At 72.4% G+C, this 57,671-nt stretch carries 47 protein-coding genes and 2 pseudogenes; 30 read left to right on the top strand and 19 right to left on the bottom strand.

The window, feature by feature from the left end:
- Positions 1-173 precede the first annotated feature (173 nt).
- The 10 genes from ABZ924_RS08630 to xdhC all read left to right on the top strand — a co-directional run bounded on the left by ABZ924_RS08630 (position 174) and on the right by xdhC (position 14,629).
- A complete protein-coding gene (locus ABZ924_RS08630) occupies positions 174-971 on the top strand; it encodes an N-formylglutamate amidohydrolase (RefSeq protein WP_361905966.1) in 798 nt (265 codons plus the stop codon).
- Positions 972-1,030: 59 nt separating this feature from the next.
- Positions 1,031-2,005 (top strand): helix-turn-helix domain-containing protein, encoded by a 975-nt coding sequence (locus ABZ924_RS08635; protein ID WP_361905968.1) that lies wholly within the window; start codon positions 1,031-1,033, stop codon positions 2,003-2,005.
- 168 nt (positions 2,006-2,173) lie between these two features.
- Positions 2,174-3,598, top strand: a complete 1,425-nt coding sequence (locus ABZ924_RS08640; protein WP_361905970.1) for an amidase — start codon at positions 2,174-2,176, stop codon at positions 3,596-3,598.
- 173 nt (positions 3,599-3,771) lie between these two features.
- Positions 3,772-5,322 (top strand): alpha/beta fold hydrolase, encoded by a 1,551-nt coding sequence (locus tag ABZ924_RS08645; RefSeq protein WP_361905972.1) that lies wholly within the window; start codon positions 3,772-3,774, stop codon positions 5,320-5,322.
- Positions 5,323-5,400: 78 nt separating this feature from the next.
- A complete protein-coding gene (locus ABZ924_RS08650; RefSeq protein ID WP_361905974.1) occupies positions 5,401-6,963 on the top strand; it encodes an alpha/beta fold hydrolase in 1,563 nt (520 codons plus the stop codon).
- A 341-nt stretch (positions 6,964-7,304) separates the two neighbouring features.
- Positions 7,305-8,354 (top strand): gluconolaconase, encoded by a 1,050-nt coding sequence (locus ABZ924_RS08655; protein ID WP_361905976.1) that lies wholly within the window; start codon positions 7,305-7,307, stop codon positions 8,352-8,354.
- A gap of 21 nt (positions 8,355-8,375) precedes the next feature.
- Positions 8,376-9,530 carry a hypothetical protein gene (locus tag ABZ924_RS08660; protein ID WP_361905978.1) on the top strand — a complete coding sequence of 385 codons (1,155 nt, stop codon included), beginning with the start codon at positions 8,376-8,378 and terminating at the stop codon, positions 9,528-9,530.
- A 428-nt stretch (positions 9,531-9,958) separates the two neighbouring features.
- A complete protein-coding gene (locus tag ABZ924_RS08665; protein ID WP_361905980.1) occupies positions 9,959-11,428 on the top strand; it encodes an FAD binding domain-containing protein in 1,470 nt (489 codons plus the stop codon).
- On the top strand, positions 11,425-13,818 hold the full coding sequence (gene xdhB, locus ABZ924_RS08670) for a xanthine dehydrogenase molybdopterin binding subunit (RefSeq protein WP_361905982.1): 2,394 nt from the start codon (positions 11,425-11,427) through the stop codon (positions 13,816-13,818). Before ABZ924_RS08665 ends, xdhB begins: the two co-directional genes overlap by 4 nt.
- A gap of 1 nt (position 13,819) precedes the next feature.
- Positions 13,820-14,629, top strand: a complete 810-nt coding sequence (gene xdhC / locus ABZ924_RS08675; protein WP_361906186.1) for a xanthine dehydrogenase accessory protein XdhC — start codon at positions 13,820-13,822, stop codon at positions 14,627-14,629.
- Here the strand turns inward: xdhC and ABZ924_RS08680 are convergent.
- From ABZ924_RS08680 to ABZ924_RS08700, 5 genes are all read right to left on the bottom strand, one after another.
- Entirely contained in the window at positions 14,604-14,822 is a 219-nt protein-coding gene (locus ABZ924_RS08680) for a hypothetical protein (RefSeq protein WP_361905984.1), read from the bottom strand. The genes xdhC and ABZ924_RS08680 overlap by 26 nt on opposite strands.
- Positions 14,823-15,302: 480 nt before the next feature.
- The gene (locus tag ABZ924_RS08685) at positions 15,303-15,707 is read right to left on the bottom strand and encodes a hypothetical protein (protein WP_361906188.1); all 405 of its coding nucleotides are present in this window, start codon (positions 15,705-15,707) and stop codon (positions 15,303-15,305) included.
- Between the two features lie 70 nt (positions 15,708-15,777).
- A complete protein-coding gene (locus ABZ924_RS08690; protein WP_361905986.1) occupies positions 15,778-16,176 on the bottom strand; it encodes a roadblock/LC7 domain-containing protein in 399 nt (132 codons plus the stop codon).
- Positions 16,177-16,196: 20 nt separating this feature from the next.
- The gene (locus ABZ924_RS08695; protein ID WP_361905988.1) at positions 16,197-16,937 is read right to left on the bottom strand and encodes a hypothetical protein; all 741 of its coding nucleotides are present in this window, start codon (positions 16,935-16,937) and stop codon (positions 16,197-16,199) included.
- Between the two features lie 369 nt (positions 16,938-17,306).
- On the bottom strand, positions 17,307-18,734 hold the full coding sequence (locus ABZ924_RS08700) for a glycosyltransferase family 87 protein (protein WP_361905990.1): 1,428 nt from the start codon (positions 18,732-18,734) through the stop codon (positions 17,307-17,309).
- 113 nt (positions 18,735-18,847) lie between these two features.
- On the opposite strand from ABZ924_RS08700, the gene ABZ924_RS08705 reads away from it, so the two are divergent.
- Both ABZ924_RS08705 and ABZ924_RS08710 read left to right on the top strand, forming a co-directional pair.
- The gene (locus ABZ924_RS08705; protein ID WP_361905992.1) at positions 18,848-19,990 is read left to right on the top strand and encodes a molybdopterin-dependent oxidoreductase; all 1,143 of its coding nucleotides are present in this window, start codon (positions 18,848-18,850) and stop codon (positions 19,988-19,990) included.
- Positions 19,990-20,394 carry a hypothetical protein gene (locus ABZ924_RS08710; protein WP_361905994.1) on the top strand — a complete coding sequence of 135 codons (405 nt, stop codon included), beginning with the start codon at positions 19,990-19,992 and terminating at the stop codon, positions 20,392-20,394. Before ABZ924_RS08705 ends, ABZ924_RS08710 begins: the two co-directional genes overlap by 1 nt.
- Before the next feature lie 81 nt (positions 20,395-20,475).
- Here the strand turns inward: ABZ924_RS08710 and ABZ924_RS08715 are convergent, their stop codons facing one another.
- The 3 genes from ABZ924_RS08715 to ABZ924_RS08725 are packed head-to-tail and all read right to left on the bottom strand — an operon-like array spanning position 20,476 to position 22,465.
- Positions 20,476-21,135: a methyltransferase domain-containing protein gene (locus ABZ924_RS08715; protein ID WP_361905995.1), complete on the bottom strand. Its 660-nt coding sequence runs from the start codon at positions 21,133-21,135 to the stop codon at positions 20,476-20,478.
- Positions 21,132-21,752, bottom strand: coding sequence for a DUF2064 domain-containing protein (locus tag ABZ924_RS08720; protein WP_361905997.1), 621 nt, complete (start codon positions 21,750-21,752; stop codon positions 21,132-21,134). The genes ABZ924_RS08715 and ABZ924_RS08720 overlap by 4 nt, the downstream gene beginning before the upstream one ends.
- On the bottom strand, positions 21,749-22,465 hold the full coding sequence (locus ABZ924_RS08725; protein WP_361905999.1) for a glycosyltransferase family 2 protein: 717 nt from the start codon (positions 22,463-22,465) through the stop codon (positions 21,749-21,751). The genes ABZ924_RS08720 and ABZ924_RS08725 overlap by 4 nt, the downstream gene beginning before the upstream one ends.
- A gap of 124 nt (positions 22,466-22,589) precedes the next feature.
- Here ABZ924_RS08725 and ABZ924_RS08730 point away from each other — a divergent pair, with 124 nt between their 5' ends.
- Positions 22,590-23,390 (top strand): response regulator transcription factor, encoded by an 801-nt coding sequence (locus tag ABZ924_RS08730; protein WP_361906001.1) that lies wholly within the window; start codon positions 22,590-22,592, stop codon positions 23,388-23,390.
- Entirely contained in the window at positions 23,383-24,492 is a 1,110-nt protein-coding gene (locus ABZ924_RS08735) for a HAMP domain-containing sensor histidine kinase (RefSeq protein WP_361906003.1), read from the top strand. The genes ABZ924_RS08730 and ABZ924_RS08735 overlap by 8 nt, the downstream gene beginning before the upstream one ends.
- Positions 24,493-24,689: 197 nt before the next feature.
- Here ABZ924_RS08735 and ABZ924_RS08740 read toward each other — a convergent pair whose 3' ends face one another.
- Positions 24,690-25,754: an NAD-dependent epimerase/dehydratase family protein gene (locus tag ABZ924_RS08740; RefSeq protein WP_361906005.1), complete on the bottom strand. Its 1,065-nt coding sequence runs from the start codon at positions 25,752-25,754 to the stop codon at positions 24,690-24,692.
- 289 nt (positions 25,755-26,043) lie between these two features.
- Between ABZ924_RS08740 and ABZ924_RS08745 the strand changes: the two genes are divergently transcribed.
- Both ABZ924_RS08745 and ABZ924_RS08750 read left to right on the top strand, forming a co-directional pair.
- Positions 26,044-27,303, top strand: a complete 1,260-nt coding sequence (locus tag ABZ924_RS08745) for a molybdopterin-dependent oxidoreductase (RefSeq protein WP_361906190.1) — start codon at positions 26,044-26,046, stop codon at positions 27,301-27,303.
- Positions 27,300-27,851, top strand: coding sequence for a hypothetical protein (locus ABZ924_RS08750; RefSeq protein WP_361906007.1), 552 nt, complete (start codon positions 27,300-27,302; stop codon positions 27,849-27,851). The genes ABZ924_RS08745 and ABZ924_RS08750 overlap by 4 nt, the downstream gene beginning before the upstream one ends.
- 24 nt (positions 27,852-27,875) lie before the next feature.
- Here ABZ924_RS08750 and ABZ924_RS08755 read toward each other — a convergent pair whose 3' ends face one another.
- The 5 genes from ABZ924_RS08755 to ABZ924_RS08775 all read right to left on the bottom strand — a co-directional run bounded on the left by ABZ924_RS08755 (position 27,876) and on the right by ABZ924_RS08775 (position 34,068).
- Positions 27,876-30,464: a heavy metal translocating P-type ATPase gene (locus ABZ924_RS08755; protein WP_361906009.1), complete on the bottom strand. Its 2,589-nt coding sequence runs from the start codon at positions 30,462-30,464 to the stop codon at positions 27,876-27,878.
- Positions 30,465-31,243: 779 nt separating this feature from the next.
- Positions 31,244-31,654 (bottom strand): four-helix bundle copper-binding protein, encoded by a 411-nt coding sequence (locus ABZ924_RS08760; RefSeq protein ID WP_361906011.1) that lies wholly within the window; start codon positions 31,652-31,654, stop codon positions 31,244-31,246.
- Between the two features lie 258 nt (positions 31,655-31,912).
- Positions 31,913-32,836: a hypothetical protein gene (locus ABZ924_RS08765; RefSeq protein ID WP_361906013.1), complete on the bottom strand. Its 924-nt coding sequence runs from the start codon at positions 32,834-32,836 to the stop codon at positions 31,913-31,915.
- Positions 32,837-32,936: 100 nt separating this feature from the next.
- The gene (locus tag ABZ924_RS08770) at positions 32,937-33,248 is read right to left on the bottom strand and encodes a hypothetical protein (protein ID WP_361906015.1); all 312 of its coding nucleotides are present in this window, start codon (positions 33,246-33,248) and stop codon (positions 32,937-32,939) included.
- A 232-nt stretch (positions 33,249-33,480) separates the two neighbouring features.
- Complete coding sequence (locus ABZ924_RS08775; RefSeq protein ID WP_361906017.1) at positions 33,481-34,068, bottom strand: TetR family transcriptional regulator; 588 nt, start codon at positions 34,066-34,068, stop codon at positions 33,481-33,483.
- Between the two features lie 106 nt (positions 34,069-34,174).
- Here ABZ924_RS08775 and ABZ924_RS08780 point away from each other — a divergent pair, with 106 nt between their 5' ends.
- From ABZ924_RS08780 to ABZ924_RS08830, 11 genes and pseudogenes are all read left to right on the top strand, one after another.
- Positions 34,175-35,035, top strand: a complete 861-nt coding sequence (locus tag ABZ924_RS08780; RefSeq protein ID WP_361906019.1) for a methyltransferase domain-containing protein — start codon at positions 34,175-34,177, stop codon at positions 35,033-35,035.
- 72 nt (positions 35,036-35,107) lie between these two features.
- Positions 35,108-35,377: pseudogene (locus tag ABZ924_RS08785) on the top strand (oxidoreductase); the annotation flags it as partial.
- Between the two features lie 469 nt (positions 35,378-35,846).
- Positions 35,847-36,806: a Rieske 2Fe-2S domain-containing protein gene (locus tag ABZ924_RS08790; protein ID WP_361906021.1), complete on the top strand. Its 960-nt coding sequence runs from the start codon at positions 35,847-35,849 to the stop codon at positions 36,804-36,806.
- 58 nt (positions 36,807-36,864) lie between these two features.
- The gene (locus ABZ924_RS08795) at positions 36,865-38,208 is read left to right on the top strand and encodes an acyltransferase domain-containing protein (protein ID WP_361906023.1); all 1,344 of its coding nucleotides are present in this window, start codon (positions 36,865-36,867) and stop codon (positions 38,206-38,208) included.
- Positions 38,209-38,285: 77 nt separating this feature from the next.
- Entirely contained in the window at positions 38,286-43,202 is a 4,917-nt protein-coding gene (locus ABZ924_RS08800; protein WP_361906025.1) for an SDR family NAD(P)-dependent oxidoreductase, read from the top strand.
- Positions 43,199-43,900 carry a 4'-phosphopantetheinyl transferase superfamily protein gene (locus ABZ924_RS08805; protein ID WP_361906027.1) on the top strand — a complete coding sequence of 234 codons (702 nt, stop codon included), beginning with the start codon at positions 43,199-43,201 and terminating at the stop codon, positions 43,898-43,900. Before ABZ924_RS08800 ends, ABZ924_RS08805 begins: the two co-directional genes overlap by 4 nt.
- The gene (locus tag ABZ924_RS08810) at positions 43,897-44,454 is read left to right on the top strand and encodes an acyl-CoA thioesterase (RefSeq protein ID WP_361906029.1); all 558 of its coding nucleotides are present in this window, start codon (positions 43,897-43,899) and stop codon (positions 44,452-44,454) included. Before ABZ924_RS08805 ends, ABZ924_RS08810 begins: the two co-directional genes overlap by 4 nt.
- Positions 44,451-45,830 carry an FAD-dependent monooxygenase gene (locus ABZ924_RS08815; protein WP_361906031.1) on the top strand — a complete coding sequence of 460 codons (1,380 nt, stop codon included), beginning with the start codon at positions 44,451-44,453 and terminating at the stop codon, positions 45,828-45,830. Before ABZ924_RS08810 ends, ABZ924_RS08815 begins: the two co-directional genes overlap by 4 nt.
- A 75-nt stretch (positions 45,831-45,905) precedes the next feature.
- Positions 45,906-46,688, top strand: a complete 783-nt coding sequence (locus ABZ924_RS08820) for a hypothetical protein (protein WP_361906033.1) — start codon at positions 45,906-45,908, stop codon at positions 46,686-46,688.
- 97 nt (positions 46,689-46,785) lie between these two features.
- Complete coding sequence (locus ABZ924_RS08825) at positions 46,786-47,175, top strand: nuclear transport factor 2 family protein (RefSeq protein ID WP_361906035.1); 390 nt, start codon at positions 46,786-46,788, stop codon at positions 47,173-47,175.
- Positions 47,176-47,348: 173 nt separating this feature from the next.
- Positions 47,349-47,590 (top strand): annotated as a pseudogene (locus ABZ924_RS08830) (tRNA (adenosine(37)-N6)-threonylcarbamoyltransferase complex transferase subunit TsaD); the annotation flags it as partial.
- 69 nt (positions 47,591-47,659) lie between these two features.
- Here the strand turns inward: ABZ924_RS08830 and ABZ924_RS08835 are convergent.
- On the bottom strand, positions 47,660-48,778 hold the full coding sequence (locus ABZ924_RS08835; RefSeq protein WP_361906037.1) for an acyl-CoA desaturase: 1,119 nt from the start codon (positions 48,776-48,778) through the stop codon (positions 47,660-47,662).
- Positions 48,779-48,785: 7 nt separating this feature from the next.
- A complete protein-coding gene (locus tag ABZ924_RS08840; RefSeq protein ID WP_361906039.1) occupies positions 48,786-49,841 on the bottom strand; it encodes a ferredoxin reductase in 1,056 nt (351 codons plus the stop codon).
- Between the two features lie 85 nt (positions 49,842-49,926).
- On the opposite strand from ABZ924_RS08840, the gene ABZ924_RS08845 reads away from it, so the two are divergent.
- Positions 49,927-51,066, top strand: coding sequence for a helix-turn-helix domain-containing protein (locus ABZ924_RS08845; RefSeq protein WP_361906041.1), 1,140 nt, complete (start codon positions 49,927-49,929; stop codon positions 51,064-51,066).
- A 233-nt stretch (positions 51,067-51,299) separates the two neighbouring features.
- Here ABZ924_RS08845 and ABZ924_RS08850 read toward each other — a convergent pair whose 3' ends face one another.
- The 3 genes from ABZ924_RS08850 to ABZ924_RS08860 all read right to left on the bottom strand — a co-directional run bounded on the left by ABZ924_RS08850 (position 51,300) and on the right by ABZ924_RS08860 (position 55,178).
- Positions 51,300-53,342, bottom strand: coding sequence for a fructose-specific PTS transporter subunit EIIC (locus tag ABZ924_RS08850; RefSeq protein ID WP_361906043.1), 2,043 nt, complete (start codon positions 53,340-53,342; stop codon positions 51,300-51,302).
- A 121-nt stretch (positions 53,343-53,463) separates the two neighbouring features.
- Positions 53,464-54,420 (bottom strand): 1-phosphofructokinase, encoded by a 957-nt coding sequence (pfkB, locus tag ABZ924_RS08855; RefSeq protein WP_361906045.1) that lies wholly within the window; start codon positions 54,418-54,420, stop codon positions 53,464-53,466.
- Positions 54,417-55,178, bottom strand: a complete 762-nt coding sequence (locus ABZ924_RS08860) for a DeoR/GlpR family DNA-binding transcription regulator (RefSeq protein ID WP_361906047.1) — start codon at positions 55,176-55,178, stop codon at positions 54,417-54,419. Before ABZ924_RS08860 ends, pfkB begins: the two co-directional genes overlap by 4 nt.
- Before the next feature lie 323 nt (positions 55,179-55,501).
- Between ABZ924_RS08860 and ABZ924_RS08865 the strand changes: the two genes are divergently transcribed.
- Entirely contained in the window at positions 55,502-55,774 is a 273-nt protein-coding gene (locus ABZ924_RS08865; RefSeq protein WP_361906049.1) for an HPr family phosphocarrier protein, read from the top strand.
- Positions 55,771-57,432 (top strand): phosphoenolpyruvate--protein phosphotransferase, encoded by a 1,662-nt coding sequence (ptsP, locus tag ABZ924_RS08870; RefSeq protein WP_361906051.1) that lies wholly within the window; start codon positions 55,771-55,773, stop codon positions 57,430-57,432. The genes ABZ924_RS08865 and ptsP overlap by 4 nt, the downstream gene beginning before the upstream one ends.
- Positions 57,433-57,671 lie beyond the last annotated feature (239 nt).

Consider the following 57,671-nt stretch of genomic DNA (forward strand, 5'->3'; position numbering starts at 1 on the left):
CCGGCGGGGCTGAAATCAGCCCCGTCGGCGTTTGAGGCGCGGGGGGTACCCCCAGCGGTAGCTGGGGGAGAAGGGGCGGGGAGGGGAACGGCTCCGCGCAGCGGGAGCGGAAGGCCCGGCCGGGGCCGCCCCGGCTACGGTTCAGCACGACCCGTCTCACGGAGGAAGTGCACATGAACCGCTCGCCCGAATCCTTCCGGCTCCTCCCCGGCGCCGCCGCATCGCCGGTGATCCTGCACGTGCCGCACTCCTCGCGCGCCATACCGGCCTCCGTCCGCAGCGGCATCGTGCTCGACGACCCTGCCCTCGAACGGGAGTTGGACCACATCACCGACTCCCACACCGCGGACATCGCCGCAGCGGCCGCAGCCGCCTCGGCCGTCACTCCGTGGCAGTTCGTCAACCAGCTGTCGCGGCTGGTCATCGACCCCGAACGCTTCCCCGACGAGCGCGAGGAGATGCTCGCCGCCGGCATGGGGGCGGTGTACACGCGCACCACCCACCGCGAGGCCCTGCGCCCGGACGGCTTCGACGGACGGCCGCTGCTCGACCGCTACTTCCACCCGTACGCGGAGGCGATGACACGGGCCGTGGAGGACCGGCTGGCGGCCGTCGGACGAGCCGTGGTCATCGACGTGCACTCCTACCCGACGCAGGCCCTCCCGTACGAACTGCACGGCGACGGTCCCCGGCCGCCGCTCTGCCTGGGCACGGACCCCTTTCACACACCGCCCGGCCTGCGCGCCGCGGCCGAGAAGGCCTTCGCCGGCTTCGGCGGGACCGGGCTCGACAGCCCCTTCGCCGGCACGTACGTGCCCTTGCGGCACTACGGGCGCGACCGGCGGGTCGGTGCGCTGATGGTCGAGATCCGCCGAGACGTGTACATGGCCGAGCCGGGCGGGGCCGCCGGCCCCGGGCTCGACGCCTTGGCGGCGGCCCTGGCGCAACTCGTCGACAGCCTCGACGTGTAGCGGTTCAGGCCCTCCGCCGGGAATCGTGGCCTCCGCGCCCTGCGTGCCACACTGCGCGGATGCCGCCCTTCGTGACCGTCGCCGCCTATGCCCCGTCCGGTGTGGGGATGCTCGGGGCGGGGATCGCCGCCGAGGTGTTCGACGCGCGGGGGCCCGGCCTGCCCGCGTTCGACTTCGCCCTCTGCACCGACCGGCCCGGCCGGGTGCGCACCGACACCGGTCTGCCGCTGGTGGTCGAACACGGCCTGGACCGGCTGGCCGCCGCGGACCTGGTGATCACGCTGCCCTGGGCCGACTTCCGCACGCCGCCCGGCCCGGCCGTGCTCGATGCCCTGGCGGCGGCACGCGGGCGCGGGGCACTGATCGCGGGGCACTGCGTGGGCGCCTTCGCGCTCGCCGCGGCAGGGCTGCTCGACGGGCGGCGGGCCACCACCCACTGGCGCTTCGCGGCACTGCTGGCCGAGCGGTACCCGGCCGTCACCGTCGAGCCGGAGGCCCTGTACATCGACGAGGGGGAGATCATCACCGGCGCCGGGGCCGCAGCCGGCTTCGACCTCTGCCTGCACCTGCTGCGCCGCGAGTACGGGGCGACGACGGCCAACACGATCGCCCGCGATCTGGTGCTGCCCTCGCACCGCGACGGCGGGCAGGCGCAGTACCTGGCCACGCCCGTTCCGCAGGACTGCCAGGACGAACGGCTCGCCGAGGTGCTCGACTGGGCCCGCGCCCATCTGCACGAGCCGCTTCCCGTGGCCGAGTTGGCCCGGCGGGCCCTGATGAGCAGGCGCTCCTTCGCCCGCCGGTTCGCCGCCGCGACCGGCACCACCCCGCACGCCTGGCTGCTGGGACTGCGGGTGAGCCGGGCGGAGGAGCTGCTGGAGACCACGGACCTGCCGGTCGACGAGGTGGCCCGGCTCGTCGGCTTCGGGAGCGCGGCCGTGCTGCGTGCGCAGTTCGTCCGCCGGCGCGGGGTGCCGCCGCGCTCGTACCGGCGCTCCTTCTCGCGTATGCCCCGGGGGAGGCCGTCGGCCTGAGGCCGCGCGGGCCGGTGCAGCGGCACCGGAGCCGGGGCAAGCACCGTCTTCCCCCTCACCCTCACCTGGCTCTGACGGGCAGCAGGTGCCGCCGACCCCTCGCGAGTTACCCGCCGGTAAGGAATGATGGCGGGGCGACCAACCACACGGCCGGGGGCTGAGGCAGCGGTGACGACTTTCGACGAACGGGCCAGGGTGCACGCCTTCCGGGACGACGCCCTGGGGGAGCACGACGCCGTCGGCCTCGCCGCGGCGATCCGGCGGGGCGAGGTCTCCGCAGCCGAGGCCGCCCGCGACGCGGCGGAGCGGGTGCGGGCGGTCGAGGCGCAGCTCAACGCGGTCCAGGCGCACGTCGACGCCCCGGCGCACGCGCACACCGCCGGCACGGCGGGCGCCGCCTTCGCCGGGGTGCCCACCTTCGTCAAGGACAACACGGACTACGCGGGACTGCCCACCGGTCACGGCAGCGCGGCCTTCCGCCCGCGGCCGGCCCGGCGGCACGCACCGTTCGCCCGGCAGTTCCTGAGCAGCGGCGTCACGGTGCTGGGCAAGACCCGCCTGCCCGAGTTCGGGTTCAGCCCCAGCACCGAGTACGAGGGCGCCGAGCCGGTGCGCAACCCGTGGCACACGGGCCACTCGGCCGGCGGTTCCTCGGGCGGCAGCGCGGCGCTCGTCGCCGCCGGGGCGGTGCCGATCGCGCACGCCAACGACGGCGGGGGCTCGATCCGGATACCGGCCGCCTGCTGCGGGCTCGTCGGCCTCAAGCCGACCCGCGGCCGGGTCGTGGCGAACGCCCAGAGCCGCCAACTGCCGCTGGACATCGTCTCCGACGGCATCGTGAGCCGCTCCGTGCGCGACGCGGCCGCCTTTCTCGCCGCCGCCGAGACGTACTGGCAGAACCCGAAGCTGCCGCCGCTCGGACGGGTCGAAGGCCCCTCGAACCGGCGCCTGCGCATCGGGTTCCTGCTGGACTCCCCGAACGGTGTCCACTCCGACGACACCACCCGGGAAGCGGTCACGCAGACCGTGGCGACGCTCCAACGCCTCGGCCACACCGTGGAGCCGGTGGAGCTGGCCGTCGACCCGCGTTTCACCGAGGACTTCCTCACGTACTGGGGCATGCTCTCCTTCCTCCTCGGCGTCACGGGCCGCACCCTCGGCGCCGACTTCGACCGCCGCCGCATGGACGGCCTGAGCCGGGGGCTGCGCGAGGCGTACCTGGACGGCTGGCGCCGGACCCCCGGCGTACTGCGCCGGCTGAAGCGCACGACGGAGGCGTACGCGGCGTCGTTCCGCGGACTCGACCTCGTCCTCACGCCGGTGCTCGCCCACACCACGCCGCGGCTCGGCCACCTCAGCCCGGCCGTCCCGTACCCGGCGCTCATCGAGCGGATCCTCGCCTACGTGGCGTTCACCCCGGTCAACAACGTCGTCGGCACGCCCTCGATCTCGCTGCCCGCCCCGAACGCGACGCAGGACGGCCTGCCCGTCGGCGTCATGTTCTCCGGCCGCCCCGGCGGCGAACGGAAACTGCTGGAGCTCGCCTTCGAGCTGGAGGCCGACCAGCCGTTCCGGCGCATCCAGGACCGGTGACACCGCCACTGCCGCACCGGCCCCGAGGCCGGGCCGACAGCGCCCCACGGCCCCGCCCCCGATGTGCAGGGGTCCCGGCCGCGCGGTAGCGTCGATGGCGTGCGCTGCCGTCCGCACCGCTGGGCGCTGCCCAGCCGGTCAGCTCGGGGATGTCGGCCGAGGAACGGGATCGTATGGCGAAGCACACCGTCGCCGCGGCGGCTGCCGCGGCCACTGCCTGTCTGGCGGTGTTCGCCCCGGCACCGGGCAGCGCCGCCGCCCCGGCACCGGCGCAGTCCGGCGGGACCGGCGCGCCGGCCGGGGCGCGGTTCGTGCCCGGCCCCTGCCCGAAGACGCCCGAGCCGATCGCCGCCCTGAGCAAGGCGCGGTGCGGCGTCCTGGTGGCCCCCGAAAACCGCGCCCGCCCCGGCGGCCGGACCATCAAGCTGGCCGTGGCGGTCATCCCCGCCGTCAAGGCGAAGCCGGGCGCGGATCCCGTGGTGTTCATGTCGGGCGGCCCCGGCGGTGAGACCTTCGACGACATCCCGTTCCTGGTCGACTCCGGCCTGAACCGGGATCGCGACCTGGTGATCATGGCCCAGCGCGGCAACCTCTACGACGAGCCCAACCTGGCCTGCCCGGAGCTGGACCGGGTCGCCGCACAGTCCGTGGGGCTCCCCTCCTACACCCCGTCGACGCAGCGGCTCACGCTCGACGCGGTGAAGCGGTGCCGGGACCGCCTGACGGCCGACGGGACCGACCTGAGTGCCTACAACAGCACCGAGAACGCCGCCGACTTCGCCGACCTGCGCACGGCGCTCGGCATCAAGCAGTGGAACGTCTACGGCCACTCCTACGGCAGTGACCTGGCCCTGACCTACCTGCGCCTCCACCCCCAGGGGATCCGGGCGGTGGCGCTCGACTCCGCCGCCCCTCCGCAGTTCGTCTCCCTGCCGTTCGGCTGGGCCAGCGCCGGAGAGGGCCTGGACCACCTCTACCGGGCATGTGCGGCGGAGCCCCGCTGCAAGAGCCGCTACCCGGACCTCGAGCGCACCCTGAACGAGCAGGTGCGCAAGCTGGAGGCCCATCCCCTGACGCTGAACGTACGGCCGCCGCAGGGCGGAGACCCGGTGAAGGTCGTCCTCGACGGCGGCGCCCTGGTGAACCTGCTGGTCGCCAAGGCGATCCCGCTCGCCGACGTCCCGGCCGCGATCGACGAACTCGCCCGTGGACGTCCGGAGCGCTTCGCCCGGGCCCGCGCCGCCGGTTCGGTCCAGGTCGTCGGCCAGAACGCCCACGGTCTGACGAACTCGGTGGTGTGCAGCGAGTGGGTCCCGGGCCACTCGGCGTCCGAGGTGCTGAACGCGGGCCGCCGGGCCTTCCCCGACTGGCCGGACCCGGTCCTGGCCCAGACGCCCCAACTGGCCTTCCAGGAGCAGGTGTGCCGAGTATGGAACGTTCCGGACCGTACCGCCGTGCAGCGGGTGGCCCCCGCCGGCTCCGTGCCGACGCTCTTCCTCAACGGGACGTTCGACATGAAGACCGGGGCGAGCTGGGCGCAGAAGACGGCCCGTGCGCTGCCCCACTCGACCACCGTGCAGATCCCCGGCATCGGTCACTGGACGGTCCCGCAGTCGCCCTGCGCCCAGAAGGTGCTGGCGTCCTTCCTCACCCGTCCGACCGCGCCCGACACCGGATGCGTGGCGGACCTCACGTGGGAACCGTTCACGATCACCCCGAAGTGACCGAGTGACCCAGTGACCGAGCAACCGGGAGGGCAGATGTCTCCCCACCACGTGTTCCGCCGCCGCACCGTGCGACGGATGCGCGCCACGCCGGCCGTGGCGGCGACCGGAATCCTCGTCACCGGCCTGCTCGCGATGCCCGCGAGCGCACAGGACACCCCCACCCCCACCCCCGGCACCGGAGCGCTCGGAACGGTCGCCCGCACCGCAGGCGACGCCCGCTACGAGCCGGGCCCGTGCCCAAAGACGGCAGAGCCGATCGCGGAGCTCAAGGGAGCCCGCTGCGGAACGCTCACCGTGCCCGAGAACCGGGCCGGGCCGAACGGCCGCACCGTCAAACTCGGCGTCGCGGTCGTGCCGGCGGTGGCCGCCCACCCGAAGCCGGACCCGATCGTGTGGCTCGCCGGCGGACCCGGTGACGACGCGGTCGGCGAGGCGAAGATGGCGGTCGACGGAGGCATGAACCGCGACCGGGACCTGATCCTCATGTCCCAGCGGGGCACGTACTCGGCCGATCCGGCGCTCACCTGCGCCAACATCGACGAGTTCAACGCGCGCGCCACCGGGCTGGTCTACGACGCCCCGTCCACCGGGCGCGAGCACGTCCGGGCCACGAAGGCCTGCCGCGACAAACTGGCGGCGAGCGGGGCCGACCTCAGCGCCTACAACGACCTCGAGAGCTCCGCCGACCTCGCGGACCTGCGCAAGGCGCTGGGCCTCGAGCAGTGGAACGTCTACGGCATCTCCTACGGCACCCAGCTGGCGCTGGTCTCCATGCGCCTGCACCCGGAGGGCATCCGGTCCGTCGGTATCGACGGCATCCTGCCGCCGTCCACGGCGGGCTCGGCCCTGACCTGGAGCGCCGCCAAGCAGGGCTTCGACGGCCTCTTCAAGGCCTGCGCGGAGCAGCCCGCCTGCAACCGCCGCTATCCCGACCTGCCGGCCACCTTCGAACGCCTCGTCCGACAGCTCGAGGCCGAGCCGGTCACCACCACCGTCACGCTCCCCGACAGCAAGAAGCAGGTCAAGGTCGTCCTGGACGGTGGAGCCCTGGTGAACTGGATGACCTCCGCCACCCACGTGGCGACGCAGGTGCCCCGGGCCCTGGACGAGCTGGCCCACGGCAAGCCCCGGCGGATCGCCGAGCAGTGGGCGGTCGCCAAGTACAGCCCCCAGGCCATCGGCAGGACGTCCCACGGAATCGTCTACGGCGTCTTCTGCAGCGAGTGGACGCCGTACGAGACCCGGGAGCAGGCGCTCGCGGGAGGCCGCAAGGCCTTCCCGACGTTCCCGCGCTCGGTACAGGCCCAGGCCCCGCAGCTGACCTTCCTCCGTGAGGACTGCGACGCCTGGAACGTCCCCGCGGCGACGCGCTCGATCCGGGACGTCACCAGGAGCGACATCCCCACCCTGGCCCTCTCGGGCGGCTTCGACGCCCAGACCGGCGCGGCCAACGGCCCGTACGTCGCCCGTACGCTGAAGAACGCCACGGTCGTCACGGTCCCCTACGAGCCGCACGTCGTGTTCGCCACGTCGAAGTGCGCACAGGAGATCACCGGTTCGTTCTTCGACACCCCGACCGCCCCGAACACCGCATGCCTCAAGGCCCTCAAGCCGCCGCAGTTCGAGATCGGCCCCTGAGGGACGTCTGATACCGAGGGGCCGGCCGCCGGATTCCCGGCGGCCGGCCGATGCCGTCTGCGCGGCGGAGTCGGACATGCGACTGGGGCCAAAACGAGTCGGAAGATCCAGATCCGCAGCGCCGGAACGGCCACGGACCGCGGATTCGGACACCCAGCGTGCCCGGCCCTGTCGAGGGGCGCGGCACCGCGCCCGCCCGAGAACGATGTCGTGCCTGGTCAGCGGCGCCTGTCCGGTTGTCGCCGAGTGGCGGGTTCGACACGGTGTCCGGCCGCTGCCGGATGCGTACCGTCACCGCTCTGCGACGCAGGGAGGTCTGAAGAGCAATGGGCAACAGCAGCATGAGGAACGATGTGGGAACGGCCTACATCAACGACGTGTTCATGCGCCACCCACTGACCACGCGCAACCAGGAGGAATTGGAGATCGCCGCCCGGGCCGCCGGCATCCTGCAGCGGAACCAACTGCGGAGGATACTCAAGCGCACGCCCCAGGGCGGGGGCGAGCAGATCAACCCGATCGGGTTCTCCCTGAACAAGGTGCGCTACGGCGGCTTCCCCCAGGAGGAGGCGACGGCGCACGAGCGCGGCTGGCGCGCCTACATGAACGTCGGCGTACCGGTCGTCGAGGAGCGGAGCGACATCCAGCAGCCCCCTCCCGACCTGGTCTCCAAGCAGACGTACATCAACGGCACCGACCCGATCAAGATAACCGTGACGGACACGGTGGAGTTCTCGATCTCGAACACGATCAGCTGGTCGCTCCAAGGGGAGGTGAAGCTCACCTTCGGGGCGAAATCCATCGCATCGCTCCAGCAACAGCTCCAGAAGAGCATGGAGATGAAGCAGTACCAGAAGACCACCCTGCTCAACAGCAAGGACAACCAGGGCGTCAACACGGAGTCCCAGACCGAGGCGACGAGCAACACCACGGCCACCAGTTCCGTCACCGGCACCGGGGAGTTGTGGGGGGAACTCCTGATCGGGATCACCGGCTCCGTCAGCGGATCGCTGACCACCGAATGGAAGCACCAGTCGTCGGTCAGCCTGGAAGTCGCCAGCCGGGCCGACGTGATGGCCACGACGCGCCGTGAGATCCGCCAGTTCGACTACGAGTTCCCCGTCACCTTCGGCGGCTGGATCGCCCTGTACTACCCCGCTCCGGTGGAGGTCAAGGAGCCTTCGAAGCAGGGTGGCGACCCCAGGTACTCCAAGGTCATCGCGTGGAAGCTCGGCGAGGCCGACCTCGATTCCAGCCGCTTCGACCTCGCCGACGAAGGAAAGCGGTTCATGCAGAAGGGGACGGCCGAAATCGTCGCCGTCCGTACCGGAGAACACCGCGTCTTCCAGCCGGAAACCCTCGATTACCAGACCCAGAAGCAGCCCCTTTAGAAGAGGCAGGAGGAAAAGCCCATGTCCTTCAAGAACATCTTTGACAACGGCGGGGACGAGGCCGGTTCCGCCGACAAGTCCGCTCGGGCACTCAACGAGGACGCTCCGGGATCCGGGGACGTCTCCGAGGCCGTGCGCAAGCTGGAGAGCGAGCGCGACCCGTGGCTCGTGCGCCAGACCGCGCACGGGGCTTTCGACGTCATGGGTTTCCTGAACCCGCTCTTCCGGAACGCCCAGGGCATCGCCGCCGCGCAGCGCCAGGTCTCCGAGGACCCCGGTGCGACGTCCACCATGGCCGCGGCCACCACGAAGGCGTTCGGACCGCCGAAGGTCAGCATCAGCGACGACGACATGCCGAAGCTCGAAGACCTGTCGAAGCTCATCGGCAACAGGCGGAACTACTCCCTCATCGCGACGGGTCTGGGAACCTCCGAGGGCCTGGTGGTCGACCCCTCGGCGAACACGGCGTACGTCGCCGACCGGGGCGGCAAGAAGCTGTCCGCGGTGAAGGTCGACACCGGCTCCCAGCGCGTGGTCGCGAGCGCCCTCGGCGACATCGGCGATGTGAGGGTGGACGGCCAGGGCACGGCGTACACCACGGACTACGGCGGGCGCCTGCTCGCGGTGGACCTGTCCAGCGGCTCCTCCCGCAAGATCGCCGACGTCAACGGCGCCTACGGGGTCGCGCTCGATGCAGCGGGCAAGGCCTACGTCGCCAACTGGATCGACGGACAACTGATCGCCGTCGACCTGCCGGGCGGCCAGAAGACGACGATCGCCACCGGCCTGGGGCAGGGCATCGGCGGAGTGGCACTGGACGGGCGGGGCAAGGCGTACATCGGCCGGAAGGACGGCGGCGGCAAGCTGCACGAGGTCGACCTGGCCGCCCGCACCCACCGCGTCGTCACCACCCTCGCAGGATCCAGCACCATCCGCGTGGTCCTCGACGGCGCCGGCCGGGCGTACACCATCGACCACGTGAACGGGAGCCTGTACGAGATCACCCTCGCGGACGGCGCGCAGCGCGTCGTGGCCACCGGGCTCGGTACGTGCGAGGGCCTCGCGCTGGACACCGTCAACGGCTGGATCTACGTCAGCAACCGAGAAGGCCAGCTGTGGCAGATCAACCAGCGCGCCGCCCTCGCCCTGGGCGGCGTCGGCAAGGTCGCGCCCTGAGCCGGCGATCTGCCCGGCACTGCCAGGATGCCCGGCGCGGCGGAGAGCGAAAGGCCGCGCCGGGCTTCCGCACGTCGGCTTGACCGATGAACCTGCGGCAACGTAGCTTTCGGCGCACCGACTCGTGAGCTGAGGGAAGGAGGCGACGTCGGATGTCCACCATCTCCGCACTGCGTCGCCTCGCCCACCAGGTCGCCTGGACCCCGGGTCGTGTAGCACACGGCTGCTGAGCAGCCCCCTTTTGCCGGCGTGCCCTTTTCGCGGCCCCGGCGTTTTGTGATTCTCGATTTCTGTCACCGCCTGCGGTGCGTCGTCGCCTGCCGACGTGCGCCCCCGGCGGGTCCTCGAGCTGCGCCACCGAAACAGAAAGCTCCTGACATGGCGACTAGGACCATCAGATCCACCGCGCACCGAAACGGGGACATGCCGTGGTAGCGCCCCGGATCACCGTCAACGGGAAAGAAACGCCGATCTCACCGGCTGCGCCCCACACCACGGTGTTGGACCTCCTGCGCGAGCGGGGCCTCACCGGCACCAAGGAGGGCTGTGCCGAAGGGGAATGCGGGGCCTGTTCCGTCCTGGTGGCCCGTCCCGGGGTGGACAAGCCCACGGACTGGGTGGCGGTCAACGCCTGCCTGCTCCCGGCCGCGGCGCTCGACGGCCAGGAGGTCGTCACCTCCGAAGGCCTCGCCACCGTCGGCGCGCCCGGCACGCCGCCCGCGCTGCACCCGGTTCAGGAGGAGATGGCGGTCCGCGGCGGCTCCCAATGCGGTTACTGCACCCCGGGGTTCGTCTGCAGCATGGCCGCCGAGTACTACCGGCCCGACCGCTGCGCGCACGCCCCGGCGGACCCGGCCGGCCGCACCGACCCGGAGCACGGTCCGAACGGATTCGACCTGCACGCACTGAGCGGGAACCTGTGCCGCTGCACCGGATACCGCCCGATCCGCGATGCCGCGTTCGCCGTCGGTGCGCCCACCGGGGAAGACCCCCTGGCGCAGCGCCGGGACCAGGCCCCGCCCGAACCGGTGGCCACCGCGTACACCCGGGGGGACAGCGCGTTCCTGCGGCCGGCCACCCTGGCCGGAGCACTGCAGGTGCTGGGCGAGCGGCCCGAGGCGGTCGTGGTTGCCGGCAGCACCGACTGGGGCGTGGAGGTGAACATCCGCTCGCGCCGCGCGGCGTGCGTGGTCGCCGTCGACCGGCTGCCCGAACTGCGGGAGCTGCACGTCGCATCCGACCACATCGAGATCGGTGCGGCCTTGACGCTCACCGAGATCGAACGCCGCCTCCACGGCAGCGTCCCGCTGCTGGCCGAGCTGTTCCCGCAGTTCGCCTCGCGGCTCATCCGCAACAGCGCGACCCTCGGCGGCAACCTGGGCACCGGCTCACCCATCGGTGACAGCCCGCCGGTGCTGCTCGCGCTGGAGGCCTCGGTGGTGCTCGCCGGCGCCGACGGCGAGCGCGAGGTCCCGCTGGCGCAGTACTTCACCGGCTACCGGCAGAGCGTGCGCCGGCCCGGCGAGCTGATCCGCGCGGTGCGCGTTCCGCTGCCGCTGTCGCCCGTCACGGGCTTCCACAAGATCGCCAAGCGGCGCTTCGACGACATCTCCAGCGTGGCGGTCGCCTTCGCGCTCGACATCGAGGACGGCATCGTCCGCAAGGCCCGCATCGGCCTGGGCGGCGTGGCCGCCACCCCGATCCGCGCCCTCGCCACCGAGGCGGCCCTGGAGGGCGAGCCGTGGGCGGCGCAGACCGTCGAGGCCGCGGCCCGGACGCTGCGGGCCCAGGGCACCCCGATGGACGACCACCGCGCCAGCGCCGAATACCGCTGCGCGATGCTCGGCCAGAGCCTGCTGAAGCTGTACGCACAGACCACCGAGGCGGTGTCGTCATGAGCCATCTGTCCGAACGCCCCGAGAAGCCCGTCGTCGGCGTCCCCATGCCGCACGAGAGCGCCCACGCCCACGTCACCGGCACCGCGCTCTACACCGACGACCTGGTCCACCGCACCAAGGACGTGCTGCACGCCTACCCCGTCCAGGTCATGAAGGCCTGCGGCAGGATCACCGCGCTGCGCACCGCGCCCGCGCTCGCCGTGCCCGGCGTGGTCCGCGTACTGACCGGGGCGGACGTGCCCGGCGTCAACGACGCCGGCATGAAGCACGACGAGCCGCTGTTCCCCGACGAGGTCATGTTCCACGGCCACGCGGTCGCCTGGGTGCTCGGCGAAACCCTGGAGGCGGCGCGTCTCGGCGCGGCGGCCGTGGAGGTGGAACTCGACGAACGGCCCTCCCTGATCACCTTGCAGGAGGCGATCGCCGCCGAGAGCTTCCACGGCGCCCGGCCCGTGATGGTCTCCGGCGACGTGGACGCCGGCTTCGCCGACTCCGCGCACGTGTTCACCGGCGAGTTCCGGTTCTCCGACCAGGAGCACTTCTACCTCGAGACGCACGCGGCGCTGGCCCTCGTCGACGAGGCCGGGCAGGTGTTCGTCCAGAGCAGCACCCAGCACCCGTCGGAGACCCAGGAGATCGTGGCCCACGTGCTCGGCCTGCACAGCCACGAGGTGACCGTGCAGTGCCTGCGCATGGGGGGCGGCTTCGGCGGCAAGGAGATGCAGCCGCACGGCTTCGCGGCCGTCGCCGCGCTCGGCGCCAAGCTGACCGGCCGCCCGGTCCGGGTACGGCTCAACCGCACCCAGGACCTGACCATGTCCGGCAAGCGGCACGGCTTCCACGCCACCTGGAAGATCGGTTTCGACACCGAGGGCCGCATCCAGGCCCTGGACGCCACCCTGACCGCGGACGGCGGCTGGAGCCTGGACCTGTCCGAGCCGGTCGTGGCCCGCGCGCTGTGCCACATCGACAACACCTACTGGATCCCCCACGCGCGCATCGCCGGCCGCATCGCCAGGACCAACAAGGTCTCCAACACCGCCTTCCGCGGCTTCGGCGGACCCCAGGGCATGCTGGTGATCGAGGACATCATGGGCCGGTGCGCGCCGCTGCTCGGCCTGGACCCGACGGAGCTGCGCGAGCGCAACTTCTACCGGCCGGGCCAATACACCCCGTACGGACAGCAGGTCGTCCAGCCCGAACGGATCTCCGCCGTCTGGCAGCAGGTCAAGGAGAACGGCGACCTCGCGGACCGCCGGCGCGAGATCGCCGCCTTCAACGCCGCGCACCCGCACACCAAGCGGGCCCTCGCCCTCACCGGCATCAAGTTCGGCATCTCGTTCAACCTCACCGCCTTCAACCAGGGCGGCGCGCTGGTGCTGATCTACAAGGACGGCTCGGTCCTGATCAACCACGGCGGCACCGAGATGGGCCAGGGCCTGCACACCAAGATGCTGCAGGTGGCCGCGACCACGCTGGGCATCCCGCTGCACAAGGTGCGCCTCGCCCCGACCCGCACCGACAAGGTGCCCAACACCTCCGCCACCGCCGCCAGTGCCGGGGCGGACCTCAACGGTGCGGCGGTGAAGAACGCCTGCGAGCAGCTGCTCGCCCGGCTGCTGCAGGTGGCCGGGACCCGGCTGGGTGCGAACGCCTCGGACGTGCGCATCGTCGAGGGCGTCGCCCGCGTCCTCGGCAGCGGCGAGGAGCTGGCCTGGGACGACCTGGTGCGCACCGCGTACCTCCAGCGGGTCCAGTTGTCGGCGGCCGGCTTCTACCGGACCGAGGGCCTGCACTGGGACGCGAAGGCGTTCAGGGGCTCCCCGTTCAAGTACTTCTCCCACGGCGCGGCCGCGGCCGAGGTGGAGGTGGACGGGTTCACCGGCCAGTACCGCATCCGGCGGGTGGACATCGTCCACGACGTCGGCGACAGCCTGTCCCCGATGATCGACATCGGACAGGTCGAGGGCGGCTTCGTCCAGGGCGCCGGCTGGCTGACGCTCGAGGACATGCGCTGGGACACCGGTGACGGGCCGAACCGCGGCCGGCTGCTGACCCAGGCCGCGAGCACCTACAAGCTGCCGAGCTTCTCGGAGATGCCCGAGGAGTTCAACGTCACGCTGCTGGAGAACGCCACCGAAGAGGGCGCGGTCTACGGTTCCAAGGCGGTGGGCGAGCCCCCGCTGATGCTGGCGTTCTCGGTACGGGAAGCACTGCGGCAGGCCGCCGCGGCCTTCGGGCCCGCCGGAGTCAGCGTGCAACTCGCCTCCCCGGCGACCCCGGAGGCGGTGTACTGGGCGATCGAGTCGGCCCGGGGCGCCCGCACAGGCACCGGCGCCGGCGCCGGAACGGGGATCCCCGCCGACACGAGCACCTTGAGCAATGCCTGACATGACCTGGGTGGCCGCGGTCGCGCGGTTGCGGACCCGCCGGGAACCCGGCGTGCTCGTGACCGTCGCGACCGTGCGCGGCCACGCACCCCGCAAGGCCGGTGCCAAGCTCGTCGTGGGGCGGACCGAGACCTGGGGCTCGATCGGCGGCGGCAACATCGAGGCCGTCGCGATCGACCGGGCCCGCGAGGTCATCGCCGTGCCCGGCGCGGAGCCGGAGCTGATGGAGTTCGCCCTCAACGACAAGGCCGCCGGCCGACACGGCGTGCAGTGCTGCGGCGGGGCCGTCAGCGTCCTGCTCGAACCGCTGCCGGTGGTCCCGGCGGTGGCGGTCTTCGGCGTCGGACACGTCGGGCTGGAGCTGGCCCGCATCCTGGCCCGCCAGGACCTGGATCTGCACCTGATCGACAGCCGCCCCGACCAGCTCGCCGGTGAACGGCTCGCCGTGCTCGCGGACGCGGTGGCCCAGATCCACGTGCACCACACCCCCCTGCTGCCCGAGGAGGTGCTCGCGGAGCTGGCCCCCGGCACCCACGTGCTGATCATGACCCACGACCACGCCGAGGACGCCGCACTGTGCGACGCCGCCCTGCGCACCCCCGGCCTCGGCTCGATCGGACTGATCGGCTCGGCCGCCAAATGGGCGCGGTTCAAGCAGCGCCTGGCCACCGAGGGCGGCCACGACGCCGCCGCGATCGACCGGATCAAGACCCCCATCGGAATGACCGGGATCACCGGCAAGGAACCCGCCACGATCGCGGTCGGAGTCGCAGCGGACCTCCTGCTCACCTTCGAACGGGACGGCAGCTGACCCCGGGTCGGACTCCCTTCAGGGGTCCCTGCAGGGAGCCGGGCCGGTGGAGCAGCAGCACGGAGTGCTCGCGCAGGGCGGAGGCGATCTCGTCCGCGCCGCGGGTGCGCAGGAGCACGGTGTCCGGCGCGTCGTCCGGCATCACACGGAGCAGGATGCATTTTCCGGCGGGGGCGACGGCGGTGCCCGCCACGTGGGTCGGTCACCTCGTGGGCGGACCGTTCCTTCGACGAGGCCGCGCGCCCTCGCGGCGGCCGCCGCGGCATCCACGCGGGGGGTCAGCCGAGCGCCATTCGGCAAGCCCACTTCTGCGGTCGAGCGCCGCCAGGGACGCGTCCTCGACGGCTGCGGCTGCGGGTTCGGCCGCTTCGGCCGTGACGGAGTGCTCACCGAACACGGCGATGCGGGTCCCGCCGCACTCGCCCACCACCATGCGGGAGGGCGCCCGGCGGCCCACCAGCCGGGGGCGCCCGAACCGGTGGCGCAGACCTCGGGTCGCGTGGGCGAGGGCTTTGGCGGCGACCGCGGCGGCCTGACGTCACAGGAGCTGCTTGCCGCCGAGGGCCCCGTGTTCCGTCACAGTGGCGGGAGAGGGCCGCGCCGCGGCAGGCCCGCGGCGCGCACAAACGCCCCGCGCGCCGCCGAACGAACCGGTCGCGGCGCTGGCGGCCGGTTACAGCTGTCCGTGGTTCTTCAGGACGCGGCGGGCCTGGGCGAAGAGCATGCCGACGTTCACGGTCTTGCGGCACACGACCACGGCGACGACCTCGTCCGTGCTGTCGACCCGCAGGAAGAGGTGTGCCAGGTTGTCGCTGTTGACCAGGATCTCCTGGAAGTAGTGGCGGTCGCTGACGATCCCCCGGCGTTCCTTGAAGATGCCTTCGATCATCACGACGTTGCGGCCCTGGAACAGGTCGAGGGTCGCCGCCGCGAGCATGTCGAGGACTTCCGCCGGGTGCGAGTCGACGGTCTCCACCGACAGCAGCATGCCCGTGGACATGTCGATGACCCCTGCGGCCACGCAGTCCGGAACCTCGGAACGCAGGCTTTTGACCAGGCTCGAAACCCGCTCGGACATGCTCTGGATCCCTCGGGCTTCTGGTCCGCTCATCGTTCTCCTTGGGTGTGTGTTGTTCCGGCGCAGGGGGTCAGTTGCCCGGGGCGGGCGGGGCGGCCGAGGTGAGCAGTGCGGTGAGGCGCTGCGCGGAGGCCTGTGTTTCGTCGTGCAGGCGCCCGACGTCCAGGCCCGCGTCGGCGAGCACCCCGATCAGCGCCATGTCGCCCAGGGTGTGTGCGATCAGGTAGCCGTCGGTGAACCGCGAGACGGTGTGGTGGAGCAGGCCTTTGCTGGTCATGGAACCTGCGCGGCGGGCAATGCTCAGGGTCGCCGCAGTGAGTGCGGCCAGGCTTTCCGGATCGGCCACGTCGTCGGTCTCGGCCGTGATCAGCAGACCGTCGACCGAGGCCACCACCACGTCGGTGACGCCGACCACCTTCTCCCGAAGCGCCCGCATCTCGGTGACGAGCTGCGCATTCCTGGTTGTCACGACTCTCCTGTTGTGTTCGTTCACTTGTGTCCGCCGGGGGCCAGGTACTTCGCGACGAGGGCCGGCGGAGGCCGCCAGTGCCCGCCCACGGGCCGCAGCGGCAGGACCGTGTTGATGCCGCTCGCGCCCGGGAGGCGGTGCGGCAGTTCCGCCCGGGGAGGCCGGCCGTCGACCGGGTACGGTCGGTCGCCGGTCCGGGGCCGGTCCGTCGCCGCCGTTTCCATCAGGCCCTCGCCGATCAGCCGCGAGACCTCGACGGCGACGGCGTACAGGCTCCGGCCGAGCAGGAAGGCGATGTCCCGGACGCTGCGACGGCCGTTGGCCCGCAGCAGGATCTCCCTGCGCTCACCCGTTGCCGGTCCGTTCAGCTGCGCCGACCCGGCGTTGGTCAGGGCCAACCGGCTGCGGAAGGGCGAGAGGGAGTGGTTGAGCGCGCCGAGGACCCGGATCCGCCGCCGGGCTTCGTGGACCAGCCATTCCGGTTCGATGCCCTCCGGCGCGGCCAGCCGGCAGGAGTCCGACGGGTGCTCGACGGTGAATCCGTCGATCCGCCCCATTCCCACGGCCAGGGCTCCGTCCAGTGCGGCCATCATGCACATCAAGTGCAGTTCCGCGCTGCCGACCAGTTCCCGGGCGACGAGTTCGCCGCCTATGCGGCCGTCCCCGGCTCCCGACCGGATGACCGACGTCCAGTCGGCCTCGCTGACCCGGCCCGAGCGCAGAAGCAGTGTCTCGACCCCTGGCGCGCCGGGTGAAGCCACTTCGACGAGCGCGCCGCGCCGGAGGTGGAAGGCTCCTCCGGGATCGCCTGTCACCAGCAGCGTTGCGGAGAGCCGGTCCCGCGTCGCCTCGGTGAGTGCCCTGGCCAGGTCGAGCCCTGTCGCTCTCGACGGTTTCCGGTGCGCCGGTAGATCAATTTCTGACATGCCCCTGCAATCAGTCGCATTCTCCTTGGATGCCCGTGACCGACAACCGCATATGCCGGCCCGGTAGTCGGAACCTTAGCCAGCCGGGTCGATTATCTGATCAAAGGTCACACATTGCTCGCAATCGACCCAGACTGAAATGCCTTTGCGTGATTCGTGTCGTATTGATTTCGCAATTGCTCGCCGATCATCGACACGATCGCCCTACGCACCCCGCGGGACGATGCTCCGGCGCCGGATCCAGGCCATCACGAGGACGAGCGCGGCCGTGGCGCCGTACGCGAGGTTGCTCGGCATCGGCCGGTAGCCGAGGGACGGACCGAGGACGTAGACGGCGGCGCCCGCGAGTGCGATGCCCAGCCATTCCCAGCGTCCGTCGAGGGCGACGAGTGCGACCAGGAGGAGGGCGTACCAGGAGTAGCCGGGGGTGAGGAGCACGAACGCCCAGCCGGTGACCGTGAGGGCGCCGCTCCACGGACGCCTCGGGTCCCCGCGCCACATCACGTACAGCGAGATGCCGGCGATGACGACGGCCAGTACGGGGAACGCCCGGGAGTCGGGCAGGACCAGGCGCAGGAGCGAGTAGCGGGACCCGTCCGAGGCGTCCTCGTACCCCTCCTCCTGCACGTAGCCGCCGAGGTAGCCGAAGACCGAGGCGTGCGAGAAGAGGACGTAGGGGAGGTAGGCGAGCACGACGAAGGCCGCGGCGGGCAGCAGCACGACGGCCGCGTCGCGGACGCGCCGGACCCCTGACAGGGCGCCGGGGAGGACGACGGCCGGCACCAGCTTGGCGGCGATGGCGGCGCCGATCAGCACGCCGCCCGCCGCCCGCCGGGCCGGGTCGCGGGAGGCGACGAGGCCGAGTCCGGCGACGGCGAGGAGCACGCCCAGGACGTCGACGTGGGCGTTGTTGACCGCTTCCAGGGGAACGGCCGGGCACCAGGCCCAGTACGCGGCCTTGCGGAGGTCGTCGCCGCGCCGTCGGAGGATCAGCAGGAGCGCACCGGTCACGCCGAGCGAGATCAGGCAGGCACCGGTCTGGAGCGGCTTGTGGCGGGCACCGGAGGGGGAGAGCCGGTCGACGGCCAGGAAGTACGCCTCCGCGACCGGCGGGTAGATGGTGTGGACGGCGGGCCTGTTGATCCGGGTGCAGCGCCGGCTGCCGTCACCGGACGGGATACGGGCCAGGTCGGGGCCCGTGCAGGCGGTGCCGGTGGGGAACAGCCAGGGGTCGCGCAGCCGGGCGAGCGCCGGTTCCTGCGGGGTGTGGTCGTACGGGGAGACGCCGGCGGACTGGACGCGGCCGTCCCAGGCATAGCGGTAGGAGTCGGTGCTGGTCCGCGGCGGCCCCGCCAGTCCGGTCACCGTGACGGCCACCGCCCCCGCCATGACCAGCCGTGCGACGTGGCGGCCCGGGACCCGGCGCAGCGCCAGCAGGGCCACGGCGAAGAGCACCCAGCCGGCCGCGTACCACAGGAACAGGCCGTCGGGATCGCTGAAGTAGCCCCCGTACCGGACCGTGAGGACAAGGACCGTCGTCAGCGCGGTGAGCGCGGTGAGCGCCAGGGCGGTGGCGACGGGCGCGGTGCGAGGGGCGGCGGTGCGAGGGGCGGCGGCGGGAAGAGGTTTCACCTGGGGAAGCGTTCCAGGAATCGGCGTCCGAGGACGGTCGGCGCCCGAGGCGTCCGCGTTTCGTAAGGTGTTCCGGCCCCCCGCGCGGGCCCCGCCGGCGGTGTGATGGGGGCATGCCCTTCACCCTGCCTCCGGGGCCGCCCGTGACCTTCAAGGCGCGCCTGCACGATGCCCGTACCGCGACCGCGATCGGCCGCTGGCTCGGCCTGGCCATGGCCGTCTGCTTCGCGACCGGTGTCGTGAGCCACTACCTCCAGCACCCGCCGGGATGGCTGGCCGACCGGCTGCCGAGCCGCCCGTACTGGGGCTACCGGCTCACCCAGGGCCTCCACGTGGCGTCCGGGATCGCCGCCGTTCCGCTGCTGCTGGCGAAACTGTGGGCGGTCTACCCCCGGTTGTTCGCCTGGCCCCCCGCGCGATCGGCCCTCCACGCCCTGGAGCGGATCTCGGTGGCCGTCCTCGTCGCCACCGGACTGTTCGAGCTGCTCACCGGCCTGCTGAACACCTTCCAGTGGTACCCCTGGCCCTTCAACTTCGTTCCGGTGCACTACGCGGTCGCCTGGCTCCTGCTGGGCTCCCTGGTCCTGCACGTCGCCGTGCAATGGCCGCAGATCCGGGCCCACTTCACACTCCGTTCCCCCGGAACGCAGGCCCTCCCGGAGGCCGACGGGCCGGACCGGCGCCGACTCCTCCTCGGCGTCTCCGCCGCCGTCGGGGCGGTGACACTGACCACGGTGGGACAGTCCCTGACCGCGCTCGGCCCGCTGGAGCTGTTCGGCCCGCGCAGCCCCGCCCACGGGGCCCAGGGGCTGCCCGTGAACCGGACGGCCGCCGCCGCGCGCGTCACCCGGGCCTCGCTGGCCGACTGGCGGCTGACCGTGGAGGGGCCCCGGCCGTTCACCCTCACGCTGGACGAGCTGCGCGCCATGCCCCAGCACGAGGTCACCCTGCCCATCGCCTGCGTCGAGGGCTGGAGCAAGTCCGCCCGCTGGACCGGCGTACGGGTACGCGACCTCCTGGAACGCGCGGGCGGCAGCCCGGCGGCGCGGGCCCGCGTGGTCTCCCTCGAAGCGGCGGGCGCCTACCGGGTGACGGAGCTGGGGCGGCACTACGCGCAGGACCCGCTCACCCTGCTCGCCCTGCGCCTGAACGGCGAGGAACTGTCCCTGGACCACGGCTACCCGGCCCGCATCATCGCCCCCAACCGGCCCGGCGTCCTGCAGACCAAGTGGGTCGGCCGACTGGAGGTGCTGTGATGGGCTTCCGCCATGCGGTGGGCGCGTTCGGGCTGGTCCTCGCCGGCTGGGGCGGATGGCTGCTGCTCCGGCAGCCCGAGCCGTGGCGGATCGCCGTATGGCTCGGGGGAGCGGTCGTGGTGCACGACGCCCTCGTCGCGCCGCTCGTCCTCGCGATCGCCGCGCTCGCCGCCGCGGCGGGACTGCGACTGCGCGGGGCACTGCGCGGGGCCCTCGTCGTCGCGGGCTCCCTGACCGCGATCGCACTGCCTCCGCTCCTGCGCCCCGGCGGGGTGGCCAACCCCACCGTCCTGCCGCTGCCCTACCTGCGCAACTGGCTGCTCGCCATGGCGGCCGTCGCGCTGCTCACCGCCGCCTGCGCCGGTGTGCGCGCCGTGCGGCGCAGGATGGTCCGCAGAGCCTGACCGGAGCGTCGCGCACAGAACCGCCGGGGTGGGATCCGCAGAAGTGCGGGTCCCACCCCGGCGGTTCGGCGCGCGGGAACGTCAGCGGGTGAGGTGGACGAAGTGCCGGCCCGCCGCCTGCCAGGTCCCGTACGGGGTCCAACCCGCGTCCCTCGCCACGGAGCACAGGGCCCGGCTGCCGAGCCGGGCCCACCGGAAGGACGCTCCACGACCGCCGTTGCCGTCCTCGACGTGGACCTCCACGCGTTCGTCGACGTCGGCGGCGGCCGCCTCGACCAGCAGGGAGCCGCCGGACGCGGTCAGTTCGGCGGCCCGGCGCAGCAGGGCGGCGGGGTCCCCGCCGATACCGATGTTGCCGTCGATCAGCAGGACCGTGCCCCAACCGCCCTCTGCGGGAAGCGGGTCGAAGACCGACCGGCACAGGGCGCTGCCACCCGTCCGCACGGTACGGGCCACCGCCTCGGGAGTGACGTCCACGCCCAGTGCCGGGCGACCGAGCCGGGCGAGGGCCGCGACCATGCGGCCCGGCCCGCAGCCGATGTCGAGGACGGGTCCGGTACACCGCGCCAGGACGGTGTCGTCGGCCGCGTCGGGCTCCGCGCACCACCGCTCGACGTCGAGCGGCAGCAGCCAGCCGTCGTGACGACGCAGGTAGAGCGGGCCCCGGCCCACGCGCAGCGCGTCGGCGTACGGGTCGGCCTGCCAGGCGCGGGCGGCCGGTTCGGTGAGCTGCGCGGTCATCGCGCCACCGGGCAGAGGCTGGAGTACAGGGCGGCGAAACGGGTCCGCGGTGCGGCCGCGGCGACCCGTGCCGCGTCGGCGGGGGTGTCCACGTCGCACAGCTCGGGAAGGTCCCGTACGGCCAGCCCCGCGTCGGTGAGCCGCCGCCGCTGGACCTCACCGGTGTGCGGCACGGACATGGGCACGCCGAGCAGCAGCGCCGGGTCGGGGTCTGCGAGGCCCAGCGCCCAGAACCCTCCGTCGTCGGCGGGCCCGAACCAGGCGTCCGCCTCGGTGAAGTCGAGCCCGGGCACGAGGAGGCCCGGGGTGACCTGCGGGGTGTCCATACCGATGAGCAGGGCCGGCCCGTCGGCCAGCGCGAAGGCTCCGGCCAGCCGGACGTCCAGGCCGCCCGCGCCCTGCGGGACGACCTCGATCCCCTCCGGGACCCAGGGTCCCGGCCTTCCGTCCAGGACCAGCACGCGGCGCCGGGCCGGTGCGGCCAGGACCGCGTCCAGGGTGTCCCGGAGCGAGGCGAGGGCCAGGTCGGCAGCCTGCTGCGGGGTGAACACCGTGGTCAGACGGGTCTTCACGCGCCCCGCGACGGGCGCCTTGGCGATGACGAGGAGGGTGCTCATGCCGAGACCCCCTCGCCCGGTGCGCGCCCGGTACCCGGCGGCGCGGCCAGGACGCGGCGCATGTCGCGCACGGCCTGCCAGGTGCCCCGCCACGTACCGGTGACCTTCGACTTCCCGGACCGGGGCAGATAGGGGACGTCCGTCTCGGCCACCCGCCAGCCCGCGTCGGCCGCGCGGACGACCATCTGGAGCGGGTAGCCGCTGCGCCGGTCGGTCAGCTCCAGGCCGAGCAGGGCCTCGCGGCGCGCGACCCGCATCGGGCCGAGGTCGTGCAGCCGCAGCCCGGTCCGGCGGCGCAGCATCCGAGCCAGCGCGAGGTTCCCCGCGCGGGCGTGCACCGGCCACACGCCGCGTTCCTGCGGCCGGCGCCGGCCGAGCAGGAGGTCCGTCTCGCCGGCCGCGACCCGCTCGGCCATCGGGGCGAGCAGGCCGGGGTCCATGGAGGCGTCGCAGTCGCAGAAGCAGACCAGCTCGGCGCGTGCGGCGAGCAGCCCGGCGTGGCAGGCGGCCCCGAAGCCGCGCCGGGGCTCGTGCACGACGGTGGCGCCGAGACCGCGGGCGATGTCGGCCGAGCCGTCGGTGGAGCCGTTGTCGACGACGATGGCCCGCCACCCGGCCGGCACCCGTGCCAGCACCCAGGGCAGGGCTTCCGCCTCGTCGAGACACGGCAGTACGAGGTCCGCGCGGGGCGGACGGCAAGCAGAAGGAGTCACCCTCCACACCGTAGGAACCGGAAGGCGGGGAAGGGCGCCCGAAGACCTTACGAAACGCGGACACCGCGCCGCCCCGCGGCAGCCCCGGGTCCACCCGCGGGCGGCACGATGTCACCCTGGGGGCATGGCATCCAGCAACGGAACCGACCGCGGCCCCTCCTCCGGCGACGTCACGGGCCGCGTCCTGGTGGTGGACGACGACCCGACGGTCTCGGAGGTCGTGGCCGGCTATCTGGAGCGTGCCGGGTTCACCGTGGACCGCGCCGCGGACGGCCCGACCGCCCTGGAGGCCGCCGCCCGGCACCGGCCGGACCTCGTCGTCCTCGACCTGATGCTGCCGGGCATGGACGGCCTGGAGGTCTGCCGACGGCTGCGGGCCCGTTCCGGTGGCGGGCCTTCCGTACCCGTGGTCATGCTCACCGCACGCGGCGACGAGGACGACCGGATCCTGGGCCTGGAGGTCGGCGCGGACGACTACGTGACCAAGCCCTTCAGCCCGCGCGAGCTGGTCCTGCGCGTGCGGTCGGTCCTGCGCAGGGCGTCCCCCGCCGCAGCCGACGGGCCCGGGCTCGCGGCGGCCGGCCTGGCGGTGGACCCCGCCGCCCGCCGGGCGACGAAGGACGGATCAGAGCTCGCCCTCACGCTGAGGGAGTTCGACCTCCTCGCCTACTTCCTGCGCCACCCCGGCCAGGTCTGCGACCGGGAGCGGCTGATGCGCGAGGTCTGGGGCTGGGAGTTCGGCGACCTGTCCACCGTCACCGTGCACGTCCGCAGGCTACGGAGCAAGATCGAGGAGGATCCGGCCGACCCGCAGCTGATCCGCACGGTGTGGGGGGCCGGGTACCGCTTCGAGGCAGGCCCGCACCCGTCCGACCGGCCCACGGCCGAGGCGGCCGCGACCCGGGCGGAGGACGGCCGTGCGTGACCTGCTGCTGATCGCCCTGTACGCCTTCCTCGGCGCGGCGGCCGCCGGGCTGCTCGGCGCCGCCGCCCTGCGGATGCTGCGCCGGCGGAGCGTGGCGGTGTCCCTCGCGGTCGTCGCGGCGGTCGCCGTGTCCGCGATGCTCGCCGGGACGCTCGCGGTGGCCTGGGCGATGTTCCTGTCCTCCCACGACCTCGCCGTGGTGACCACGGTCGTCGCGATGGCCGCCGCCGTGTCCCTCGGCACCGCCCTGCTGCTGGGCCGGCAGGTCGTGCTGCGCTGCCGCGAACTCGTCGCTGCGGCACGCGGCTTCGGGGAGGCCGGCACCTTCACGGCTCCGGCGGTGCCGGCCCCCGCCGAACTCACCGCACTGAGCCGTGAACTGGCCCTCACCAGTGAGCGCCTCGTGGCCTCGCGCGAACGCGAGCGCGCACTGGAGACCTCCCGACGGGAGCTCGTGGCCTGGATCTCGCACGACCTGCGGACCCCGCTCGCCGGGCTGCGTGCGATGTCGGAGGCCCTGGAGGACGGGATGGCGGCCGACCCGGCCCGCTACCACCAGCAGATGCGCGCCGAGGTGGAACGCCTCAACTCCATGGTCACCGACCTGTTCGAGCTCTCCCGCATCCACGCCGGTGCGCTCTCCCTCAGCCCGACCCGGATGTCCCTGTACGACCTGGTGGGCGACGCGATGGCGGGCGCGGACGCCCTGGCCCGCGAACGCGGGGTGCGGCTGGCGGGCGGGGGCGTCGCCCCGCTCCCGGTGGAGGTCGACGGCAAGGAGATGACGCGGGTGCTCTCCAACCTGCTGGTCAACGCCATCCGCCACACCCCGGCCGACGGCACCGTCGCGGTCGCCGCCGAACGCCGGGCGGACGCGGTGGTCCTGTCCGTCACCGACGCGTGCGGCGGGATTCCGGAGGAGGACCTGCCGCGCGTCTTCGACACCGGCTGGCGCGGGTCGCAGGCGCGCACCCCGCCCTCCGGCGCGGGACTGGGTCTGGCCATCGTCCGCGGCATCGTCGAGGCCCACTCCGGACACGCCGACGTCCGCAACGTGCCCGGTGGCTGCCGCTTCGAACTGACCCTCCCGGCACCCGCCTAAAGGGTGTTGCGAAAGTCCCGCACGGCGCCCACGGCGCCCGGCACGCACTCTCGCCGCACCGGCCGTAGTCCCGAGTACGCCCAGTACGAGGGCCTTCGCCCGGCACGCCGAGAGCACGCACCGGACACCGCGGGTACCGCACAGGACTTTCGCAACACCCCCTAGGCCGCTCCGGCTCCGATCCCCGCGGTCGGGCTTCAGCCGACGGCGCCCGCCGACGCCCGCTGACCGGACCGGGCGAACTCCGCCATCCCGCCGGCGAAGCCCACCTGCGGGCGCCACCCCAGGTCGTCGCGCAGCCGGGCGGAGTCCGCGGTGATGTGCCGTACGTCGCCGAGGCGGAACTCGCCCGTGACCACCGGCGCGGGCCCGCCGTGCGCCGCGGCGAGCTCGGAAGCCATCTCGCCGACCGTGTGCGGCTCCCCGCTGCCGGTGTTGTACGCGGTCAGCCTTCCGGAGGGCATGCCGCCGATGGCCTCCAGAGCCACCACGTTCGCCGAGGCCACGTCCGTGACGTGGACGAAGTCCCGCCGTTGCGCGCCGTCCTCGAAGACGCGGGGTGCTTCGCCCCTGGCCAGCGCGGACCGGAAGAACGAGGCCACTCCGGCGTAGGGGGTGTCGCGGGGCATCCCCGGCCCGTACACGTTGTGGTAGCGCAGCGACACCGCACGGCCCTGCGTGCAGCGGGCCCAGGACGCCGCCAGGTGTTCCTGGGCCAGTTTCGTCGTCGCGTACACGTTCCGCGGATCCGTCGGCGCGTCCTCGCCGACCAGGCCCGGCGCGAGCTCGGCTCCGCAGTCGGGGCAGCGGGGCTCGAAACGCCCTGCCTCGAGGTCCTCGGTCCGCCGCGGCCCGGGGCGTACCGTGCCGTGCCGCTCGCAGGCGTAGCGGCCCTCCCCGTAGACCACCATCGACCCGGCGAGGACGAGCTCCCCGACCCCGGCCGCGGCCATCTCCGCCAGCAGTACCGCCGTCCCGAGGTCGTTGCAGCCGACGTACTCGGGGGCGTCCGCGAAGTCCTTGCCCAGGCCGACCATCGCCGCCTGGTGGCACACCGCGTCCACTCCGCGCAGCGCCGTCCGGACCGCGTCGGGGTCCCGTACGTCGGCCCGGACGAACTCCGCATCGGGCAGGGGCGGGGTCCCGGGGTGGGCGGCGGTGAGCAGGGCGTCGAGGACGACGGGGTCGTGCCCGCGGGCCTTGAGGGCGGTGACGATGTGGGAGCCGATGAACCCGGCCCCTCCGGTGACGAGTACGCGCATGCTCCGGACGCTACGCAGTGCGGGAGCAGCCGGGGTCTGCGACGCGTGCACGTAAGACTTCCGTCATGTCCGCGGGCCGGTCCCGTGGTCGTGCCCGAAGGGCCCGGCCCGACCTGCGGGACTCCCGGTCGGCGTGTCACGAGACCTCCGGTACGCGCCGTGCGGCATGTTCTCGTAGGCGGGGGCGGCTCGGTGAGCCCGGGAGCGGAAGCTGCGGAGGTGCCCCGTGGACGAGAGCGGTGACGTGAAGGGCGGCGGGAGCGCCCGCCTGCGGACGGCCGCGGCGTCCGTGTGGGCCACCGGCCCGCAGCGCGGCCCGACGCATCCGGAGTTCTGGCGCAGCCCGCTGAGGGGACCGTGGCTGACCGCCGTGTTCGGGGTCGTCCTGCTGATCGGCGTCACGGTCCTCTTCGTGACGGGTCTGCTGTCGTACGCCGCGTACGACCCGGATCTCGCCGCGGTGAACGACCAGACCCCGGACAAGGCGCGGCTCGGCTTCTACCTCTTCCCCTGGCCGACGTCCCCGTACTGGCTCTACCGGGTCACGCAGGGACTGCACGTCACGCTCGGGGTCGTGCTCGTGCCCGTGCTCCTGGCGAAGCTGTGGTCGGTGATCCCCAAGCTCTTCGCCTGGCCGCCCGTGCGCTCGGCGGCGCAGGCCGCCGAGCGGCTCTCCCTGCTCCTGCTGGTGGGAGGTGCCGGGTTCGAGTTCGTCACCGGCATCCTCAACGTGCAGCTCCACTACGTCTTCCCGGGCTCCTTCTACACGCTCCACTTCTACGGTGCCTGGGTGTTCATCGGCGCCTTCGTCGTCCACGTGTCCTTCCGGCTGAAAAGGGCCGTGCGGGCCCTGCGCGCCGGGCCGCGGCAGCCGCCGCCCGACAGTGAGGAGGCGGCGGGACTGGTTTCGCCCCGCCCGGCCGAACCCACGATCACCCGGCGGGGGGCGCTGGGGATGGTCGGGCTGGGTTCGCTGGCGCTGCTCGTGGTGACCGCCGGGCAGAGCGTGGACGGGTGGTTGCGGCGGACGGCGCTCCTGGCGCCGCACGGTCAGGACCCGGGATCCGGCCCGAACGGTTTCCAGATCAACAAGACCGCCGCCTCGGTCGGCATCCGCGCCACCGACATCGGGCCGGCCTGGCGGCTGACCGTACGCGGCGCCGGCCGCCGGATCGACCTGACCTACGCCCGGCTGCTGGACATGCCCCAGAGCCAGGCGCGGCTGCCCATCGCCTGCGTGGAGGGCTGGTCGACTTCCGACCAGCAGTGGAGCGGGGTCCGGCTCACCGAGCTGGCCGCCCTCGTCGGCCTCGGCGCCGAGCACGCCCCGGAGGTCCTGGTCGAATCCGTCCAGCGCGGTGGACCGTTCAGCTCGGTCGTCCTGAGTACCGGCCAACTCCGGGACGAGCGCTCCCTGTTGGCCGTACGGGTCAACGGGGCCGTCCTCTCCCGCGACCACGGCTACCCCGCCCGGGTGATCGTCCCCGGCGCCCCGGGTGTCCACAACACCAAATGGGTCACCCGACTCACCTTCCGGGAACCCTCATGAAACCGCCCACGGCCCAGGCGGCCAGGACCGCCTTCCGCCGCCGCTACGGTGCCTCCCCCCTCCACCTGCTCCTCGTCCTCGCCTCCTTCGCCCTGGCCTGCTACGCGGGCGTGCGCCTGCTCAAGGGAGACGCCCTGGGTGTGGCCGTGTGGTTCGTGGGGGCCGCACTCCTGCACGACCTCGTCCTCCTGCCGCTGTACGCCGTCACCGACCTGGCCGTCCAGCGCGTCCTGGGCCACCGCTCGGGGGAGGGTGAGGGAGAGGTGAAGGTGAAGGGGAAGGTCGGCCCGCGGGCAGCGGTCAACCACGTCCGGGTGCCCGCCTTCGTCTCCGGCGTCCTGCTGCTGGTGTACTGGCCGCTGGTACTGCGCCAGGTCGGCCATTACACGGTCACCACCGGCCTGCCGGCCGACGTCTTCCCGGGACGGTGGCTGCTGATCACCGCCTGCCTGTTCGCCGCTTCGGCGACCGTCCTCGCCGTGCGGCTCTGGAACGGCGGCAGGGAAGCGCGCAGGGCCCGTGCCCGGGCGCGCAGAGCCGGGAAATGACGCCGCCGTCGCGGATCAGGCTGATCAGAGGGAACGCCTCAGCAGCATGGGGCGGCTGAGGGATGCGGTGTGGTCGGCCGGAGTCTCGACCCGGGGCTCGACGCGGGCCGGTGCGGTGTGCGGTAGGGGAGCGGGGCGCCAGCGGCGCAGGCGAGAGGCGTTGGTCACGACGGACAGGGAGCTCAGTGCCATGGCCCCGGCCGCAATGATCGGGCTGAGGCGGATGCCCCACAGGGGGTAGAGGGCGCCGGCGGCGAGGGGGACGCCGATGGCGTTGTAGACGAGGGCGAAGAACAGGTTCTGGCGGATGTTGCGCATGGTGGCGCGGGAGAGGCTGACGGCGGTGGCGACTCCGGTGAGTGAACCGGAGATCAGGGTGATGTCGGCGGCTTCGATGGCGACGTCGGTGCCGGTGCCGATCGCGAGTCCCACGTCGGCGGCGGCCAGGGCGGGGGCGTCGTTGATGCCGTCGCCGACCATGCCGACGGTGCGGCCTTCGGCTTGAAGCTGACGGATCTCGTCGGCCTTGTGTTCGGGCAGCACCTCCGCCAGCACCCGGCCGATGCCGACCTGGGCGGCGATCGCGGCGGCGGTACGCGCGTTGTCGCCGGTGAGCATGACCACCTCGATGCCGAGGCGTTGGAGGGCGGCGACGGCGTCCGCGGAGTCGTCCTTGACGGTGTCGGCCACGGCCAGGACGCCCGCCGGCCTGCCGTCGATCCCGGCGAGCACGGGCGTCTTCCCCTCGGCCGACAGGCGCGCCGCCTCCGTGCTCAGCGAGCCGGTGCCGATGCCGGCGCCGGCCAGGAGGCGGGGGGCGCCCACGAGGACCGTGTGGCCGTCGACGGTCGCCTTGACGCCTTGGCCGGTGACGGAGTCGAAGTCGGAGACGGAAGCGGTCGGCGAGGTCACGCCGCGTTCGCGGGTGCCGGCGACGATGGCCTGTCCGAGCGGGTGTTCGCTCGGTTCCTCGGCCGCGGCCACCAGCCTCAGCAGCTCGGTTTCACCGGTGCCGTCGGCGGTGTGCACGTCGGTGAGGACGGGCTTTCCGGCGGTGACGGTACCGGTCTTGTCGAGGACGACGGTGTCCAGCTTGTGCGCGGTCTCCAGGGCCTCGGCGGAGCGGATGAGGATGCCGGCCCGGGCCCCCTTGCCGGTGCCGACCATCACCGACAGGGGGGTGGCCAGCCCGAGCGCGCAGGGGCAGGCGATGATCAGCACGGCGACGGCTGAGACGAGGGCCAGGGTGAGGGCCGGGGCGGGCCCGAGGGTGAACCAGACGGCGAACGTGGCGACGGCGATGGCGATGACCGCGGGCACGAAGTAGGCGGAGACGGCGTCGGCGAGGCGCTGGATGGGCGCCTTGGACGCCTGCGCGGCCTGTACGAGGCGGATGATCTGGGCGAGCATCGTGTCCGAGCCGACCTTGGCGGCGCGTACGCACAGGGAGCCGGTGGTGTTGACGGTGGCGCCGATGACGGTGTCCCCGGCGCGCTTGGTGACCGGCATCGGCTCGCCGGTGACCATCGATTCGTCGATGGCGGAGGATCCGGTCAGGACGTCGGCGTCGACGGGGATCTTCTCACCGGGCCGGATCACGATCTCGTCGCCGACGGTCACGTCCTCGACGGGGATCTCGCTCTGCGCACCGTCCCGTACGACGCGCGCGGTGCGGGCCTGGAGCCCCAGCAGGGAACGGATGGCCTCGCCCGTGCCGGCCTTCGCGCGGGCCTCCAGCAGTCTGCCGAGCAGGATGAGGGTGAGGATGACGCCGACGGCCTCGTAGTACACCTCGCGCACGTCCGCCGGAAGGAGGCCGGGGGCGAGGGTGACGAGGAGGCTGTAGCCGTAGGCGGCGCTCGTGCCGAGGGTGATCAGTGAGTTCATGTCGGCGCTGCGGTGGCGCAGGGCGAGCCAGCCGGTCACGTGGATCGGCCACCCGGTGTAGAACATCACCGGGGTGATCAGGGCCAGCTGGAGCCAGTGGTTCAGCATCCATCCCGGTACCCAGTCGGCCCCGAACAGCTCGTGCGCCATCACCGCGAACAGCACCGGGGAGGTGAGCACCGCACCGGTCACGACCCGGCGGGTCAGGTCCGCGATCTCCGCCTGCCGCTCGGCGGTGTCGGCGGCCTCCGCCTCGGCCGCCGACCGCTCCACGGCGGCTGCCGGGGCGCCACCGGGCGCGGTGGTGGCCCGGTGGGCAGCTGGTGGGGGTGACGTGGATTCCGGCTGGCCGTCCGGTTCGACGAGCAGGGTGCCATGGATCATGTTCATGCCGCAGGCGAAGCCGAACGTGCCCGGTGTGTCGGGGCTCAGGCGCACCGTGGTGCGTGTGTGGGCGGGCAGCCCGGCGCTCACGTGCAGATCCGGGAACACGACCCGGGAGGTGCACTCCCCGGACTCCTGTCGGTCGAAGACCAGCTCCAACGGCGTGCCCTGGCGGACCTTGATCAGGTTCGGGCTGTAGCCGCCCCGCACGACCACGTCCACCCGCTGCACCCCGTCCTCCAGCCGGGCGGATCCGGCCCGGCGGGGGCCGAAAAAGTACCAGCCCAGCCAGCCGATCACCGCCACGGCGGCCACGACGACCACGACGTCAAAGGCGCCCACGGGCTCTCGCCTCCCTGTTCGGCCCGTCCCTTCCAGCATGCGCCCGCCGGCGGTGCTGCGCGGCAAACCCGGTCCGTGACACCGGTCCGCCGTCGCTCCTGCCCCGGTCGGAGGGCCGGGGCAGGAGCCGGGTCAGTGGCTGTGCGCGCGGCCGTCGCCCGAACCCGGCGCCTTCCGGCCGGGCTGTCCCGCACCGGACGAGACCGGCCGCACGGAGGTGGCGGCCGGTGCGGCGGGCTGTACGGCGGGAGCGTGCCCGTCCTCGTGGCCGGGCTCCTCCGCACCGCCGTGGCCGTGCCCGGCCCCGGGTGCCTTCTCCAGGGACGCCGCGACCTCGCGCAGGCCGAGGAAGGCGAACGCGGCGGGCGATACGGGTGTAGCGGGCGGGGTCGAGGGGGTGGTGGACGACGGCGCCGCTGATGAGTCCGGCGCCGACGAAGCAGCCGATGTATCCGAGGTAGCGGGCGGCCAGTGACCGGCGGCGGGCCTGGCGGACGTTCTCCTTGCGGCGGGCCGCCCGACCGGTCGGCGGCGGGGCGTCGGAGTCGGGCGTACGGGCGTCGAGGGCACAGCAGGCGCAGCGGACCCGCCGAGGGGCGGGTCCGCTGCCTACCGGATGCAGGGTGGGCCGAGCACACGCCACGACCCTGTCCCGCAGCTCGCCCGGCCCGGTCGCGGGGCCTGCTCCGTCGCCGTCCGAACCGGTGATCTCGTCGGACTCGGGCAACCCGACGCAGGCCGCCGAGAGTGACGGTTCCTTCCGGTTCCGGGCTCGGTGGTCAGCCGAGAGCACCGAGGAGGTCGTCGCACGCCTTCTGGCAGGAGCGGCACGCTTCCGCGCAGATGCGGCAGTGCTCGTGCATGTCGGCGTGTGCGGCGCATGCGTCCGCACAGGCCTTGCAGGCGGTGGCGCAGGCGGTGAGGATCGCGCGGGTGATGTTGGCGTCGTAGCCGGTGTGGCGGGAGAGGACTGCGGCGGTGGCGCTGCAGATGTCGGCGCAGTCCATGTCGGTGCGGATGCACTTGGCCAGGTCCCCGACCATGCCCTCGGAGAGGCAGGCGTCCGCGCACGCCGTGCACGCCTGGGCGCAGGCGATGCATTCCTCGATGCAGCGGGTCAGCTTCGCCTGGTCGATGTCGCCGAGGTCGGCGGGGTAGGTGGCGAGCATGTCTTTGACGGTGCTGGACATCGCGGCAGCCTCCTTCTCGCCGCGGGCCGGCGGGCCGGGCGGCCGCGCCCGGAAGGGACCCCGGCATGGTGCGGCTCACCTCCAGCGTGGCGCGCAAATGTGCTCGAGGCACCCCAGCAGCAGAGTGGCCCCCCACGCGGTGTGCCCGCCGAAGCGCCGACGAGGCAACGTGGCGAACGGTGGCTGCCGGCCCCCTCGGCATGCTGACGCCGACCGGGGCAGGGCGGGCGCCGCGGTTGCGGACGGCGCCCGCCGAGATCAGCCGACGTGCAGGGTCAGGGCGGCGGTGTGGAGCTTCCCGCCGGTCTGGAACTGGAGGAACAGCCGCCAGTTGCCCGCGGTGGGCAGCTCGGCGTGGAAGGCGAGGTCAGGCCCGCCGTTGTCGCCGGTGACCTGGGTGGTCGGGTGCAGGTGGGCGAACGCCTGGTCGCCTTCGTGGAAGGCGGTCAGGTGGGCGTAGGTGTCCAGGTACGGCTGGAGGTCGGTGACCGGCTTGCCGTCCTTGGAGAACGAGACGGTCAGGGGGTGTGCCATGCCCGCCACGGGCCGGCCCTGCACGGTGATCGTGTAGCCGTCGGCCTCGGCCGTGGCCGCCGGGGCGGGCAGCGGGGTCTCGGCGACGTCGCCGGGAACGGTCACCGTGCGCGACAGCACCAGGTCCTTGCCCTTGCCGCTCCCGCTGTCGGGGGTGAAGGAGGTGAACATCCGCCAGGTCCCGGGCGTGAGGGCGGCCAGGTCGGCGGTCCAGGCGCCGTCGGGGGCCATGACGGGGTGGATGTGCTGGAAGCCGGTCAGGTCGGAGCGGATGGCGTAGAAGTGCATCCGCTGGGTCTGCTCGAGCGCGAATGCCGTGACCGGCTTGCCGTCCGGACCACTGATCGTGAACCGGTACGCGGCCGGATTGCCGGAGGTCGGAGTCGTCTCCGGCGAGGTGAGGCGGTAGCCGTCCCGGCTGTCGGACAGGCCGGAGCCCGCGGCGGCCGTGTGATCCATGCCGGGCATGTCACCCATCGACGACGACGCGCTGGGCGAGGCGGAGGAGTGGGTGCCGTGGTCCATACCGGGCATGGACGAGGAGTCGTCGGTCGAACCGCAGGCGGCGAGGGTCAGGGCCAGAACGACGGCGGTGCCGGCCGCGGCCAGAGCGCGGCGACGGACGGTGAAGCGGTGGAAAGCGGACATCGCGAAGTCTTTCCGGGTGGGCGCACCACAGCGGTGGCGCGCGGGAACGTGAAAGGGGCGGCGCCTGAGCCGACCGGTGGCCGGGGCTCGGCGGTGCCCGTCACGTCCGCGCGATGCAGACCCGATTCAGCAGATCTCGCCCGCCGTCAGGCGGGCCGCGCCGTCCGGTCCCGCCTCCGGCTGCCCGCAGGCGCGCCGACAGCCCGGCCACGAGCGCCGCGAAGACGGCCACGGCCAAGGAGCCGGGGGCCGGCAGCAAGAGCCGTTCGTGTGCGGGGGTGGAGACGCACGACCCTCCGCCCGTGCCCGGCATCGGGGATGCCTCGAGGGTCGCTCCATGGCCGGTGGCCTCGGCCGCCGGGCTCATCGCCGCGTGGCGGTGGCCGTCGTCCATGGGAGTGACGTGGGACATTGCACTGTGACAGCCCTCGGCGGCAGTGGCCGGCGCGCCGTGCATAAGGAACAGGCCGAGCAGAACCGCGCACACGGCCATCAGCCGGCCGATGCCCCGTCTGCTGAGCTGTCCGCTGCTCACCGTTCTACGCCTTCGATCCCTGTCGCCTGTGGACTGATGAGCTCCCACGATACCCCGGCGGGGTACCGCGCGGCGACGCGATGTCGCTGTTCAGCCAGGGCGGTGGATGTCACGCCGTACGGACCAGCGCGCGGATGATTCGCTCCACCTGGGCCCGAGAACCCGGCGCCGCATCGGCCGAGCCGGTCATCAGCAGGTGGTGCAGTGTCCCCACGAGCGCGAGCGCCACCGACTCCACATCCAACGGCGTCGCGACCCTCCCGAGTTCCTGCTCCGCCCGCAGGTAGCCGCTGACCGCCTCCTGGATCGCGGTGAACCCCGGGGCACCGGCCTGCCAGGCCTCCCGGACGCGCCGGGCGGCCAGCGGCCGGGTCACCGCCAGCCCCACCAGACCCGGATCCAAGGACAGCACCGCTGAGGCCACGTCCGCGAGGTTCTCTCCCACGGAACCGGTACCCGCTCTGGAGGGCAGGTCTTCCGACAGCGCGGCGGCCGCCCCGAACCGGTACAGGACCAGTTCGGCGACGAACTCGTCCAGCCCGGCGAAGTGCGCGTGCAGCACCCCCTTGGCGCACTCGGCCTCCTCGGTGACGGCCCGGCTCGTCAGCGCCGCGGCCCCGTCCCGGGCCAGGACGCGCTCTGCTGCCGCGAACAGCCGCTCCCGCAGGCCTTCGATGGCTACTCCGCGCGGTGACATCAACTTCCTCCTGAAGTAAAGGCGTTGCAAGTATGGGCGAGCGCCCATATTCTTTGGGCGTGCGCCCATTCTAGGGCTCGCGCTACCCAATCGGAGGTCATTGCGCATGCAGCAGACCAAGACCGCCAACACCGCGAACACCTCCCAGGCCCAGGCATGGAACGGCTACGAAGGCGCGCACTGGGCCGCCCACCACGACCGCTGGAACGCCGTCAACGCCGGTTTCAACGAGGCGCTGCTGACGGCCGCGTCGATTCGTCCCGCAGGGCGCGTTCTCGACATCGGCTGCGGCGCGGGCGCGACCACCCGCCTGGCCGCCCGTGCGGCGGGGCAGGGCCACGCCGTCGGCCTTGACCTCTCCGGCCCCATGCTCGAGCAGGCCCGGACGGTCGCCGCTGAAGAAGGCATCACCAACATCTCCTTCACGCACGGCGACGCCCAGGTCCACGACCTGCCCCGAGCCGCCTTCGACGTCGCGATGAGCCGCTTCGGCATCATGTTCTTCTCCGATCCCGCCGCTGCGTTCGCCAACATCGCCTCCGCCCTGCGTCCGGGTGGGCGCATCGCCTTCCTGAGCGCGGCAGAGCCCGAAGGGAACGAGTGGCTGACCGCGCTCACCGCGCTCAAGGACGTCCTGCCGATCGGCGGCTTCGGGGCACCCGGTGGACCGGGCATGTTCTCCCTCGCCGACCCCGACACCGCAACCGGCCTGCTCCGTACGGCGGGTCTGCAGAACGTGCGCGCCGAACACGTCCAGGCGCACGGGACCTGGGGTCGAACCGCCGCGGAGGCTGCGGACTTCCTCCTCGACTCCGGCCCGGGCCGGCACCTCCTCGGCTCGGTCGACCCCGCCGCCCAGGCCCTTGCGCGGCGCCGCCTGACCGAAGACCTCGGTGCTCACGAGAGCGGCGGCGCGATCCGACTCCGCAGCACCGGGTGGCTCCTGACCGCCACTAGCGCCGCCTGACCGTCCGAAACGGGCGAGCGGCCACCGCCCAGGAACCTCACGTCACGTGAGGTTCCTGCCAGCCTGGACAGCCTGGACAGCCTGGAGGGGCGCGGCGAGGGCGGCAGCGTGCTGGTCGTCCTGGACGGGCTGACGGCATCGAGACCGCCACCGAGATCGCCGAGTCCAGGCCCGGCCTGTCGGTGGCGCTGGTCGCCCGCAGTGAGCTGGGCGCCGCGCTCTGCGCCGGAGGCCGCGGCCATTTGCGCGAGACGTGCGCCCGGCTGGGCATCACGGTTCTGGAGCACACCGGTGTCGAAGCCGTCAGCCACCCGGGTGCTGTGCGCCGACGGCACCGTCCTGGCCCTTCTCGTCGACGAGTTCAAGACCATCTGCCGAGGGCGCTGACTCAGGCAGGCGAAGCAGCCGTGTCGGGACAAGGTCACCGGGCGCCCCCTTGGATCGAACCGTCAGTTCACCAGGGAAAGCTGCACAGCGGCCTGCCCGGCTTTCAGGGGAAAGTGCATCCGCGTGAATGCGTGGACACGGTGCACTTTCCGCCAAAATCCGATACGACACAGGCGCAACACCATCCCGCTCGTTTGGCTGTTCGAGCCGGGTGGGCATCGATGGAAAGGCGCGTCGGCGCATTCGTGACAGCAGGCAGGTGTTTGTCGGTGTGGCCGGTCCGGCGAACTGATCGTCCGTTTCCGGCGTCCCGTGAGGAGGAATCCAGATGAGCGGCTGGCGGAATCACCTCGTCAGGCGGGAGTCTCCAAGACTGCCTTACGCCAGTGGTGAGGCTCCGCTTCCCGGTCCCGAGGGCTGGGTCATGCTCGCACCGTCCACCGAGCTTCGCCCGGGCGATGTCGTCACCAAGCGTCTGATGGGCGAAGACGTCGTCGTCTACCGCACCCGCGCCGGCCGTGTCAGGGTCGTCCGTCCGTACTGCCCCCATCTGGGCGCGCACCTGGGCTGCGGCGGGAAGGTGGACGGCGAGAACATCGTATGCCCCTTCCACCACTTCGCTTTTGGACCGGAAGGCGATATCGCGCGCCTTGGTCCGGGCTACACCGGAAAACCTCCGAAGGACGGTCTCACCGTCCTGCCGAGCGAAGAAGTCAATGATGGTATCTTCGCCTGGACCGGAAAGTCCCACGCGAAGGCCCCCTGGCGAATTCCCTCCCTCCTCGACGACCGGGGTTCGCGTGCCCGGTTCACGGTCCTTGATCTGCATTCCCACCCGCAGGAGATATTCGAGAACATCGTCGACGTCGGCCACGTCCGTGCGCTGCACGGGTACACCGACATGGAGCACGCCAGGCCCCCGGTCACGGACGGGCACACATATTCCGTGCCCCTCCGGTTCGTCCGCCCCTTTCCGCCGTTCGGCAAGCTCAAGGGCGAAACCGAGGTCACCATGTACGGTCTGGGATTCACTCACGCCCGGTCCTGCGTACCCGAAATCGGCCTGGAAGTCACGGTGATACTTGCCCCACGCCTGGTCGAACCCTGGCGCGTACATCTCACCCTCGGCGTCAGCGTGCTCCTGGCTCCCCCGGTCCGCCCCTTCAACCGCCTGCCCCAGTCGTTCCTCCGCACCTTCGCAACCGCTGCCACCCCCCTGAACCTGCGCGTGGTCGCGGCGGACCTCTACGGCGACGTACCGGTGTGGAACTCGAAGATCTACGCATCCCCGCCCCGGCTCGCCGCGGGCGACGGCCCCATCGGCGCATACCGCCACTGGGCTCGGCAGTTCTACCCGGCCGAGAGCGGCGGAGCCGGCTTCTGACTCGTCTGTCACCCGAATTGCAAGACATTCTTGCTGTCTGAAAGGTGGTCGGTTTGGCATGCCCTACACGGCAATTCAGTTCCCGGGACTCGGCGGTTATGTACCCGGCAGTCTGCGACACCTGGTCGCGGTCGACTTCCGCGTCAAGGAACTGCTGAGCGAGGTGGACCAGGCAGCGAGGGAGTACGGCGTCCCTCCGGTGTCCGTCACCCTCATCGATCCCGACGGACCGGACATCGAGGAGCTGGCGCAGACTCCGACCCGCCTGCATCTGGCCTCGCTCGCCTCGGGACTCGCCCTGTACGCGGCGCTCGTTGCACGCGGTCGCCCCGGCGACGTGCTGGTCGGTCACAGCACGGGTGAGCTCACGGTGCTGGCCGCTGCTGGCTGCCTGTCCGCCTACGACGCCGCCCGGGTGATCTGCGAGCGGGAAATCGCGCTGGCCGAGGGGGATTTCGCGGGCGGCCTCACGGCGCTGCGGATCGGCGCGCGACGGGCCGAGCACTTGTGCGGGGCGGTGGGCGGCTGGTCGCTGCAGCCCTCCCTTTTCAACGCCCCGCAGCAGACGGTGGTGTCCGGCAGTGCCGAGGAGCTGCCCCTCTTGGAGAAGGCGGCCCGCGCGCTGGGCATCCAGGCCACCAGGCTGCTCGTGGTGTACCCGCACCACAATCCCGTGCTCGCCGGGGCCGCCCGGCAGGTGGCCCGGTCCACGACCACCTATCGGATACAGGAGCCACACGTGCGCGTTTTCTCCCCGCTCCTGGGTCAGCCGGTGCGCACGGCCGGAGACGTACGAAGGATCATTGACCGGCACCTGATCGATCCCGTCTTCTTCGTCGAGGCCTTACGGGAGTTGCACGCCTCCCATGGCGTCGGACGGTTCCTGGAAGTGGGGCCCAGGGCGCTCCTCACCCCTTGTGCCGCCGAGTCGCTGCCGCCGGACGTGGAGCTGCTCGGGCCGCCGCCGGGAACCACCGAAGGGTCCGCGATCCTTGACGAGTTGATGCGTCAACGGTCCGGCGGCTCTGCGCCGTCCGTGACCGCAGCGACGGCAGCTCCGGCCCCTCCCACCCCTGCGGCCCTGTCGGCACACTCGACGGCGTCCTCCAGAAGGCTGCCCGAGCGCGATGTCCTCGTCGCGGAGCTCCGCGGGACGTTCGCCGACGCGTTGGGCTATCCCGAGGAGGTCTTCACCGAGGAAGCGCATCTGGAGGCGGACCTCGGCATCGCCTCGGTGAAGAGGACCGAGCTCCTCGTGGGGCTGCTCGACCGGTACGACCTTCCGACGCCGCCTGCGGACCTGAGGGTCCGGGACTACAACACGTTGCCGAAGCTCGCCGACCTCATGCTCCTGCTGGCCGCCGAGGACACGGATCCAAGCGAGAGCGGCAGGGCCGCATGAGCCGGCCTCCCGTGGCAGAGGCCGCCGACGCCGTGCCAAACACCGGCTCCGCTCCGCAGGCGCATTCAGAGCATGAGATGTCCCGGGCTGTCGCGGTGGTCGGCATGGGGATCGTCGTGCCCGGCGCCACCAGCCCGGAGGAGTTCTGGAAGGTGCTGCTCCAGGAGCGGCACATGTTCGGCCGGCCCGGACACATCAGCCTCGACAACTGGTACTCGCCCGACCCCGATGCCGAGGACAAGTCCGCCATCAGAAGCGGCGGCTATCCGCGGACCATCCCCGTGTACCCGGACGACGCCGCCGTGCGCCTGGACCGTACGGGCCTGCTGCTGCGCCACTGTGTGCGGCAGGCCCTCGCCGATCCGGTACGCAGGCGGTCCGACCGGATGGGAGCCTACGTCGCGCTGCCGCCCGGCAGCCTCGCCCTGGAGGAATCCACACTGTGTGCGGCGGCCGCGGACGCACTCGAAGGTGCCGGCCGGGGCGGAGAAGGCACAGGCGAACTGCTGCGGGAGCGGCTCGCCGCGCACTATCCGCACGCCGCGGAACATCCGCGGCAGGCGTTCGCCGACCAGGTGATCCGAGGCGCGTGCGCCGGGCTGCTGCCCGGCGGCAGCGAGATGCAGGCAGTCGACTCCGCCTGCTCTTCCTCCCTGTACGCCATTGACCTCGCGGTCAAGGCCTTGCTGGCCGGTGAGCGGGATCTGGTGGTGTGCGGCGGGGCGAACACCGGACCGCGGCGCGATCTCGTCCTCTTCTCCAAAGCGCGGGGATTCTCGCGCAGCGGCCAGTTGCGCGCCTTCGACAGTGATGCCGACGGGACGCTGTTCTCGGACTCGGCCGCGGTGATCGCGCTCAAGCGCCTGGACCGGGCGTTCGACGACGGAGACGAGGTCCTCGGCCTCTTGGGCGGATTCGGTGCCTCGGTCGACGGTACGGGGAGTTTGGTGGCCCCCGACCCGGAAGGGCAGAAGCTGTCGGTGCGCCGTGCACGCGGGGTGGGTGCCCTCAAGCCGTCGGATGTCGACTGGATCGTGGGACACGGCAGTGGGACCCCTGTGGGCGACACGGCGGAGCTGGAGGGTCTTGCCGAACTCGCGGGGGATTCCACCCAGTTGATCACTTCCAACAAGCCACTGGTGGGGCACGGGGCTTGGGCGGCCGGTGCGGTCTCGGTCGTCCACGTCCTGCTCGCGTTGCGCCACGGGGCCATCCCCGGCGAGCGCTTCTTCTCCCGCCTGCCCGACGGCATCCGCGCGGGCAAGCTGATCGTTCCACGCGTCGACACCCCATGGCGCTCACGCAGCGACCGTGTGCGTACGGCCGGCATCTGCGCGTACGGCCTCGGAGGCGGCAATGCCCACCTTCTCGTGCACGGTCCCGAAGCGGTGCGCGGACCCGTGACGCAAGCGGGTACGGGAGCCGGGGAAAACGGCCCCGGGGCCGCCGACGATCCGGTGGTACTGGTCGGCTGGAGCGCACACCTGCCCGGGGAACCGTCCGCACAGGACGTCACGGACTGGTTGTCGGGCCGCGGCCCGGCACCGGCCGCCACCTTCGGCGAGGTGTACCCGCTCCCGCCCTTCCGGCAGCTGCGGATGCCCCCGGTCACCGCACGCAGCATCGACCGTACGCACCTGATGGCGATCTCTGCCGCAGCACGGTTCGTCGAGGAGCACGGCGAGCTGTGGGATCCCTGCCGCGCCACCACCGGCGTGTTCACGGGCCACACGGGTCCCACCCGTGCCATGACCGAGTACACCGTCCGAGTAGCCGCCGATGATCTCCTCGCGGTGGCCGAGGCGGCCTGCGGCCGACAGGGCCGGGAGTCGATGCACGCGTTCCTCGACCGCCTGCGTGAGCGTCTGCCCGCGGCGAGTGATGCGAGCATGCCGGGCCAGCTCACCAACATGATCTCCTGCCAGATCGCCAACCGACACCGGTTGCACGGCATGGCGCTTGCCCTGGATGCCGGCCGCTCCTCCACCCAGGCCGCCCTCCACACCGCCGGCCGCTACCTCGCCTCCGGGGAGCTGGACATGGCTCTCGTCGTGGGGGTCGGCGGTCACTCCGGGCCGCTGGCCGACGCACTGACGGAAACCTCCGCCTCCCTGGCCGAAGGCGCCGTCGTCATGGCCCTGACCCGCAAGTCCCTGGCGGACCGGCAGGGCTGGCGCTGCCTCGCCCGCATCACCACCACCGCGTGCCCGGCCGACGAAGCCGACCGGGACTGCCCCGAGACGGGTGCCGACGCGGAGGCCGCTGAGATCGGACCGCCCGAGTGCTCTCGTGACTACCAGGGAGCGGAGGGCGCCCTCTCCGTGCTCCGTGCCGTCCACTGCGGGCTGCCCATTGCCGTGGTACGCAACGCCGACCAGGGACCGCGCGTCGTCGTGCACCCCTTGGGCGCGGATTCAGGAGTGTCCGGCGCGGACACGCCCGCCGGGCGGCAGGGCACCACCCCCTCGAAGACCGCGTCCGAGGGGTCACGGGCACCCGCGCGGGGCAGGCCCGCGACGCCACCGTCGACCCTCGTGGACCGCGCCGTGATCGCCTACCGGCGGCGTGACGCGGTCTCCGTCGAGTCCCGAGCCCGCGACGATGCGCTCGGCCCGGCGATCCGGCCCAGCTCCCTCATCCTCGTACATTCCGCAGCCCTCGCCCGGGACCTCGCCCCTCTGGCCCGCAAGCACGGCGCCCGGATCGTCAGCTGCGACCCCCGTACAGAACCCGACGAGGTGGTCGCCGTGGCCGGGCCCCACGAGGAAGCGGCCTCGTCCACCGGAGCGGTCCGGGACGCGGTGGGCGGCCCTCATCTGCTGGTCATCGCCTCGGCCCGCCAGCCGGAGAGCGTCTGGCCCGCACCGCCGCCCTCGTCACTGCTGAGGTTGCAGGAGTGTCTGTTGGCCGCTGTGCGGGAGATGAGACCCGGCGTGTCCGGCACTGTCGAGGCCCTGCTGCTCGATCCGCTGCGCGGCCACACCACCCACCCGCACCTGACCCTCGTCACCGGATTCCTGCGCAGCCTGGCCCTCGAACTATCCTGCCCCGTCCACGCGGTGGTCACCGACGCTGCCCTGGAAGCCGGGCTCGAACAGCTCGCCGCCGAGCGCTCGGTACGGCGCGAGGGGACGGTCGTCCAATACCGCCAAGGACTGCGCCATGCCGAAGTGGTCATTCCCGCGCCGCTCCCCGCCGCACGCGCTGCTGCCCCACTGCCCCTCGACAGCGACTCGGTGGTGGTCGCCACCGGCGGTGCCCGGGGCGCCACGGCCGTGGCCGTCACCGCGCTGGCCCGGCGGGTCCGCCCCCGCGTCTGGCTGCTGGGCACCACCCCCGCCGACGGCGTGCCACCGGAGCTGCTCGATGTCCCCGACGACGAGCTCACCCGAGCACGCCGCGCCTACCTCAGACGAGAACTCGCGGCCCGACCGGGCACGCCGATCGGCGACCTCAACCGGCAGTTCGACGCGCTGCTCCGCGCCCGCGAGATCCATTCGACACTGCGCGAACTGCGCGGGCTGTGCGGCCCGGACCGCGTCCACTACCTGGTGTGCGATCTACGTGACCGCGAGCAGGTCATGCACGCCGCACGGCAGATCCACGCGTACGAAGGCGAAGTCGACCTGCTGATCCACGGCGCCGGACTGATCCGGTCGTCCGCCGTCACCGAGAAGTCACTGGACGACTTCCGCGCCGTACGCGACACCAAGGTCGCCGGATACCACCACCTCAAGGAGGCCTTCGCCTCCCCGGCCCCACGGCTGTGGTGCACCTTCTCCTCCGCGAGCGCCCTGACCGGCGGTGCGGGCGACACCGACTACTCGGCGGCCAACGAGTACGTGCTCGCAGCGGCCCACGCCGAACACGGTCGTCGCACGGACGAGTTCGCCGTCGCCTGGGGGCTGTGGCGGGACACCGGCATGGTGAAGGACGTGGCGGGCGACATCGCACGGCGGCTCGGCATCGACGGCATGAGCAACACCGAAGGAGCCGCTGCCTTCCTGGCCGAACTCTCCTCGCCACGCCCTCTCGAAGCCGCGCCCGTACTCGGGCCGCGGCCGGGCCGGGCGGAGAGCGACAGGGCGGACGCCGGTCCCGCGCCCAGACCGTCCGGCGGGCTGCTCGGCGCCCCGGAGACCGCCGGGCCGACGGGCGCCGGCTGGTTCTGGCGGCCCGACCCCGACCGGGACACCTACCTCGCCGAACACCTCGTCGAAGGACGACCGTTGCTGCCCGCCGTGATGATGCTCGCGCTGGCCGCCGAGGCGGCCCGTCAGCTGTCGCGCGGCGCGGACGTGACCGGATTCCGGGACCTCACCGTTCATGAGCCCCTGTACACCTCCCCCCGGGGTTCCTCGGTCACCTGCCGGATCACGGCCGAGTGGGCCGGCCCGAACCGAGTCCGGGTCGAACTCCACTCCGACCTGGCCACTCGGCGCGGCCGGATCCTGCTCCGGGACCGCCCGCACTGCCGGGTCGACGTGGTCTTGGGCACCCGGCCGCACCCACCTGCGCCACCACCCCCTGCCGTGCTCCCTCCGCTGGAGGACTGCCCGACAGCCCGGCCCGACAGCTCGGTCCAGCTCTCCGGCGTGTGGCGGACCAACCTGTACCCCGCCGCGGACACCGAGGCGGCCGAGGCGCTGTGGCACCCTCGTCTGGAACCCGACGGGGTCTTTGCCCGTCTCGCCGTACCGGCCCTGCTCATCGACTCGACCGCGCGGCTCTTCCGCTACCCGCCCCTGCCGAGTGGGGAGCACGTCATGGGCGTACCGGTGTCCATCGCGGGCATCGACCTGTTCACAGGCGCCACCGACACCGAGCTCGCCGCCGCCCACCCCGAAGGGCTGCGCCTGCGCTACCGCACCGCGGACGACCGGGCGGTCGCCGTGGCGCGGGACGGCACGGTCCAACTCGCCGTCACCGGCCTCAAACTGCATGTCACGGACCGGTTCCCGGCCACCATCCGGTACCCGGAGTGGGGGCCGTGACCAGGCCGACGACAAGCTGCCCGCCGGACGTGCTGTGGCTCGGTCTCGACCGCCCCGCCTACTCCTGGTGGCCGCTGCTCGACGCCCGCGAACGCCGCCGCGCCCGTGCCCTGCCCTGCCCGCTGGTACGCAGGCGCTTCATCGTCCGGCGAGGCATGGTGAAACAGGTGCTCGCCCACCGGACCGGGCTGCCCCCGGCGGAGTTGACGATCCACACGGACGCCAGGGGCAGGCCGATGGTCACGGCGTACCCGCGCCTGCGGTTCAGCGTCTCCCATTGTGGACCGCTCGCTGTCCTCGCCGTGAGCGGGAACGGCTCCCAGGTGGGCGTCGATGTCGAACGCGTCAGCGGCCATCGGGTCACCCCGCGCATGCTGGCCTACACCCTCACCCCGTCCGAGCAGCACTTCCTCGCCCGGCTCCCGTCCCGTGAACGCATCCGCGCGTTCCATGCCGTGTGGACCGCGAAGGAAGCGGTCGCCAAGGCCACCGGGCGTGATCTCGCCTCCTGCTTCACCCGGATCGACGTGGCCCTCGGTCCGGCGGGAAGTCACGGCGGGCTTTCGGCCGGGCAGCATCTGGCCCGCGATCTCACCCGTCCGTCGGCCGCGTGGATCATCACCCGGCCCGCCGCGCCTCTCCCCGGCTACGCCACCGCCCTCGTCACCTTGCCGACCAGCCAGGAAGAACGACCATGACGTACCTCGACAGCCGGACGGCCGCCCCGGACGGCTTCCCGCCCGCGGCCTTCCCGGAGACCGCCGGTTTCACCATCGAGCACGTCGTCACCGCGGGGGACACCAGCGCCGTCGGCCCCGTCTACTACGCCCGCCTCATCGACTGGCAGGGACGCTGCCGCGAGCAGGCGGGCATGGCTGGCGCCCCCGTGTTCAGCTCCGACATCTCCGGCGAGCACGCGATGCTGACCCGCTCGTGCTCTTGCGAGTACGAAAGGGAACTCTGGTTCGGCGACCGGGTCGCCATCCGGGTCACCGTTCCCTGGGTACGGCTGCACCTGATGAAAGGGGAGTTCAGCTTCTACCGGATCTCGGGACCCGGCGACCCGGGAGGGGAACTCGTCGCCCGCGGGGAGCAGATCTGGGCGAGCGCGTACCGGGTCGGCGACCACTACGAGCCCGGTCCCTGGCCCGCGGAACTCGTGCGCTGTGCCGCCCGGCTGGGGGCCGACGTCAGCCGCGCCCAGGTCGAAGAGGCCGACCGGACGGCCCAGAGGTCCGGGGAGGCGCCGTGACCGCGCGCCGGGCGACCCGCCGTGACCATGCGCTCGTCATCGGTGCCGGAATCGCCGGCCTGACGGCCGCCGCCGTCCTCGCCGAGCACTTCGCGCGCGTCACGCTCATCGATGCCGACCTACTCCCGGAGTCTCCCGTCCGGCGCCCGGGCGTCCCACAGGGCGAGCACATCCACGGGCTCCTCGTCGGCGGCCAGCGCACCTTGGAGGAGCTGCTGCCCGGCATCGGCGCCGAACTGCGCCGGGCCGGCGCAGTTCCGGTCGACATGGGCGCCGACTTCCTGCTCGGCACCCGCCACGGCTGGGGCACGCGCTTCCCTTCCGACCTCACCGGCGTTACCGCCAGCCGCGCCCTGTTCGAATGGGCCATCCGTCGCCGCGTCCTCGCCCTGCCCGGCCTCACGCTCCTGCAGAAGCACCGCGTCGACGGGCTTACCGGCGGCCTCGGCGTCGTCCACGCCGCCAGAGTCCGATCCTCGGAAGGCGAAGTGCTCACCCACGAAGCGGACTTCTTCGTCGACGCCACGGGACGTGGCTCTCGCGCCGGCCACTGGCTCGCCGAGCTCGGCTATCCGGAACTCCCGCAGTCCACCGTCGACGCACACGTCACCTACGCCAGCCGCACATACCTGCCACCACGCGAAGCCCCGGACTGGCTCGCCTGCTACCTCATGGTCACCGGTCCACCGCAGACCGGCGGCGGCAGCATCGCCACCATCGAAGGCGGACGCTGGATCGTCACGCTCAACGGGCTCGGCCCCCAAAGCCCCACCGCCGACGAGGCGGGCTTCCTGCCGTACGCCAAGACGCTGCCCCACCCCGTCATCGCCGAAGCGCTCGCCACGGCACAACCCCTCACGCCGGTCGTCACGACCCACGCCACCGCCAGCCGGCGTCGTCACATGGATCGGATGCCCGATCAGCCCGCCAACCTCGTCCTGCTCGGGGACTCCGCCTGCTGCCTCAACCCCGTCTACGCCCAGGGAATGACTGCGGCCATCCACAGCGCGGCGCTCCTGCGGGACTTCCTCCCGCAGCACCTCGAAGACCGTGCCCCCGCCGGCCGCTTCCACCGTCAGCTGGCCGCCATGCTCGACACGTACTGGCTGCTGGCCACCGCCGTCGACCTGCGCCACCCCACCACCCAGGGGGACCCGCCCAGCGGCCTCCAGCGCCTCCTGCCCACCGGGCTGGACCGCCTGCTCGCCGCCGGCACCCGCGACCACCGCGCACAGCACGTCTTCCTCGAAGCCCTCAACATGCTGCGCGGCCCCGCCTCGCTCCTCTCCCCCCAGCTCGTTCTGCGCCTGCTGCGGGCACACACCCCGCAGACCCCTCTGACCGCCTTCGACCCGCCCCCCGCACCACGCCGCTGACCTCCCCCGGCCGCACGGTCGGCCCGCTTCCCAAGCGCCTCGCCACCATCGGCCTCCACGTGAGAGCAGGTTCAGATGCCCGCGATATCACAGACTGCCGGTACGGTCATCGGCCTGGCCCTCGGCGTCCTCTCCGCGATCGCCCTGACCGTCTGGGGCGTCCACGAATGGCGACGCAAAGGCCGATGCCATTTGCTCATCCTGGTCGCCGGATCCGCCATAGGATTCCTGACCTCCCCGGGACTGGACCTCGTCGCCAACATCAAACTCCCGCCCCCGGTGGCCATCTCCCCGAACGTCCACCGGCTCTTCGAGCTGGACGAGTCCCTCTGGGTCTTCCCCACCTACCCGCTGTTCCTCGCCCTGCCGGCATACCTGACGTTCGTCGCCCTGGACGAACAGTGGCCGCGCAGGAAGCTCTGGATCTCCATCGCGCCCATCATCGCGAGCGACTTCATCGGCGAGGTCTTCCTCATCCGCGTGGCAGGCCTCTACCGGTATGCGGGGCAGCAGCCGTTCCTGGTCCTCGGGGCATCCCCGATGTGGGAGACGGCCATGGTGACCGCGAGCATGCTCATGGGCGCGCTCCTCTACTTCCTCGGACGCCGCCTGCACGGCGCGGCCTGGCTCCTGACCCTCCCCGTCATCGGCAGCGGCTTCATGGGATTCCTGGTCGTCGCCGGATGGCCCGGGATGATCGCGGTGCACGGAGAGGTATCCCGACCGATGGTGCCCGTACTCGGACTCGCCAGCCTGGCATGTTGCGCCGCCATCCTGTACATGATCTCCCTCCACCTGAGCGGGCCCGAACCCCGCCGCGCTCCCACAGCCAAGGCGCACACCGCCGAACCTGGCTGAACCGTTCCCTCTCTTTCGCTGCGCATCCCCGCACGACACCCCCACGCTCCGCCGGTATGAGCCCGTAGACCGCAGACCTGCACCGAAGGGACGGATGATGGGCAGGAACACCGAGACGCTGCAGCGCTTCCTCGCTCTGATCGAGTCGGGCGCGATCGAGGAGGCACTCCGCCTCATGCACCCCGAGGTGGTCATCCATGAGGCGGAGAGCCTGCCCTACTCGGGGGACTTCCATGGCCCCGAGGGCTTCATCCGGCTGGCGGAGACGGTCTTCGGCCTGGCCGCTTTGAGCCTCAGCGACGTGAGGCTGATGGAGGACGGTGACACCGTGATCTCGCGGTCCAAGGCCAAGTTCACCGCCCGCGCCACGGGAAGGGTCCTCGAAACCGAAGTCGTCGAGCTCTACACCTTTCGCGATGCGCGAATCATCGAGATCGACGCCTTCTACAAGGACACCCACGCGGTCGTGGAGCTCCTGAGGCCGTGAGCACACCGGGCCGCACCCGGCACCGCCCGGACCTGTGGGCACCGCCGGGCCCTGATCGCAGCCCCTGTTGCTGTGGCGGGTCCCGTTGTGATTGGGCCGGCCGAATGCCGCAATCCTGTCGTCCAGGATCTATCGGGGCATGGTTGTCGGTCCGTGACTGGTCCGGGAGGGCCACCCTCGTGGTCGTGGGCGGCGTCGCCGCCGACTCGCGGGTGCGTGCCCTCGCCGAGCAGCGCTGTGCGGCCGCCGGAGTCGAACTCCGGGTCGCGCAACTGACCCTGTGCACCGGCAACGGGCGATGATCGCAGCTGGGGGTGACCTGCTGGTGCGGGTCGGCTCCGACCCGGCACCACTGGACATGTCCAGCGACCCGTCCGCGCCCCTCGAGTACGCGGCCTTGCACCCGGTCGACCGTTCGGCCGCGGCGTCACCGAACCCGGCGGTGCCGCCGGTACGGCCGATAGATCTGCACCGATACCGGGGATCAGGCAGCGACGAGCTCCTGTTCGCGGTCCGGCGTTTTGACCTGGGGCTTCTTGTTCGGCAGCGAGAGCCGGAAGACCTTGCGCCACGCGGAGAACACCTGCTTGGGCAGCGGCCCGGTGACGTACTCCAGCTCGTACTTCTCGAACAGCGCGCGGACCTTCACCGCGACCTCGGCGTACCGGTTGCTCGGCAGGTCCGGGAACAGGTGGTGCTCGATCTGGTGCGACAGGTTGCCGGTCATGAAGTGCACGGCCCTGCCGCCGCTGATGTTCGCCGAGCCCATCATCTGGCGCAGGTACCACTGGCCGCGGGTCTCGCCCCCGATCGACCGGCGCTCGAAGACCTGCACGCCCTCGGGGAAGTGCCCGCACATGATCACCGAGTGGGACCAGATGTTGCGGACCAGGTTCGCGGTGAACGTGGCAGCGAGGGTGGTGAGGAACGACGGGCCCGACAGCAGTGGGTGGATCACGTAGTCCTTGAGCACCTGCTTGCGGATCTTGCGGCCCACGGCCTTGGCACGCGTGCGGAACTCCGGGTTCTTGCGGCGGCGCCCCCGCAGGTTCTTGCCAAGCTCCAGGTCGTACGCTGCGATGCCGTACTCGAAGAAGCAGGCGTTGATGAAGTTCCACAGCGGCTGGCCCAAGTGGAACGGGTGCCACTTCTGGTCCTCGTCAACGCGCATGATGCCGTAGCCGAGGTCGTTGTCCTTGCCGATCACGTTGGTGTACGTGTGGTGCAGCTCGTTGTGCGAGTGCTTCCACTGGTCGGACGGCGAGACGTGATCCCACTCCCAGGTGGTGGAGTGGATCTTCGGATCCCGCATCCAGTCCCACTGCCCGTGCAGGATGTTGTGGCCGATCTCCATGTTGTCCATGATCTTCGCCACAGACAGCCCGGCGGTGCCGATCAGCCACGCGGGCGGGAAGAACGAGAACAGCAGCACGCCCCTGCTGACCAGCTCGAGCTTGCGCTGCGCCGAGATGACCTTGCGGATGTAGGCGGCGTCCTTCTCGCCGCGGCCGGCGATCACCTCATCGCGGATCGCGTCCAGCTCGCGGCCGAGCTCCTCGATCTGCTCCGCGGTCAGGTGGGCGGTGGGGTCGATGGCGGTCAAGGTGCTCCTACCGTTCGATGGTGCACGGGCCCGCCGCGGCGGACACGCAGGTCTGGATGAGGACGCCCGGCTCGGCCTCGGTGATCTCGCCGGTGCGCAGGTCGCGGACGGCGCCTGTCTTGAGCGGCGTGACGCAGCCGAAGCAGATGCCCATGCGGCACCCTGACGGCATGAGCACGCCGGCCTCCTCGCCGACGTCCAACAACGGGGTGGCGCCGTCCGCGTTGGCGGTCTTGCCGGTGGCGCTGAACGTGACCTCGCCGCTGTCACCGGCGACGACGATGCCGGGGCGGAAGCGTTCGGTGTGCAGGCGCTCGTGGACGCCGTGTTCGCGCCAGAGCTCTTCGGCGGCGTCGAGCAGGCCCGCGGGCCCGCAGGCCCAGGTCTCGCGCTCGGTCCAGTCGGGCACCAGTTCGTCGAGGCGGGAGACGTCGAGCCTGCCGTCCGTGTCGGTGTGCACCTCGATGAGCCGCAGCTTCTTGTCTGCCACCAGGTCGTGCAGTTCGTCACGGAAGATCACGTCCTGCGGCTGCGGTGCGCAGTGGACCATGACGACGTCGTCGAACTCGACGTCACGCAGCATGCCCATCACAGGCGTGATGCCGCTGCCGGCCGTCAGGTAGAGCACCTTGGCGGGCTTGGCCTGCGGCAGTACGAAGTCACCGGTTGCCTGGCCGAGCTGGACCAGCGTGCCCGGTTTCGTCCTGCGGACCAGGTGGTTGCTGACCTTGCCGCCCGGGACCGTCTTCACGGTGATCGTGACCCGGCCGTCCCGGCGGTGGGTCGGCGAGGTGATGGAGTATGCACGCCACAGGCGCCTCCCGTCGACGTCGACCCCGATCCGCAGGTACTGACCGGCCGTGTGACCGCGCCAGCCCCGTCCCGGCCTGATCACGATGGTCGCGGCGTCACCCGTCTCGGGGCGCACGGCCTCGATGCGCCCACGCAGGTCAGCGCCCGAACGCAGCGGGCTGACCAGGTCGAGGTAGTCCGACGGCAGCAGCGGCGTCGTGACCATCTCCAGCAGTTTCCACGCCCCACTGCGAAGGGCTGCACTCGTCATGACCCCAGCTTGATGTGCCTCAAGGCGTAAAGTCCTGACCGTAGGACGTAAATCTGCTCGGCTGAATTGTTCGCAGGGAATAAACATGAGCAATCCCATCCGGAGGGTCACCGAACTGGCACTGGATGAGACGACGGTCACCGCACTTCGGGCCGCGCTGAGGACCACCGCCGACGAGGTCGTCCAGGCGATCATCGACGAGGTCCCTCCCTACGCCAACGCCCTCTCGGGCCGCATGGGCGTCACCATCCGGCGAGCCGTCCGCACCGCCCTGGGGCACTACCTGGACCTCGCGAGCGGGAACGCCACAGGCGGCGACGCCGGTGACGCAGCCTACGAGCTGGGCCGCGGCGAGGTGCGCGACGGCCGTTCGATGGACGCCCTGCTCAGCGCCTACCGCGTCGGTGCCCGCGTGGCCTGGCGATGCCTGGCAGCGGGTGCCGTACCCGCGGGTCTGCCCGCCGCCGAGGTCGCCAAGTTCGCCGAGCTGACCTTCGCCTACATCGACGAGCTCTCCGCCGCGAGCGCCGCGGGCCACGCCGACGAACTGGCCGCCCGGGGCCGGGAGCACGAGCGCCACCTGGAACACCTGGCCCGCGACCTCCTCGCGGGCGCGAACCCGGACGTGCTGCTGGCCTCTGTTCAGCGGGCCGGGTGGCAGCCCCCGGTTTCGCTGACCGCGGTCCTGCTGCCCGCCGCCCAGGCCCGGCCCGCCTACCGCGCGCTCGACCCGGGCACCCTCGTCCTCGACGATCTGCCGGACGCCTCCGGTGTGCTGCTCGTTCCCGACGCCGACCGGTCGCATCTCCTGCGGCAGCTGACCGACCGCAGCGCCGTGGTCGGTCCGGCCCGGCCATGGACCCGTGCGTCCGCCTCGTACGCACGAGCCGTACGCGCGCGCTCCCTCTCCTCCGATATCCGCGACACCGAGGACCACCTGCCCGAGCTGGTGCTGAGCGCCGACGCGGACGCGTTCGCAGACCTGCGTGCCCGAGCCCTCGCACCGTTGCGGACCTTGCCCGCCGCGACCGCACGGCGGCTGGAGGAGACGCTGCGGGCGTGGCTGCTCCACCAGGGCAGGCGGGACGAGGTGGCGGCGGCGTTGTTCGTCCACCCCCAGACCGTCCGCTACCGGATGTCGCAGCTGCGGGAGCTGTTTCCGGATCTCGCATCGCCGCACCGGGTCCTCGAGCTGACGCTGGCGGTCGGCCTCCGGGTCAGCTGACGCGTCCTTCGACCGGCCACGACCGGTTCCGCGAGCGGTCCAGTGGACCGAGAGGAACGACGGAACGGACGCCTGACCGCCCCTACGGTCCGTCTCGTGGCCGGCAGACACTCCGCCCACCGTTCCAAGAGGGTTCCGACCGGCTCGCCGCCGAGACCGGCGGGGTTCCTGGCCCGGCCGCCCGTTCCCACCGGGCGGCCGGGCCACCCCGGAGGCATCGCAGGGCCCGTCGGTCAGACGGCGGCCGGCTGCTTCCCGGCAGGGGTTGCGGACGCGGAGGGCGCCGGGGCGGCGGACTTCTGCATTCCCTTGAGCAGCACCACCACCGCCGTGGTGACCACCGTGCCCGCCGCGACCGCAACCAGGTAGAGGAACGGGCTGCCGATCAGGGGGAGCACCCAGATCCCGCCGTGCGGGGCACGCAGGGTGGAGCCGAAGGCCATCGCCAGGCCACCGGCGGTCATGCTGCCGGCGATGCCCGCCGGGATGACCCGCAGCGGGTCGGCCGCCGCGAACGGGATCGCGCCCTCGGTGATGAACGAGGCGCCCAGCACCCAGGCGGCCTTCCCGTTCTCCCGCTCCTCGGGGGTGAACAGCCTGCGCCGGACGGCGGTCGCCAGGGCCATGCCCAGGGGCGGGGTCATGCCGGCGGCCATCACGGCAGCCATCACCTTGAGGCTGCCGGCGTCCGGGGTGGTACCCGCGGTGGTGAGCACACCGGCCGCGAAGGTGTAGGCGACCTTGTTGAGCGGACCTCCCATGTCGAAGGCCATCATCGCGCCGAGCAGCACACCGAGCAGGATCGCGTTGGAGCCGGAGAGGCCGTTCAGCCAGTCGGTCAGGCCGTTCATCGCCGAGGCGATCGGCGAGCCGACCACCACGAACATCAGGAATCCGACCGCCGCCACCGACAGCAGCGGGATCACCACGACCGGCATGATGCCCTTGATCGCCCGGGGCACGTTCCAGCGGATCATCCACAGCACCAGGAAGCCCGCGGCCAGGCCCGACACGATGCCGCCGAGGAAGCCCGCGCCGACCGCCACCGAGACGGCACCGCCGGCGATGCCGGCGGCCAGTGCCGCCCGGTCCGCGATCGCCCAGGCGACGTACCCCGAGAGGACGGGGACCAGGAAGCCGAAGGAGGTCTTGCCGGTCTGGAACAGCATCGCCGCCCAGCTGTGCGAGGAGGTCCAGTCGAAGTGGCCCAGCACGGACGGCGCGGAGGCGATCTGGTAGCCGCCCATGGCGAAGGCGAGCGCGATCAGCAGCCCGCCGGCCGCGACGAACGGGATCATGTAGCTGACGCCGGTCATCAGGTACGTGCGCAGCCGCTGCGCCCAGTGCTCGCCCGCAGGTGCGCTCGGCGCGGCGACCGGGGTGGTGGCGGTACGCGCGCCGCCGCCGGCTTCGGTGACCAGTCCGGCGGCCTGCGCGATTAGGTCGTCGGCACGGTTGACCCCGGCCTTGACGCCCACGTCCACGGTCGGCTTGCCGGCGAAGCGGGCCCGGTCCCGTATCTCCACGTCATGGGCGAAGATCACCGCGTCGGCTGCCGCGATGACCTCGGGGCCGAGCGGCGTCGTCCCGGCCGACCCCTGGGTCTCGACCTGGATCCGCGCGCCCGCCCGGGCGGCGGCCAGTTCCAGGGCCTTGGCGGCCATGTAGGTGTGGGCGATGCCGGTCGGGCAGGAGGTCACTGCGACGAGCCGCAGCCCGCCGTCGGAGGCGGCCCCCTGCGCAACGGCGGTCGTCCTCAGGGCCGCGTACGCCTCCGAAGCCTCGGCCGTCTCCGGAACGGCAGCCGGTGCCTCCTCGCCGTTGATCCGCGCCGCGACCGCGCTCGGGCTCTCGGCGTCGCGCAGGGCGCCGGTGAAAGCGGGGTCCATGAGGCGGCGGGCCAGCGCGGCGAGGATCTGCAGATGAGTGTCGTCCGCACCGGCCGGAGCCGCGATCATGAAGATCAGGTCGGCGGGCCGTCCGTCCGGGGCGTCGAAGTCCACACCCCGGGCGCTGCGGCCGAAGGCCAGGCTCGGCTGCGTGACGTGGGGCGAGCGGCAGTGCGGGATGCCGATCCCGTCACCCATCCCGGTCGGGGCCTGGGCCTCCCGGGCGGCGACGTCGGCGAGGAAGCCGTCGAGGTCGGTGACCCGGCCCTCGGCGACCAGCCGCTGGGCGAGGGCGCGGAGGGCTTCGTTCTTGTCCTCGGGGGCGAGGTGGAGATCGACGAGTGCGGGTGTGATCAGCCCGCTGGTCTCGCTCATCGTGTCGGTCATCGTGTCGATCCTTCGACTGGTTCCTGACAGTGTCCCTTGCCCCCGGGAATCGATGCCCTTCCGTCCCACACGGTCGGGCGTGCTGCCTCCCGATGACGACGCCGTCCTCAGGAGGCAGTTCTCAACCGCGGAGCGGTCGGTCGAGCGGGAGGTCCGCCGTCACGACCACCGCGGCCGGGTCCAGATGGGCCGGGGTCGGCATGACGCTCCCCGGCAGCTGTACGGCGGCGGCGCCGTGCGCCAGGGCCGCCACGAGGGCCTCGGGGCCGGTGCCGCCGGCGCCGAGGAAGCCCGCGAGCGAGGCGTCGCCCGCTCCCACATCGCTGCGGACGGCGGTGACCGGTGCGGTGCCGTACCAGCTTTCCTCGGCCACGAGCAGCATCCCGTCCGCACCGAGGCTGGCGAGGACCTGCTGGGCGCCGCGCTCGCGCAGCTCCCCGGCCGCGTCCAGGGCCTCGCCGACGGTGCGGACCGGGCGGCCCACGGCCTCCGCGAGTTCCTCCCGGTTGGGCTTGACCACGTCGGGGCGGGCCGAGAGCGCGGCCAGCAGCGCGGGACCGGAGGTGTCGAGGGCGATCCTGGCGCCGCCCGAGTGCACCTGGGCGACCACTTCCGCGTACCACTCGGGTGCGAGACCGCGGGGCAGGCTGCCGCAGCAGGCGAGCCACTGCACGTCGCTCCCGGTGCCCTGTCCGGTCTTCTGGGCGTCGCGGACGAGCGCAAGCAGTGCGGCCGACTCGGCGGCGCTGAGTTCGGGGCCCAAGGCGTTGATCTTCGTGAGGCTGCCGCCGTCCTCGGCGATCGAGACGTTGATCCGGGTGTCGCCCGAGATCGCGACCGCCGCGACGTCGATGCCCTGGTGGCGCAACAGGTCGGCGAGTAGCTGCCCGGAGAGGCCGCCCAGTGGGAGGACCGCGCTGGTGCGGTGGCCGGCGGCCGTGAGCGCGCGGGAGACGTTGACGCCCTTGCCGCCCGGATCGAGCCGGTCGTGCGCGGCCCGGTTGACTTCGCCGGGGACGAGGGTTCCCAGTTCGTAGGTGCGATCGAGGCTGGGGTTCGGGGTGATGGTGACGATCATGCGCGGATGACTTCCGGTCCGTGGTTCTCGATTCCGGCGGCCTGCTCGTCCGTCAGCCCGGTGTCCGTGACCAGCACGTCCACCTGGTCCAGCGAGCCGAAGCGGGCGAAGTGGCGGGCGCCGTACTTGGAGGAGTCGGCCACCAGGACGACCCGCCGGGCACCGGCGAGCATGGCCCTTTTCACGGCTGCCTCGGCGAGGTCCGGCGTCGAGAGGCCGCCCTCCGGGGAGAAGCCGTTGGTGGCGATCACCGCGACGTCCGCGTGGACGTCCGCCAGGTCGCGCAGCGCCCACGCGTCGACGGCGGCCTGGGTGCGGTGGCGCAGTCGGCCGCCCACCAGGTGGAGGGTGAGGCCGGGGTGGTCGGCCAGCCGGGCGGCGACCGGGAGCGCGTTGGTGACGACGGTGAGCCTGGAGTCGGCGGGCAGCAGGCCGGCCAGCCGGGAGACGGTCGTCCCGGCGTCAAGGATCACGCTGCCCTCCGCGGGCAGCAGGTCGAGGGCCGCCTTGGCGATGCGTTCCTTCTCGGTCGCGGCCGTGGAGTCCCGTTCGGCCAGACCGGGCTCCAGGTGCAGCGCACCGGCGGGCAGCGCGCCGCCGTGCACCCGGTGCAGCAGACCGGCCCGGTCGAGGGCGCTCAGGTCACGCCGGATGGTCTCCTGCGTGACGCCGAAGTCCTCGGCGAGTGTCGGCACGTCCACCCTGCCCTGCTTCTGCGCGAGGCGGAGGATCTCTTGCTGCCGCTCGGGTGCGTACATGTGGGATTGGGTCCGTTTCATGTCTGTTCGCGCTTGCTTCAGGCCGACCATACGCGCTCCGACCGAAAAAGCAAGAGGTCGTACGGGCTTTGCGCTCATCTTTGAGTTTGCCCGAATGTGTTGACATCGCTCGCCGATCGGACGTAGAACCAATCGAAACAACACGCTGACGGGCTTGAAACCACGGCCCGCCCGGCCCTCCGCCACCGCCCCCGTACCGCGGAGACCGGGTTCCGGCCACCGTGGCCCCCTCCCCGGCCGACCCGGATCCCACCCGGGTCGGCGCTCGTCTCTCCTCCACTCATCTCCTCCAAGGACCTCCCATGCACTCGATCCAGGTCACCGTCGGCTCCCGGAGCGGCCTGCACGCCCGCCCGGCCTCGCTGTTCGTCCAGGCCGCCGTCCGCCAGCCGGTCAAGGTCACCGTCGGCCGCCCGGGGCAGGTCCCGGTCGACGCCCGCAGCCTGCTCTCCGTCCTCGCCCTCGCCGCCGGCTGCGGCGAGGCCCTGGAGCTCACCGCGACCGGCGACCAGGCCCAGGACTCGCTGAAGGCGCTCGCCGACCTGCTCGCCTCCGACCTCGACGCAGCGGCATGAGCGATCCGATCCGCGGGATCGGCGTCGGCACGGGCAGCGCGGCGGGCCCGGTCGCCCGGATGGCGTCCGTACCGGCGCTGCCCGCCCCGAGGCCCGTCGCCGACCCGGCCGCCGAGGCGGCGGCGGTCCGCGCCGCCCTCGGTGCGGTCGTGACCGATCTGGACGAGCGAGCCGCCCGCGTGCGCGGCCCCGGCTCCGACGTGCTCGCCGCGCAGGCCATGATGGCCGCCGATCCGGTCCTTGCCGACGCGGCGGCCGCCTTGGCCGAACAGGGCACCGACGGCGCCCACGCGCTCGCCACCGCGTTCGACGGATTCCGCACTGCGCTCGCCGCCGCCGGCGGTCATTTCGCGGAACGCGTCGCCGACCTGGACGACCTGCGCGACCGCGCGGTGGCGCACCTGCTGGGGCTGCCCGTGCCCGGTCTGCCCGACCCGGGACACCCGTACGTCCTGGTCGCCGAGGACCTGGCGCCCGCCGAAACGGCGCTGCTCGACCCCGCCCGGGTGCTGGCCCTGGTCACCGTCCGCGGCGGGCCGACCAGTCACACGGCCATCCTCGCCAAGGCACTCGGCGTCCCCGCCGTGGTCGGCTGCGCCGGCGCCATGGAGCTCCAGGACGGCCGGCAGGTCCTGGTGCACGGCGCGGACGGCGTGGTCCAGCCCGACCCGAGCCCGGAGTCGCTCGGGCGGGCCGCCGAACGGGAGCGCCGCCGCCGCGAGCTGACGGCCCGGGTCCAGGGGCCGGGCCGGACGGCGGACGGCCATCCGGTCGCACTCCTCGTCAACCTCGGAGCGCCGCACGAGCTGCCCGGCGCGGCCGCGGCCGACGCCGAGGGCGTGGGCCTGTTCCGCACCGAGTTCCTCTTCCTGGACCGCGCCGAGGCACCGGGCCTCGCCGAACAGGCCGCCGCCTACCGGCGGGTCTTCGCGGCCTTCGCCGGCCGCCGGGTCGTCGTCCGCACACTCGACGCGGGGGCGGACAAGCCGCTGCTCTTCGCCACGGCCGCCGATGAGGAGAACCCGGCCCTCGGCGTCCGCGGCCTGCGGACGGCCGCCCGCGACCCCCAGCTGTTGGAGACCCAGCTCGCCGCGATCGCCGAGGCCGCCGGGGACGGCGCCGCGCAGGTCTGGGTGATGGCCCCGATGGTGTCGGTCCCGTCTGAGGCCGCCGAGTTCGCCGCCCGGGTCCGCGCGCACGGCCTGCCGCTGGCCGGCGCCATGATCGAGGTCCCGGCGGCCGCCCTGCGGACCGACCGGCTGGCGGAGGTCTGCGACTTCTTCAGCATCGGTACCAACGACCTGGCCCAGTACACCTTCGCGGCCGACCGCACGCTCGGCTCCCTCGCCGAGCTCCTCGACCCGTGGCAGCCGGCCCTGCTCACGCTGGTCGCCTCCGCCGCCCGGTCCGCAGCCGAGCACGGCCGTCCGATCGGCGTGTGCGGTGAGGCGGCCGCCGACCCGGCGCTCGCCCTGGTACTGGTCGGCCTCGGCATCACCAGCCTGTCGGCCGCGCCCGCCTCGCTCCCCGAGGTGCGGGCGGCACTGGCCGCCCACACCCTCGCGGAGTGCCGCGAACTCGCCCAGCTGGCCCTGCTCGCCGATGACGCCGCCGACGCCCGCGGCAAGGTCCGCTCGAGGGTCGCGGGAGGCAGGTGAGGAGAGGCGCGACCGACGCGGCTCCCCGCGGCGGCAACGACGACGGACCGCGGTCCCCGTCCGGGAGACGGCGACGGCCATCCGCTGAACCTGTTCCGCCTCCGGCGAGGTGGTCGGGCAGGGACGCACCCCGCCGGCAGGTTCGGAGACGGCAGCCCTCCAGGGTGCTGTACGCCGCACCGGTGGGCCCCTGTTCCGGTTGCACCAGGAGAGGAGAGAACCTCGCCCCCAGCCGGCGT

The sequence above is a fragment of the Streptomyces sp. NPDC046876 genome (assembly GCF_040645035.1).
GTDB lineage: Bacteria > Actinomycetota > Actinomycetes > Streptomycetales > Streptomycetaceae > Streptomyces.

Bases quoted from the DNA above. Each gene is read 5' to 3' on its own strand.
- ABZ924_RS08790 (WP_361906021.1), top strand. From the start codon at position 35,847: ATGCTCGCACCGTCCACCGAGCTTCGCCCGGGCGATGTCGTCACCAAG.
- ABZ924_RS08635 (WP_361905968.1), top strand. From the start codon at position 1,031: ATGCCGCCCTTCGTGACCGTCGCCGCCTATGCCCCGTCCGGTGTGGGG.
- xdhC (WP_361906186.1), top strand. From the start codon at position 13,820: ATGACCTGGGTGGCCGCGGTCGCGCGGTTGCGGACCCGCCGGGAACCC.
- ABZ924_RS08775 (WP_361906017.1), bottom strand. From the start codon at position 34,068: ATGTCACCGCGCGGAGTAGCCATCGAAGGCCTGCGGGAGCGGCTGTTC.
- ABZ924_RS08760 (WP_361906011.1), bottom strand. From the start codon at position 31,654: ATGTCCAGCACCGTCAAAGACATGCTCGCCACCTACCCCGCCGACCTC.
- ABZ924_RS08660 (WP_361905978.1), top strand. From the start codon at position 8,376: ATGTCCTTCAAGAACATCTTTGACAACGGCGGGGACGAGGCCGGTTCC.
- ABZ924_RS08740 (WP_361906005.1), bottom strand. From the start codon at position 25,754: ATGCGCGTACTCGTCACCGGAGGGGCCGGGTTCATCGGCTCCCACATC.
- ABZ924_RS08710 (WP_361905994.1), top strand. From the start codon at position 19,990: ATGGGCTTCCGCCATGCGGTGGGCGCGTTCGGGCTGGTCCTCGCCGGC.
- ptsP (WP_361906051.1), top strand. From the start codon at position 55,771: ATGAGCGATCCGATCCGCGGGATCGGCGTCGGCACGGGCAGCGCGGCG.
- ABZ924_RS08765 (WP_361906013.1), bottom strand. From the start codon at position 32,836: ATGTCCGCTTTCCACCGCTTCACCGTCCGTCGCCGCGCTCTGGCCGCG.
- ABZ924_RS08630 (WP_361905966.1), top strand. From the start codon at position 174: ATGAACCGCTCGCCCGAATCCTTCCGGCTCCTCCCCGGCGCCGCCGCA.
- ABZ924_RS08650 (WP_361905974.1), top strand. From the start codon at position 5,401: ATGCGCGCCACGCCGGCCGTGGCGGCGACCGGAATCCTCGTCACCGGC.
- ABZ924_RS08810 (WP_361906029.1), top strand. From the start codon at position 43,897: ATGACGTACCTCGACAGCCGGACGGCCGCCCCGGACGGCTTCCCGCCC.
- ABZ924_RS08795 (WP_361906023.1), top strand. From the start codon at position 36,865: ATGCCCTACACGGCAATTCAGTTCCCGGGACTCGGCGGTTATGTACCC.
- ABZ924_RS08685 (WP_361906188.1), bottom strand. From the start codon at position 15,707: ATGTCCGAGCGGGTTTCGAGCCTGGTCAAAAGCCTGCGTTCCGAGGTT.
- ABZ924_RS08730 (WP_361906001.1), top strand. From the start codon at position 22,590: ATGGCATCCAGCAACGGAACCGACCGCGGCCCCTCCTCCGGCGACGTC.
- ABZ924_RS08770 (WP_361906015.1), bottom strand. From the start codon at position 33,248: ATGTCCCACGTCACTCCCATGGACGACGGCCACCGCCACGCGGCGATG.
- ABZ924_RS08750 (WP_361906007.1), top strand. From the start codon at position 27,300: ATGAAACCGCCCACGGCCCAGGCGGCCAGGACCGCCTTCCGCCGCCGC.
- ABZ924_RS08780 (WP_361906019.1), top strand. From the start codon at position 34,175: ATGCAGCAGACCAAGACCGCCAACACCGCGAACACCTCCCAGGCCCAG.
- pfkB (WP_361906045.1), bottom strand. From the start codon at position 54,420: ATGATCGTCACCATCACCCCGAACCCCAGCCTCGATCGCACCTACGAA.
- ABZ924_RS08825 (WP_361906035.1), top strand. From the start codon at position 46,786: ATGGGCAGGAACACCGAGACGCTGCAGCGCTTCCTCGCTCTGATCGAG.
- ABZ924_RS08720 (WP_361905997.1), bottom strand. From the start codon at position 21,752: ATGAGCACCCTCCTCGTCATCGCCAAGGCGCCCGTCGCGGGGCGCGTG.
- xdhB (WP_361905982.1), top strand. From the start codon at position 11,425: ATGAGCCATCTGTCCGAACGCCCCGAGAAGCCCGTCGTCGGCGTCCCC.
- ABZ924_RS08705 (WP_361905992.1), top strand. From the start codon at position 18,848: ATGCCCTTCACCCTGCCTCCGGGGCCGCCCGTGACCTTCAAGGCGCGC.
- ABZ924_RS08865 (WP_361906049.1), top strand. From the start codon at position 55,502: ATGCACTCGATCCAGGTCACCGTCGGCTCCCGGAGCGGCCTGCACGCC.
- ABZ924_RS08655 (WP_361905976.1), top strand. From the start codon at position 7,305: ATGAGGAACGATGTGGGAACGGCCTACATCAACGACGTGTTCATGCGC.
- ABZ924_RS08840 (WP_361906039.1), bottom strand. From the start codon at position 49,841: ATGACGAGTGCAGCCCTTCGCAGTGGGGCGTGGAAACTGCTGGAGATG.
- ABZ924_RS08845 (WP_361906041.1), top strand. From the start codon at position 49,927: ATGAGCAATCCCATCCGGAGGGTCACCGAACTGGCACTGGATGAGACG.
- ABZ924_RS08860 (WP_361906047.1), bottom strand. From the start codon at position 55,178: ATGTACGCACCCGAGCGGCAGCAAGAGATCCTCCGCCTCGCGCAGAAG.
- ABZ924_RS08800 (WP_361906025.1), top strand. From the start codon at position 38,286: ATGTCCCGGGCTGTCGCGGTGGTCGGCATGGGGATCGTCGTGCCCGGC.
- ABZ924_RS08645 (WP_361905972.1), top strand. From the start codon at position 3,772: ATGGCGAAGCACACCGTCGCCGCGGCGGCTGCCGCGGCCACTGCCTGT.
- ABZ924_RS08820 (WP_361906033.1), top strand. From the start codon at position 45,906: ATGCCCGCGATATCACAGACTGCCGGTACGGTCATCGGCCTGGCCCTC.
- ABZ924_RS08850 (WP_361906043.1), bottom strand. From the start codon at position 53,342: ATGACCGACACGATGAGCGAGACCAGCGGGCTGATCACACCCGCACTC.
- ABZ924_RS08715 (WP_361905995.1), bottom strand. From the start codon at position 21,135: ATGACCGCGCAGCTCACCGAACCGGCCGCCCGCGCCTGGCAGGCCGAC.